Origin of the sequence: Spirillospora sp. NPDC048819 (assembly GCF_040650055.1) — a bacterium.
Classification (GTDB): Bacteria; Actinomycetota; Actinomycetes; order Streptosporangiales; family Streptosporangiaceae; genus Spirillospora.
Genome location: NZ_JBEZGN010000004.1, coordinates 57,065 through 113,974 on the forward strand (window position 1 = coordinate 57,065; position 56,910 = coordinate 113,974).

Genomic DNA, 56,910 nt, shown 5'->3' on the forward strand with positions numbered 1-56,910 from the left:
CCACGTGCCGTACTTCTCGGGCCTGGACACCGCATAGTCCAGGCACTCCGTACGGACGGGGCAGCCCATGCAGATCTGCTTCGCTTTACGCTCGCGGATCTCGCGCTCGGGCTGACGCTCACCGTCGGGACCGAAGAAGAGGACGAGGTCTTCCCCCCGGCACGCCGCGGCGTCCTGCCAGCCCCAGCTGGGACGAGGGAGGTTTGCCTGCCGACGTACCTGAGCCATGGAACACCCACCTTGATTGGTTCGAACAGTTTCAGGACATGGACGCTCGACATGCTTCAGGCCGACAAGAAGTCAGAAGCGCCGAATGGTCCAACGTCCAGAGTTGCCGCTCTGTTCCCCGTCCGGTTAAGCCGGAAACCTGGGGACGTGCGACACAGAGACCCTCGAATGGGGCCTCAGAGAGATTACACGAGGGCCGCCTCGTTGAGAAGGGTGAGTTCCCTAACAAGGTAGGTTTTCAGGTTCTCCCCGCAGTCGGGCCCGCAGGGGGACGGCTGCTGGACGGCCTCCACCACGACCCGGTAACGGCTCTCCTGTACTGCAACGACCGCTTCGTACCGGGATGTTCCCGTGATCGATCGCACGGTCACGTCGTCCAGGCCAAGGCGGCCGGTGTGTGCGCGGACGAAGTGCTCGGCCGCCTGGGCGGGCTCGGGCGTTCCGGCACGTCCGCGCAGCCTGTCCAGGACGACCTCGCCCCGCAGGTAGGCGTCCGCCGCCGTCACGGCCTGGGTCTCGCCGAGGTCGCCGTAGTAGAGCCCGTGTGGAAGACATACCAAATTCGCCGCAAATCGGTCACCGCCGACATGGGTGGTTTCCCATACGAGGCGATCGAAACGCGCGGTGAGGGCACGGGCCAGCGGCCCGCCGGTGCGGGCGCAGCAGACGTTGCGGCGCCCGTGCGTGCAGACCAGCAGCAGCGGCTCGGTCACCGGCTCCCCGAGCCCCGGCGACCGGCCGGCGGCGAGGGCGTCCAGATCGAGCGCCTCCAGCTCCGCCGGGTCGTCGAGTTCGCGTCCCTCGATCCAGACGTCCGCCCCGCGCGAGAACGCGGCGTAGACCTGGAGGGGCGGGGTGGGGCGGCGGCGTCCCGGCCGGCGGATGAGCTGGGGCCGGACGCCCGCCTTCCGCGCGGCGCGCACGGCCTCGGCGACCGGCGCGGGCCTGGCGAGGTCCTCGACGCGCTCGGGCCAGGGGCCGGGGTGCTCGACGAGCAGCCAGGCGTGCGCCTTCGCCGTCGCGCTCGCCAGGCACGGCCGCTCCCCGGTGTGGCTGCCGGGACAGTGCCCGCAGCCGTTGCCGCGCGTCAAAAGGAGACCCCCCGTAGAACTTCGATCACTTAGGTAAGGGTAACCTAACGTATCGCGTCGAAACCCTCCGGGGGGACGGATCAGCGAAACGCGGCGCGGGGTAGCAGCGCCTCCGCCGCGGGCAGCGCGGCCGCCCGGTCGGCCGCCACGAGCCCGATCCGGGTGCGGCGGTCCAGCAGATCGCCCGCGTCGAGGGCGCCCTCGTGCCGCACCGCCCAGGCCAGTTCCGCGCCGAGCACGGGCAGCCCCGGGGCGACCGGCTCGAGCAGCGCCGGGTCCCGCTTCGCGAGCGCGGCCAGCCGCGGCGCCTCGGCCCCGTACCGCTGGACGAGGCGGGAGGGCGCGTCCAGCGCGTCCAGCCGGTCCCGCGGGGCGGCGCCGACGAGCGGCAGCCGCGCGGTCCGGCTCGGCGGCGCGTCGAGCCCGCGGACGCGCGCCGCGGCGTCGACGGCGTCCTGCGCCATCCGCCGGTAGGTGGTGAGCTTGCCGCCGACGATCGTGACGACGCCGTCCCGCGAGGTGAGCACGGCGTGCCGCCGGGAGATGTCGGCGGTGTCGCGGCCGTGCCCGAGATCCAGCAGGGGGCGCAGCCCGGCGAACGCGCCCAGCAGGTCCGAGCGCCGCACCGGGACGTCCAGCGCGGAGCCGAGGATGTCGAGCAGGAACCCGATCTCGCCAGTGGTCGGCTCGGGCACGTCCGGGATCGGCCCTTCCGCGGGCTCGTCGGTCAGGCCGACGTAGACGCGGCCGTCGCCCTGCGGCAGCACCAGCAGGTACCGGCTGGCCGCCCCCGGGACCGGGATCTGCATCCCGGCCGACAGCCCGCGCAGCGTCTCCGCCCCGATCACGAGGTGCGTGCCGCGCGAGGGGGTCAGGCGCACCCCGTCCACCAGGCCGCCCGCCCAGACGCCGGCCGCGTTCACCACCGACCGCGCCCGGACGGTGAACTCCCGGCCGGTCAGCTCGTCGCGGACGAGCGCGCCGTCGCCGGCGAGGGTGACCGCGCGGCAGCGGGTGAGGATGCGGGCGCCGTACCCGGCGGCGGTCCGGGCGAGCGCCGTGACCAGGCGCGCGTCGTCGGCGAGCTGGCCGTCCCACGACAGCAGCCCGCCGCGCAGCCCGTAGGACCGCAGCGCGGGCGCGAGCCGCAGCGTCTCGACCGCCGACAGGCGGCGCGGGCCGGGCAGCACCGAGCGCGGGGTGCGCGCGGCGAGCCGCAGCGCGTCCCCGGCGTGCAGCGCGGCGCCGACGGCCAGCGCGCGGGAGCGGGACACGAGCGGGGTCAGCGGCATCACGAACGGCAGCGCGCGCACGAGGTGCGGCGCCGTGTGCCGCATCAGCGCGCCGCGCTCGACCGCGCTCTCGTGCGCCACGTCCACCTGCGCGGACGCGAGATAGCGCAGCCCGCCGTGGATCAGCTTGGAGCTCCACCGGGACGTGCCGAACGCCAGGTCGTGGGCGTCGATCGCGGCGACCGACAGGCCCCGGGACGCGGCGTCCAGCGCGGTGCCCGCCCCGGTCGCGCCGAGGCCGACGACCAGGACGTCCACCACCTCGTCGGGCAGGGCGGCGAGCTCGCGTTCCCTGCGCGCCGCGTTGAGCGAGGTCCGGGCGACCTCGGGGTTCCGTGCGTCGGATTCTGGTGTGTTCAAGGCGCGAGCATCCTTTCCAGGATGTGGCGGAGTTCGGCGTCGAAGGCGTCGGAATCGAGGTCGGGGTCGGCGTCGTCGAGCATCGTCGGCGCCGACAGCACGAAGGACTGGACGACCAGCAGCACCGTGCGCGCCTGCCGGACGGCGTGGTCGCGGCGGATCGTGCCGTCGGCGTGCCCGGCCCTCAGCGCCTCCTCGAACAGCTCCAGGAACACCAGCTGGCTGGCGCCGCAGCGGTCCAGGACGTAGGGGAGCAGCAGCTCCGGATCCACCTCGATGATCTTTCGGAGCAGCGGGTGGTCGCGGAACGCCCGCACGCCGGTGACCAGGCCGTCCACCATCCGGGGGCGGACGGGGCGGCCGTCGTCGGGCGGCTGCAGCGTGTCGCCGAGCCCGACCCACTCGCGGGTCATCAGGTCGGCGACGATCGTGCGGACGTCCGGCCAGCGGCGGTACAGCGTCATCCGGGACACGCCGGCGCGGCGGGCGATGTCGGTCAGGGTCGTGCGGCGCACCCCGACGGCCAGCACGCAGTCGCGGGCGGCGTCGAGCACGGTGTCGTCCGCCGTCCGGACGCTCGGTCCGTTGCGTCCCGCCCCGTTGCGCTCCGGCGTGTTGCGCTCCGCCTTGTTGTGACGATTCGACGTCATGTGTCACAGTGTAAGCACAGATTCGAGGCCGGCGGCAGGCCGGCGACGGGAGGCGCGGGTGGAGACGCGGGACATGCTGTGGAGCGGCTGGGGCGACCCCGGCCGGGCCGCGCCGCTGCCGGAGCAGGTCGTCGGCCTGCTGCGCGAGATGCTCGGCGTCCGGCCCGCCGAGCGGCCCCCGGTGGCCCTCGCCGACATCGAGGTCCGCGACACCCGGCTGCCGGCGGGCGACCTGACCGCGCTCGCGAAGACCGTGGGCGACCGGAACGTCCGCGCCGACACCGAGACGCGCGTCCGGCACACGCGGGGCAAGTCGACGCCCGACCTGCTGCGCATCCGCGCCGGCGACACCGCGGACGCCCCGGACGCGGTCGTCCTGCCCGGCACCCACGACGAGGTCCTCGCGGTGCTGCGGTACTGCGCCGGGCGGCGGATCGCGGTCGTCCCGTTCGGCGGCGGCACCTCCGTCGTCGGCGGCCTGGCGCCGGCCGGCGTCGACGCGTTCATCGCCCTCGACCTGCGCCGCATGGACGCCCTGGTCTCGGTCGACGAGGTCGCCCGGACCGCCGTCCTTCAGCCCGGCCTGCGCGCCCCCGACGCCGAGGCGCTGCTGGCCGGGCACGGCTACACCCTCGGGCACTTCCCGCAGTCGTACGAGTGGGCGACGATCGGCGGGTTCGCGGCGGCGCGGTCCAGCGGGCAGGCGTCCGCCGGATACGGCCGCTTCGACGACATGGTCGTCGGGCTGACCGTCGCCACCCCGGAGGGCCCGCTCGATCTCGGCCGCGCGCCGAAGTCCGCCGCCGGGCCCGACCTGCGGCAGCTCGTCCTCGGCTCGGAGGGCGCGTTCGGCGTGATCACCTCCGTGACCGTCCGGATCCATCCCGTCCCGGAGGCCCGGGAGTACGAGGGCTGGCGGTTCGCGTCGTTCGGCGAGGGCGCCGCCGCACTGCGCCGGCTCGCGCAGGACGGGCCGCTGCCCGCGGTGCTGCGGCTCTCCGACGAGACCGAGACCATGATCGGGCTGGCCGACCCCACCGCCATCGGAGCTCGTGACGGGGGGCCGTCGTCGGCCGGGTGCCTGGCCGTGCTGGGGTTCGAGGGCGCCGCGGCGCGGGTCGCCGAGCGGCGCGCCCAGGCCGCGGACGTCCTGCGCGCCGCGGGCGGCGAACCGCTCGGCACCGGGCCCGGAGAGAAATGGGAGCACGGCCGCTTCAACGCCCCCTACCTGCGCGACTCGCTGCTGGACGCGGGCGCGTTCGTGGAGACGCTGGAGACCGCCGCGTTCTGGGCGGACATCCCCGCGCTGTACGACGCCGTCCGGGCCGCGCTGATCGGCGCCCTGTCCGGCGCGGGCACGCCCCCGCTGGTGATGTGCCACATCTCGCACGTCTACCCGTCCGGCGCGTCCCTCTACTTCACCGTCGTGTCCGCACAGGGTAAGGATCCGGTCGCGCACTGGGACGTGGCCAAGCGCGCCGCCAACGAGGCGATCATCGACGCGGGCGGCACGATCAGCCATCATCACGGTGTGGGCACCGACCATCGCGACTGGTACGCCCGGGAGATCGGGCCGCTGGGCGCCGCGGTGCTCCGCGCCGTCAAGGACCGGGTGGATCCGGCCGGGATCCTCAACCCGGGCGTCCTCGTCCCGCCGGCCGCAGGGGAGTGACCCATGAGCGAAGCGAACCGGGAGGCCACCGGTGACGAGGGCCCGCGTTCGTTCACCGCGATCGTCAATCCGGCGGCGGGCGGCTCCGCCTCCGCCTCGTCGCTGATCACACTGGCCCGGCTGCTGCGCGAAGCGGGCGCCGACGTCGCGGTCGAGTACAGCCGCGGGCTGGAGCACGCCGCGGACGTCGCCCGCGACGCCGCAGGGACCGGGAGGGTGGTGCTCGGCGTCGGCGGAGACGGCCTGGTCGGCTGCGTCGGCGGCGCCCTGGCCGAGATGGACGCCGGGGCGGGTGCGGTCTTCGGCATCGTCCCGGCGGGACGCGGCAACGACTTCGCGCGGCAACTCGGCATCCCGTCCGACCCGGAGGAGCTGGCCAAGCTGCTGCTGGAGGGCGAACCGCGCGCCGTGGACGCCATCGACGCCAACGGCACGGCCGTCCTCGGCAGCGTCTACGCGGGGGTGGACGCCGTCGCCAACGACAACGCGAACAGGACGCGGCTGCTGCGCGGCTCGGCCGCCTACTACTTCGGGGCGCTCCGCGCGATCATCTCGTGGCGGCCCGCCGACTACCGGATCACCGTCGACGGCGAGTCGCACGAGCGGCAGGGCTACACCGTCGTCGCCGCCAACTCCGGCTACTACGGGTTCGGCAAGCACATCGCCCCCGACGCGAGGGTGGACGACGGGCTGCTCGACGTGATCCTCATCCGGCAGGCGCCCAAGAAGCTCTTCTTCTCCGTCATGCGGGAACTGGAGGACGGCTCGCACGTGCGGCGGCCCGAGGTCGAGGTCATGCGCGGCCGCGAAGTACGGATCGAGCTGGCCGGCCCGCCCGGCAGGACGCTCCCGTACGGCGCGGACGGCGAGCTGCCCGGGACGCTGCCGGTCACGGCCCGGGTGATGCCGGGCGCACTCCGGGTTCTGGCGCCCTGACCAGCCACTTTCCCGTCGTCTCAGGTTTGGCCCGATGTTTGGGATGGTTTACGTCAGCATTACGGTCTCTCGGATAGCGTCAATTACGTCCCGCTAAGGGACCGTTGGGGCCGTCTGCGGAGGCATCATGAGAAGGCGACTGAGTTCGCCGTTCTGGGGGGACTCATGATGAACGCAGGCGCCCTCGTCGTGGTGGCGCCGGCGTCTCTGGGGGTGGCGCCGGCGTCCACCACGTGCACGCACTGACGCCGCCTCCCCGCGCCGGGAACATCACACGCCCGACTACGGCAAGTCCGCTTGACTGCCGATATCGCCTCCGGACAGGCTGTGGGCACCCCCTACCCGAACCTTCTCCATCCCCGGCGGGCCCGTTGGGAGCCGGCCCGAGCGACACCGGGATGAGAGGGTTCGCCCCCTGCCCGGAGGCGTTCTGTGTGTGCCGAGGTGAATCCCGGTCCCGACAACTCGCGCACCTCCGAGGCGGGCGCCGGATGGGTCTGCCAGAAACCCGGCACCTTCAACGACCTGCTTCCCGAGCGCGTCACCGACTTCTCCTGGCGCCGCCCGCGGGTCCTGTGGCGGTCCCGCAACGACGTCCTCGCGAGCCTGTTCGGCGACCCCTCGAACGCGATCCGCCGCCGCTGCGTCGAGGCGCTGCGCGAGCGGGGGACGCCGGCCGCGTTCACCGTCCACCGCTCGGAGCCGGAGTTCTCGTTCGCCCTGCTCGGCGACACCGGCGAGGGCGACCGGTCGCAGTACGCGGTCGTCCCGCCCCTGCTGCAGGCCGCCGCCGGCACCGACTTCATGATCATCGCCAGCGACGTGATCTACCCGGCCGGGGACGCGGACCAGTACCCGGACAAGTTCTTCCGCCCCTACAGGGACTATCCGGCGCCGATCTACGCCGTCCCCGGCAACCACGACTGGTACGACGGCCTGCGCGGCTTCCTCCACGTCTTCTGCGACCTGGACGCGGACTGCTCGCCGCCGCCGTGGCGCGGCCCGCTGTCGTTCCTGCCGCGCCTGCTCTGGCGCGATTCGGGCGAGGTCGACCCGCGCGTGCTCGGGGAGGCCCGCAGCAGGTACCGGGGCGCGCCAGGCCAGAAGGCCGTCCAGCCCGGACCGTACTGGGCGATCGACACGCCCTCACTGCGCATCATCGGCATCGACACCGGCATCACGGGAACCGTCGACCGCGGCCAGGGCCGCTGGCTGCGGGAGGTGTCCGCAGGCCCGAAACCCAAGCTGCTCGTGACCGGAAAACCGCTGTACGTGGACGACGAACACCGTCCCGGCAAGATCCAGGGCGGCGGGACGGTCGACGAGATCGTCCAGGACCCGGCGCACAACTACGTGGCGGCGATCGGCGGCGACATCCACAACTACCAGCGCTACCCGCTGACGACCGGCGACGGGCGGACGATCCAGTACGTCGTCGCCGGCGGCGGAGGCGCGTTCATGCACGCGACCCACACGATCCCGCGGACGCGCGTGGTGGAGGAGGACCGGTTCCGCTGCTACCCGCTGCGCGGCGACTCCCTGTCCCGCTACAGCAAGCTGTACGGCCGGTGGCTGCACCTGCCCCGGCTCTTCGAACTCACCCCCGAGGAGGCCACGGCCGCCGTCCGGCGCCGGCTCGGCATCCGGCCGGGCCGCGGCTATACGAGCCCCGAGCCGTCCTTCCGCGCCCGCCTCGTCGCGTCGCTCCTGGGCGTCCCGCGCGGGGACCGGCGCCGCCCCCGGATGCTGCGGGTCCCCGTGCACAAGCTGCCGCAGCGCTTCCGCTCGGAACTGGCGGACTGGGACGACCCGCCGTTCTTCAAGAGCTTCCTGCGCCTGGACGTGACGGAGTCGCAGCTGCGGATCCGCTGCTACGCCGTCACCGGCTGCGGCGACCACGAAGCGGCCCCGCCATGCGAAGACGAGGTCATTGTGTCTCTAAGCAGTTCCCTTGGCGTCGGGCCCTAGAGGGCCCTCCTTCGGCGGGCACTGTGTTTGATCGCAGTTCCCTTGGCGGTCGGGCCCTGAAGGCCCTCCCTTCGGCGGGAACTGCGGTGCGATCGCTGCATCGCTCCGGCTCGCCTTGCGGCTCGCTGCGCGATCAGGTTTCTTGCTTCGCTCGCAACCTGCCTTCGGACGCGATCGCGACGGTTCGGGTCCTTGCGGGGTTGGGGCGGCGGCTGGGGTGGGTGAGTTGGAGAATCCACCAGAAAAGTCGACAAAGGCGGCGAGCCTGCCCCACGACGTGCATGGACGCGGTTACAGTCTTGGCTCACCAGACGGGTGACCGGTAACGGGCGGTCGGCCGTGGATCGACCGCGTCCTCAGGAGAGCAATTCAATGAGCTACCCCCAGCAGGGTCAGGGCCAGCCACAACAGCAGCAGGCCTACCAGGGCGGTTACGCGCCCGCCCAGCAACAGCAGGCCCAGAAGGGCCCCGTCGCCGTTGGCGCCGGCGCCAACATGAAGCGCCGCAACCCGGTCGGCGCCTGGCTCGGCCTGCCCATCATCACCTTCGGGATCTACGGCCTCGTGTGGTTCTTCAAAGTCCACAACGAGCTGCACGCGTACGACCGCCGCATCGACAACGCCGCCGTGAGCGCGCTGCTGTCCATGCTCTTCGGCGCGATCACCCTTGGCATCTGGCCCCTGATCATGTGGGTCAAGCTCGGCGGCCGCATCGCCGCGGCCCAGCGCGCCGCGGGCCTGCCCGCGAGCTGCAGCGGCGGCATGGGCTTCCTGCTCGGCATCATCGGCTTCGGCGTCCTCTACTACCAGATCCAGCTCAACAAGGTCGCCGACCGCTACGGCGACACCCCCGCAGGCCAGCAGGTCTCGCTGGTCGCGTGATCATCACCTAGGGGCCACGGCCCAGGCCCCGCACCCGGACCCCTCCGCCACCACCCGTCGCGGAGGGGTCTTCGCGTGCGCCCCGGGGGCGGGAACTGTCGGTGGCGGGGGCCAGAATCGGCGGTGTGAGGATCGCGGTGGCCGCCGGAGCGCGGGGCGGGGGAGCGCTGCGGCCGCTCGGCGAGGACGGGACGCCCGCCGGGCCGGTTCAGGTCGTCCCCGATCTGGCGGCGGCGATCGCCGAACGGGAGGCGGGCGAGCCGCTGCGGTGGGTGTGGTCCTCGACGGCGCGGATCTATCCCCGGCTGCTGGACGCGGGCGTGCGGGTGGGGCGGTGCCACGATCTTGAGCTGGTCGAGAGCCTCCTGCTCGGTCATGCGGGACGGTACGGGGAGCCGCGCTCCGTCCGGGCGGCGTGGGCGCGCCTGCGCGGGGAGCCGGTGCCGGCGGACCGTCCGCCGCATGAGGAGTCGGCGCAGGTGTCGCTGTTCGGCGACGTCGACGAGGGGGAGGAGTTCGCCGACGACATCGAACAGGTCGTCGCGGTGCACGCGGAGCAGCAGCGCACCATCGCCGGGCTGAACGCGACGCCGAGCGGAACTCGTCGGTTGGATGGCGGTGGGTGGGGGCTGGAGGACGGGGCGTCGAGCGGGGCTCGTCGGTTGGATGGCGGTGGGTGGGGGCTGGAGGACGGGGCGTCGAGCGGGGCTCGTCGGTTGGATGGCGGTGGGTGGGGGCTGGAGGACGGCGTGCCGGGCGAGGCCAGCCGATCGGTCGGCGGCGGGCCGGGGGGCGGAGGCCGGGGGGCCGAGCGGGGCTCGTCGGTTGGATGGCGGTGGGTGGGGGCTGGAGGACGGTTCGCGCTGCTCGCGGCGGCGGAGTCGGCCGGGTCACTGGTGGCGGCCGAGATGAGCCACGACGGGCTGCCGTGGTCGGCGCAGGTGCACGACGCGCTCCTCACCGAGCTGCTCGGGCCGCGCCCGTCCGGCGGGCTCCGGCCCCGCAGGCTCCAGGACCTCGCCGACCGGATCAGCGCGGCGTTCGGGCCCCGCGTCCACGTCAACCCCGACTCCCCGGCGCAGATCCTGAAGGCGTTCGCGGCGGCGGGGCTGCCGATCCCGTCGACGCGCGCGCACGTCCTCAAACGGCTCGACCATCCGGCGGTGCCGCTGCTGCTGGAGTACAAGGAGCTGGCGCGACTGCACACCGCGCACGGCTGGGCGTGGCTGGACACCTGGGTGAGCGGGGGGCGGTTCCGCCCCGAGTACGTGGTCGGCGGCGTGGTGTCCGGCCGGTGGGCGACGAGCGGCGGGGGCGCTCTGCAGATCCCGCGCGTCCTGCGGAAGGCCGTCGTCGCCGATCCCGGCTGGTCGCTCGTCGTCGCGGACGCGGCCCAGCTCGAACCCCGCGTGCTGGCCGCGCTGGCGGGCGACCGGGCGTTCACCGACGCGGCGGCCCACGGTGACCTGTACGAGGCTCTCTCCGACGCCTTCCGCGCGGACCCCGGTCGGCCGAGCGGAACTCGTCGGTTGGAGGACGGGGGGTTGAGCCCGCGTGACAAGGCGAAGCTCGCGCTGCTGTCCGCCATGTACGGCGGCGGGACGGGTGAGGCGGTGCAGCTCCTCGCCGTCCTGAAGAACCGGTTCCCGGACGCGTTCGAGTACGTCGAGGCCGCCGCGCGGGCGGGGGAGCGGGGGCGGCTCGTCCGGTCCCGGCTCGGCCGCACCTGCCCGCCGCCGTCCGCGGGCTGGCGCGAGCTGACCTCGGCGGGCGACGACGACGCGCCGGAGTCGCGTCAGGGCACGGCCGCGCAGGCGCTGCGCAGCCGGGGCCGCTTCACCCGCAACTTCGTCGTCCAGGCCACCGCCGCCGACTGGGCGCTCGCCCTGCTCGGCTCCCTCCGCCGCCGCCTCACCGCCCTCGGCCCCCCGTCCTCCAGCCCCCACCCGCCGCCATTCAATCGACGAGCTCCGCTCGGCGCCCCGTCCTCCGGCCCCCACCCACCACCAGCCAACAGACAGGCTCCGCTCGACGGCCCGTCCTCCAGCCCCCACCCGCCGCCGTCCGATCGACGGGCTCCGCTGGCGCCGCGGCTGGTGTTCTTTCAGCACGATGAGGTCATCGTGCACACTCCCGCCGAGCTGGCCGAGGACGTCGTCGCCGCCGTCCACGCCTCGGCGGACGAGGCGCGGCGGCTGCTGTTCGGCGACACCCCGGTCGTGTTCCCGATGGAGATCGCGGTGGTGGACCGCTACGCCGACGCCAAGTAGTCCGCGAGGGCGCGGATGGTGTTGGCGGCGGCGAAGGCGTGCCCCCGGGCGTTGAGGTGCAGCTGGTCGCCGCTGTAGATGCCGGGGTCGGCGGCGGCCGGATGGTCGTAGGGGTTGACGACGTGGCAGGCGCCGTGTTCGGCGGCGACGTCGGCGGCCAGGGCGTTCAGCCGCCGGGTCCGGGACGACATGACCTCCCGGTAGCGGGCGGGGCCGAGGCCGGCGACGGTGATGTCCAGGAGGCCGATCGTGACGACGTCCGCCCCGGCGGCGCGGAACGCGGAGACCATGCCGGCCAGTTCGCGCCGTACCTCCTCCACGTCGAAGTGGGGGCGGAGCATGTCGTTGCCGCCGGCCACGACGACGGCCAGGTCGGGGCCGAACGCGAGCGCCGGCTCCAGCTGCTCGGCCGCGATCTGCGCGGCGACGAGGTCGCGGCGGCCGAGGTTGAGGGCGGTGAAGCCGGGCGTCACGGCGGCGAGGGCCTCCTCGACCCGGTCGGCCCACGACATGTCGCGGTAGCCGGGCACGGGTTCGCGGACGCCTTGGGCGACGCTGTCGCCGATCGTCACCATGCGGGTCCAGGGCGCGTCGGCCAGCAGCGCGGCGGCCTCGGCGGCGGGCAGGACGGCCGGGTCCGTCCACTCGGACAGGGTCGTCTCGGTCATCTCGTCTCCCATCAGGTCGTGGTGCGCCGGACGGTCAGCGGCAGCCCGGCCAGGCCCGCTCCGGCGGCGGCGAGTGTGCAGAACAGGTAGATGGCGGTGTAGTCGTCGTGCACGGCCCGGCCGGGCAGCATCGCGGCGAGGATGGCGATGCCGAGCGCGCCGCCGAGCTGGCGCGCCGTCGTGTTGAGGCCGGTGGCACCGGCGAACCGCTGCGGGTCGACCGACAGTGCGGCGGCGGACGCGGTGCCGGTGGTGAGCATCCCCATGCCCGTTCCGACGAGCAGCCCGATGGGCAGCCAGAACGTGAGGAAGTGCGGCTCGGACGGAAGCGACGCGACCGCCCAGGTCCCGGAGACGACCATGATGAGCGCGCCTCCGGTGACGGCGGGCCGGACTCCGATGCGGCCGGTCAGCCGGCCCATGGTGACCGCCGCCGCGGTGGCGGTGAGCGCCCCGGGCGTCGAGGCGAGGCCCGCCTTCAGGATCGAGTAGTCCCACTGGGCGGTGAGGTAGAGGACGCCGAGCAGCAGCCACGAGTACAGGGCCGTCCCGTACAGGAACGAGGCGGCATTGGCGAGGGCGAACCGGCGGCTGCGCCACAGCGAGATCTCCAGTGCGGGCACCGGGTGCCGCGCCGACCGCCACAGCGCCAAGGCGACCATGGCCGCGCCGCCGAGCAGCAGGGCGAGCGTGCGGGTGTCCGTCCATGCCCAGTCGCGGGTCTGGGTGACGCCGAGCGCGACGCCGCCGACACCGCCGCCGAGCAGGATCGTGCCGAGCAGGTCGGGAAGCCGGCCATGACCGCCCTCGGCGCGGGGGAGGCGCAGCCCGCCGAGCAGCATGGCCAGCCCGAACGGCACGTTGATGACGAACAGCGACCGCCAGCCGAACTGGTCGACGAGGACGCCGCCGAGGCTGGGGCCGATGGCGGCGGCGAACGCGCCCGCCGCGCTCCACAGCCCGATGGCGCCCGCGCGCCGTGCGGCGGGCGTGTCGCGCAGCAGCAGCGCCAGGGACGCGGGGATCATCGCGGCCGCCGCGGCGCCCTGCACGCCGCGGGTCGCCAGCAGGACGGGCACGTTGGGCGCGATCGCGCAGCCCAGTGAGGCCAGCGTGAACAGCCCGACGCCCCACAGGTACAGCGTCCGCCGGCCGACCAGGTCGGCGAGCCGCCCGGCGGGGGCGAGCAGCGCCGCGAACAGCACCGCGTACAGGGTGATCACCCAGGTCAGCCCGGACAGCGAGGCGCCCGGGAAGTCGGTGCGCAGGTCGGGGACGGCCAGGTTGGCGACGGTCGCGTCGAGCATCGCCAGGAACGTCGCCCCGGCGGCGAGCCAGGGCACGTCGCGCCGCGCACCGGCGGCTGCGGCGGCGGGCGGCGCCGCGGTGGTCTCGGCGGTCATGAGCAATCCTCCAGAAAAATGAACGAACGATCGTACAATTATCTATGGACACCCCTCCCGTCAAGGGTTCGCGGCATTGACTTTGTACGAACGATCGTGCAGATTAATGCGCGTGAGTACCGACGGACGGCTTCTCAAGGGTGAGCAGACGCGCAACGCCATCCTCAGCCGCGCCGCCGACATCGCGTCGGCGGAGGGACTGGAAGGCCTGTCGATCGGCCGGCTCGCCACCGAACTGGGGATCAGCAAGAGCGGCGTGTTCACGCACTTCGGCTCGAAGGAGGAACTGCAGCTCGCGACCGTCCGCAAGGCCGTCGAGCTCTACCGCGAGCATGTCATCGAGCCCGCCCTCGCCGTCCCCCAGGGCCTCGGCCGCGTCCGTGTCCTGCTGGACGCCTGGCAGCGCTACCAGCGCGAACCCGTCTTCCCCGGCGGATGCTTCTTCCACTCCACGATGGCCGAGTTCGACGCGCGCCCGGGCCGCGTCCGCGACGCCATCGCCTCCTCACAGCGCGACTGGCGCGACTTCATGGAACGCTGCCTGCGCGAGGCGCGGGACCGCGGCGAGATCGACGCGTCCGCCGACGTCCCCCAGCTCGCGTTCGAGCTGGACGCCGTCTGCCGCACCGGCTCGGCCCACGCGCTCCTCCACGACGACCCGACCCTCTACGACCGCGCCGCCCGCGCCATGAGCACCCGCCTGGCCGCCGTCACGACCTCCGGCTGAACACCGGCCGCGCCTCGCCAGCGGCAGAAGCGCGAAGCGCGGTGAGACCGGGCCCCACCGCGCTCAGCGTCGGAACCCTCAGCCGGAGACCGTGTACGACGGCCGGCTGTTGAGGGTCTCGACGTCGGAGAACGACGTCTGGCGGTAGGCGCCGGCGATGGTGTTCAGCTCGCCCGGCTCCAGGACGTCCTCGATGGCGGCGAAGCCCTCCGGGGCGCGCTCGCTGACCGTCTGCAGGATGCGGTCGGCGGGCATGTCGCGGCAGGCCAGCACGATGGCGTTGACCGTCTCGCGGCGCTCCCGCTCATAGGCGAGCAGCGCCTCGGCCGGGTCGGCGGCCCCGGCCAGCTCGTGCGCCAGGACGCGGGCGTCGAGGACGGCCTGCGATCCCCCGTTGGAGCCGATCGGGTACATCGGGTGGGCGGCGTCGCCGAGCAGGGTCACGCGGCCGGACGTCCAGCGGTCCAGCGGATCCCGGTCGACCATCGGGTACTCCAGGATCTCCGCCGAGCCCGACAGCAGCGCCGGGACGTCGAGCCAGTCGAACTTCCAGTCCGCGAAGTAGGGCAGCACGTCCTCCAGGCGGCCCGTCCGGTTCCAGTCGGCGGTGCGGTCGAGCTGGTCGTCGGTGAGCTTCACCTCCGCCACCCAGTTCAGCAGCGCCTTGCCCCGCCGCTCGGCGCGCATGGAGATCGGGTACACGACCATCTTGGACGCGGCGTTGCTGCCCGCGATGGCCAGTGTCCGCCCGCTCAGGAACGGCTCGCCCTCGGTGACGCCCCGCCACATCCGGATGCCGTTCCACAGCGGCGCCGACTCGCCCGGGTTGAGCTGCGCGCGGACGGCGGAGTGCAGGCCGTCCGCGCCGATCAGCACGTCGGCCGTGACGGTCTCGGCGGTGCCGGACGCCCGGTCGAGCAGCCGCGCGCGCACCTGCGCCGCCTCGCCCGGCTCGCCGTCCTGCTCGAAGCCCTCGAAGACGGTGCCGGTGCGGACGGCGTCCTCGCCGAGCCGCGCCAGGACGGCGTCCAGCAGCATCATCTGCAGCTCACCGCGGTGAATCGAGTACTGCGGCCAGTGGTAGCCGAGCGCGCGTCCCCGCGGCTCCCCCCAGATCCGGCCGCCGTACCGGTCGAAGTGCACGGTCTCCGCGGTGGGGATGCCGATCTCGGCCAGTTCGTCGCCGAACCCCAGCTCGGTGAGCTCCCGGACGGCGTGCGGGAGCAGGTTGATGCCGACGCCGAGCGGCCGCAGCCGGACGGCGGAGTCGACGACGAGCGCCTCGACACCGGCCTCGTGCAGGCTCAACGCGGTGGTGAGCCCGCCGATCCCCGCACCCACGATGAGTACGCGCATGAATCGCCCTCCCGTTCGTTCCCGGGCAGGGCGGGGCCGGTGTGGTGGCGGCCCCGCCCGCCACGGTCTCGTTGCGTGCCGCCGGTCAGGGCGGCGGTTCTCAGCGAGCCGGCTTCGTGCCCGAACTCGCGCTGGACTTCTTCACGGTGCCGGATTCGGCCGGCGCCGGCTCCTCCGCCGGCGGGGAGCCGGCGGGCGCCGCACCGGGCACCTTCGCGCCGCCGCGGACCAGCCGGCCGACCTCGGCGCGGAGCTGGACGAACTCCGGAAGGCCGCGGGTGTCGATCTGGTCGCGGACGGAGGGCAGCCCGACCGTCAGGTCGGCGTGCACGCGGGCGGGCGAGCGGTTCAGCACGATCACCCGGTCACCGACGTAGACGCTCTCGTCGATGTCGTGCGTGACCAGCAGGATCGTCATCTTCTGGGTCCGGTGGACCTCCAGGACGAGGTCCTCCAGGTCCTCCCGGGTCTGCGCGTCCACGGAGCCGAACGGCTCGTCCATCAGCATCAGCGAGGGACGGTAGGCCAGCGCCCGCGCGATCGACACGCGCTGCTGCATGCCGCCGGACAGCTGCCACGGGTACTTGCGCCCCGCGTCGTGCAGGCCCACCGACTCCAGGGCCTCCTCCGCCGCGGCGCGCCGCTCCGAGCGGGACTTGCCGCGCCTGCGCAGCGGCAGCGCGACGTTGTCGCGGACGGTCAGCCAGGGGAACAGCGAGCGGCTGTAGTCCTGGAACACGACCGCGAGGTCGTCGGGCACGCCGTCGATCGCGTTGCCGTCCAGGGTGAGGGTCCCGCCGGTCGGGCGGATCAGCCCGGCGATGCAGCGCAGCAGGGTGGACTTGCCGCAGCCGGACGGGCCGACGATGCTGACCATCTGCCCGTCCGGGACGGTGAGGTCGAGGCCGTCGAGGGCCAGGTGGCCGTCGGCGTAGGAGTGCGTGAGGCCGGTTATCTGGAGCATCACGGCCGCCTTTTCTGTGTGTACGTCGTCGTGAGGGTCAGCGTGGGGTGCATCGGTCAGTTCGCGAGCCGCTGCGCGCCGATGTGCCAGGCCAGCAGGCGGCGTTCCAGGAGCATGAAGACGGCGTTGAACAGGAACCCGAGGATGCCCAGCATGACGATGCCGGCCCACATCCGGGGCAGCTCGAACGAGCGCTGGGCGCCGATGAGCTCGGAGCCGATGCCCGCGGTGCTGCCGAACAGCTCGGAGATGACCATCAGGATCAGCGCGAACGACAGCGCCACCCGCAGCCCGGCGAAGATCTTCGGCGCCGCCGCCGGCAGGACGATGGTCAGCAGCCGGCGGAACCGGCCGATCCCGAACACCCGGGCCGTCTCCAGCTGCAGGGACTCCACGGTGCGGACGCCGTCGCAGGTGTTGAGCAGCACCGGCCAGACGACGCCGAACGCGATCGTGACGATCTGCATGGTCGCGCCGAGCTGGAACACGATGATGAAGAACGGCAGCAGCGTCGGCGGCGGCACCGCGCGCAGGAACTCCAGCACCGGGGTCAGCATGTCGTACAGGGCCTGCGACCGGCCGACCGCCGCGCCGATCACGACGCCGGCGGCGCCCGCGGCGGCCCACCCGATGAACAGGTGGGTCAGGCTGGTGGAGAAGTCGTCCGTGGCGTTGTCCGTGAGGAACAACTTGGACGCCGGACCGGAGAACCACAGCTCGTGCAGTGCCCCGACGATTCTGGTGGGCGGCGGGAAGTAGGTCTCGTTCACCGCGCGGGTGATCAGCTCCCACGCGACGACGAAGACGACGACCAGCCAGGCGCGCTCGACGAACCCGCGCAGCGGCTTCAGGACCTTCATGCGATCCCCTCCACGCGGGCGGTATGCCACCGGAACGCAATCCGTTCTAGCCCGAGAAGCCCCATGTTGGCCAGCAGTCCGAGGACACCGGCCCAGACGGCCCCGGCCAGCAGCAGGTCCGTGCGGCCGCCGCCGGCCTGGGTGGAGCTGAGATAGATTCCCACTCCGTTGACCCCGCCGGCCAACAGCTCGGTGCTGACCACGACGATGAGGGCGACGGAGGCGGCGATCCGGACGCCGGTGGTGATGAACGGGGCGGCGCTCGGCAGCGAGACGCGCCACAGCACCGACGGCGTCCCGAACCCGAAGGCCCGCAGGCTGTCCTTGGCGACCGGGTCGACGTCGCGGAGCGCGTACAGGGTGTTGATCAAAATCGGCCACAGGCAGGCGTAGAAGATCAGCGACATCTTCATCTGCGTGGGGTCGGCGAACAGGATGATGGCGAGCGGAATCAGCGCGACCGAGGGGATGGGGCGAAGCAGTTCGACCAGGGCGCGGGCGGCGGTGCCCAGCAGCGGGACCGAGCCGAGCAGGACGCCCAGCGGCACCGCCACGAGCACCGCCAGCGCGAGCCCGCCGAACCACGCCTTGAGCGTGGCCCCGACGTCGACGAGGAACTCCCCGTCGACGGCGAGTTTCGCGGCCTCCCACAGAACGGTCGACGCCGGGGGCAGGGCGGACGCGTCGATGAGGCCGGTGCGGCTGACGACCTCGATGACGACGACCACCCCGGCCACCCCGGCGGCGCCGAAAGCGATACGGCGAAAACTCATGCGGCGGAGGTGGCGATGAAGTTCTTGACGTCGATCTTCTTGTCCACGTATCCGAACTGGAGCATCACGTCGGCCACGCGCTGGAGACGCGTCGCGTTCAGCGTGGTCGGGAAGGTGCCGTAGCTCATCGTGGCGGCGACCTTGGCGTCGATGCCCTTCGCGTAGGTCGGCAGGGTGTCCTGCACGAGCTTGCGGTCGGCCGCCATGCCCTGGGCCTTCTGGAGCGCGCGCTGGAAGGCGGCGGTCGTCTTCGGGTGCTCCTTGATGAACTCTTCGGTGGCGGCGTAGCCGGCGATCGGGAACTCGGCGGTGGGGCCGCTGGACAGGTCGGCGACCATGCGGGCGCCGATCGACTGCTGCATCTGGGTGCCGAAGGGCTCGATCGCCTGGACGGCCTCGACGCTCTTGGACTTCAGGGCCTGCTCCATGGCCGGCGGGGCGACCTCGACGAAGTTCTTGTCCTCGTCGAACTCCACGCCCACGGGCTTGCCGGCAGCGCGGATCATCAGCGTGCTGATGTTGCGGCGGGTGTTGACGCCGATCTTCTTGCCCTTGAGGTCCTCGATCTTCTGGTACGGGGAGTCCTTGCGCACCATCAGCGTGTGGGTCTTCGAGGCGCCCTGGAAGCCCTCGGCGACGATCTTCGGCTTGAAGCCGGGGTCCTTGACGCCGGCGGTGAGCAGCGAGACGTAGTTGCCGAAGCTGAAGTCCAGCCGGCCGCTCTTCAGCAGCGGGATTCCGGCGGCGCCACCCTGGATGACCTGCGTCTTCACCGTCAGGCCCTCGGCCTTGAACAGGCCCTTGGAGATGGCGATCTGCACGGGCACGGTGTCGGCGATGGTCATCGTGCCAAGGGTGATCTCGGACTTCTCCAGGCCGTTGCCCGAGGTGTTCTCGCCGGAGTCGCCGCAGGCGGCCCCTGAGAGAGCGAGCGCGATGGCGAGTGCGCCGCCGATGACTGTGCGGCGGTGGGAAGCAGACATGAACAACGCTCCATTTGCGGGGGAAGCTGGTTGAAAGCTGATCTTTCAACGAGCCGGGAGCGTAGCGCACCGCGGCCGCGCCATGGGGAAGATGCCAGCTTTACGTGCACTTATGTGAACACACATGAACAAGCTGTGACATTCGCATCTTCTGCATCACAAGTCTAGACCTGTGTGATCATTCGGGTTGGCCATGATGGTTGCTCTGTGTTGCAATGTTCGGCGCTTGCCCACAGTGGTGCGGGCAGGCGACGCGACCCGGATCTCGTTCAGGGTCACTGTGCGCCGCGAGCGATCGACCCATTGAGAGGTAGCGGAGGGCAGTGCGGAAAGCCGAAGGGGCCGAGATGGCCCCGCAGTCCCCTCAGCCAGGCCCGTCTGCCAGCGAAGACGCCCCCAAGCGAGGCTTCCTGGGAGGCCGGTTCAAGCTGCGCAACTGGCGCGTGCGGACGCGCCTGTTCGCCCTCATCGCGGTGCCCACGATCGTGGCCGCACTCCTTGCGGGCTACCGCGTCCAGGTGTCGATGGAGGACGCCGACGCATTCCGTCAGACGGGCGAGATGGCTACGCTCGGTAAGGAACTGACTGCGCTCACGTACGAAGTCGAGAACGAGCGCGACGCGATGGCGAGGCTCGCCGCGGGCGGTGCGCGGGCCATCGACCCCGCCGAGCTCAAGGCGAACCAGGAGGCGGTGGACGCCGCCGCGCGCAAGGTGCAGCAGGCGGCCACCGACGTCGAGGCCACCTCGCCCGCGATGGAACTGGCGATCGGCAACGTCCTCGACCAGGTCAGCGACCTGACCGCGCTGCGGGCGCTGTCCTCGCGCCTCGCGCCCGACGTGATCATCGACAAGTACGGCCAGTTCATCGACGACTTCAGCAACTACCACCTGCTGGTCGCCCAGGACGCCCCGACGCCCGCGCTCGCGCAGAGCGCCCTCGCGCTCGCCGACCTCGCCAAGGCCAAGAGCGCCGCGTCCCGCGAGCGCACGCTCATCGCCGCGGCCCTCTACCAGGGGCGGTTCACCCCGTTCGGCCGCACCGCGGTCGACGACGCCCGCACGGGCCTCGCCTCCAGCACCGAGGCGTTCCGCAGCCTGGCCACACCGGGGCAGCTGCAGCTCTTCGAGGACACCGTCACCGGTCCCGAGCTGGACCGCGCGGAGGTCTCCCGGCTGCGGACGCTCGCCGTCGCCGACTCGTCCACGGACCTGAGGGTCAGGCTCGGCGCCGCCTTCGCCCGGACCTGGGCGACCGACTCCAGCGCGCGGGTCAACAAGCTGCGGACGGTCGAGCAGAACATCGCCGCCGAACTCGCCGACGCGGCCAACGAGGCCAAGGCCGACGCCCAGACCGACGCCATCCGCGACGGGGTGCTGCTGTTCCTCATCCTCGCGATCGTGCTGGCGACCGTCATCCTGGTGGCCCGCTCGCTGGTGCGGCCGCTGCTGCGGCTGCAGGCAGGCGCGCTGGACGTGGCCGGAACCCGGCTGCCCGGCCTGGTCGACCGGCTCCGCGATCCGGAGGCCGCCGCCGGCGGCATCGAGGTGGAGCCGATCGAGATCGACTCCACCGACGAGATCGGCCAGGTCGCGCGGGCGTTCGACGAGGTCCACCGCGAGGCGGTCCGGCTGGCGGCCGACGAGGCCGTCCTGCGCGGCAACATCAACGCGATGTTCGTCAACCTCTCCCGCCGCAGCCAGTCCCTGATCGAGCGCCAGCTGCGCCTGATCGAGGAGCTGGAGCAGAGCGAGCGCGACGAGGAGCAGCTCGGGAACCTGTTCCGGCTCGACCACCTCGCCACCCGCATGCGCCGCAACTGTGAGAACCTCCTCGTCCTCGGTGGGCAGGAGCAGGTGCGCCGGTGGAACCAGGCCGTCCCGCTGATCGACGTCGTCCGTGCGTCGCTGTCCGAGGTTGAGCAGTACGAGCGGGTCGCGCTGCGGGTTCAAGGCGACATGACCGTCGCCGGTCCCGTGGTCAACGACCTCGTGCACCTGCTGGCCGAGCTGATCGAGAACGCCACGGTCTTCTCGTCCGAGCACACGAAGGTGACCGTCTCCGGCCAGATGCTGAGCGGCGGCGGCTCCATGCTGCAGATCACCGACAACGGCGTCGGCATGTCGGCGGAGGAACTGGAGCAGGCCAACTGGCGGCTGGCGAACCCGCCCGTCATCGACTTCTCCGCGGCCCGCCGCATGGGCCTGTTCGTGGTCGGCCGCCTGGCCGTCCGGCACGGGATCCGGGTGGAGCTGCGCGCCGCGCAGGGCGGCGGACTCACCGCGTTCGTGGTGCTGCCCGACGCGGTGATCACCCCCGGCGAGTCCGGCCCGATCGGCACCCGCGGCCTCGGCCCGCGCGACACCGACGGCCAGCAGCTCGCCGCGCTCACCACCGCCGCCGAACCGCCTGCCATCGGCTCCGGCGGCGCGTTCCGCCAGGACGACTACGGCGTCCCCGGCGGCGCGCCCGTCGCCGGCGGGACCGGCGCCCACCCGATGGTCGGCGGCACCGGGCCGCTGCGGTCGCTGCGCGGCGGCACCGGCCCCCAGCCGGCCATGAACGAGACGGGCCCGATCCCCGCCGCCGGCACCGGCGCCCACGCCGCGTTCCCGAACACCGGCCCGCTGCCCGCCGACCCGCGCGGCGAGCAGGGCCGGCCCGGCGAGGACCCGTACCAGCCCGGCGACCGGCAGCCGCCGCGCAGGCCCGGCGAGCTGCCCATCCGCCGGCCGGGCGCGCAGCTGCCGGGACGCCCGGCCGACGACGGCCAGTCCAACGGCCTCTTCCAGCCGCGCAGCGAGCGGCAGCAGGAGGGCGGCGGCGCCGGGAGCAACGGCGCCTACCACCAGGGCGGGCCGCAGTCGGTCGTCCCCGAGGCCCAGCCGATGATGCCCGAGCCCGGCGCGTCGCGGCAGATCCCGTGGGAGACCGGGCCGCTGGAGCAGGTGGGCGGCGACACCGGGCAGGCGCCGCCGGACCCGTACCGGGACGGTTCGCCGACCGGCGGCATGCCCCGGCTGCGAGGGCCCCAGTGGGAGACGGGCGGCATGGCGGTGCCGGAGCCGGCGCGCCCGGGTGCGATGCCGCATCCGCCGGAGGAGTCGGTTCCGGAGCCGCACGTCCCCGAACCGTCCATGCGGGCGCCGCAGGCCCCGCCGGCGCAGCCGCCGCCCGAGCCGAAGGCGCCGCCGCGGGTCCCCGAGCGATCGCCCATCTTCGACGCGATGCAATCGGAGTGGTTCATGCGGAGGTCGGGAGAGAACTCGGGGGAGGACCCCGTGCGGGGCTGGGAGTCCCCGGCGGACGCGGGTTTCCGCGCCGCCGAGGCCGCCCGCGAGCCCGTCGCCACATCGCGCACGAGCGTCGGCCTGCCCAAGCGGGTGCCCGGCAAGAACCGGGTGCCGGGGGCGGTCGGCCGGGCTGCGCCGGCCGGGAACGCCCAGGCCGCGGCGGCTCCGGCTCAGGGCCAGGCATTGCCTCAGGGGCCCGCTCAGGGGCAGGCTGTGCAAGGTCAACCGGCGCCGGGTGCTCAGGGACAGGGCCAGCAGCAGGGTTACGGCCAGACGGCCGACGTCGTACGCAACCGTTTCGCGAGCCTGCAGCGCGGCGTCCATCGGGGACGCCACGAGGCCCGTGGCGCAGGCACGTCAGGTGAGGCGCCGTCACAGGGTGACGGCGAGACAGGAGGCACCCGGTGAGCGGGCAGGATCTCAACTGGTTGGTGACGAACTTCGCGGACCGTGTCGCGAAGGTCGCGCACGCCGTCGTGGTCTCCTCGGACGGATTGCCGATGGCGTACTCGTCGGGCTTCCCGCCCGAGCGTGCGGACCAGCTTTCGGCGATCGCCTCGGGGCTGATGAGCCTGACCCAGGGCGCGGCGAAGATCTTCGACGCGGGCGGGGTGAACCAGACCGTCGTCGAGATGGACCGGGGCCTGCTGTTCGTGATGTCCATCACGAACGGGTCGGTGTTCGCGGTGCTGGCGGCGCCGGACTGCGACCTCGGGCTCGTCGCGTACGAGATGACGCTGCTGGTCGAGCGTGTGGGCCGGGTGCTGACGCCCGCGCTGCGCGCGCAGGAGCAGCAGCCTCCGTACTCGGGGCCTCCGGTGACGGAGATGGGCGCCGGCCCCGCTCGCTATTGACCGTGACTGACTCTGACGGAGGTCGGCGACATGGATCGAGGCAGCTACGGAGGCAGTCCCGGGGTCCCCGGGCGCTGGCCGGGTGAGCAGGGGCGGGTTCCGGCCCAGGGACGTCCCCCCGAACGGCCCGAGGGCGACGGCAGCTCGCTGGTGCGCCCGTACGCCGTGACCGGCGGGCGGACCAAGCCGCGCTACGACCTGGCCATCGAGGCCCTGGTCACCGCGGCGCCCTACCCGCCGCGGGACGTGGCCGTGCTGACCCCCGAATACCGGGCGATCATGGACCTGTGCCGGTCGGCCCGCTCGGTGGCCGAGGTCTCGGCCCTCCTGCGCCTGCCGCTCGGCGTGGCGCGCGTGCTCGTCGCCGACATGGCCGTCGAAGGGCTGCTGCGGCTGCACCAGTCCCAGCCCGCCACCACCGCCGGCGGACAGCCGGACCTCCGCTTGCTAGAAAGGGTGCTCAGTGGCCTTCGGAAGCTCTGACCAGGTTCCGGTCCCGGGGTCGCACGGCGGAGAGGCCGAGCTGACCTCGGTCAAGATCGTCGTCGGCGGCGGGTTCGGTGTCGGCAAGACCACCTTCGTCGGGTCGGTCTCGGAGATCATGCCGCTCACCACCGAGGCGGTGATGACCGCGGCCAGCGCCGACGTGGACGACCTGTCGGCCGTGCCCGACAAGACGACCACCACGGTCGCGATGGACTTCGGCCGCGTGTCGCTCGACAGCGAGCTGATCCTCTACCTGTTCGGCACGCCCGGGCAGCACCGGTTCTGGTTCATGTGGGACGACCTGGTCCGCGGCGCGATCGGCGCCGTCGTGCTGGTCGACACGCGCCGGCTGGAGGACTGCTTCGCCGCGGTCGACTACTTCGAGGAGCTCGGCCTGCCGTTCGTGGTGGGCGTCAACGGGTTCCACGGCGAGTTCCAGTACGCCGTCGACGACATCCGCGACGCCCTGTCGATCAGCGCGCACGTGCCGATCGTCCAGTGCGACGCGCGGAGCCGCGAGTCCACCAAGCAGGTGCTGATCACGCTCGTCCAGCACGCGATGTCGGTGCACGCCACGCCCCCGGCGGGCGCCTCCGCGCCGCCCGCCGCGTCCGGCGGCCAGCTGGGCAGCGCGTCGCCCAGCTGGACCTGACACCCGATCCTGGGGTAGGGGGCGCGGGGGATGTCGCGTGCCCCACAACGGGCCTGGCTACGGTCGCGTAGGTCGTGTGCACCATGCACAATTCTTCTACGTGATCGACCATGGACCGGTGATGGGGCTTGCGATGGGTGAAATGAGGCAGATCCGGACGTACGTGGCCCTCGGCGACAGCTTCACCGAGGGTCTGAACGACCCCTACCCGGGCGAGGAGGACCGCTTCCGCGGCTGGGCCGACCGGCTCGCGGAACACCTCGCCGAGCGGAGCCCCGGCCTGCGGTACGCCAACCTCGCGGTCCGCGGCAAACTCGTCCGCCAGATCGTGGACGACCAGGTGCCGCGCGCCGTCGAACTGGACCCCGACCTCGTCACGCTGTGCGCCGGCGGCAACGACATGATCCGCCCCGGGGCCGATCCCGACGCCCTCGCCGTCGTCTTCGACGACGCCGTCCGGCGGCTGCGGGCCACCGGTTCCCGCGTCGTCGTCTTCACCGGCTTCGACACCCGCGGCCTGCGCAGCGGCAGCCGCATCCGCGGCAGGGCCGCCACCTACAACATGCACCTGCGCGCCATCGCCGACCGCCGCGGCTGCACCGTCGTCGACCTGTGGCCCCAGCGCATCTTCCACGACCCGCGCGCCTGGTACGAGGACCGCCTCCACCTGTCGCCCGAGGGCCACCGCCGCATGGCCCTCTTCGTCGCCGAGGTCATCGGCGTCCCCGTCGCCGGCGACTGGCGCGAGCCGTGGCCGCCCCTTGACCGTGCCGACTGGCTCACCATGCGCCGCGAAGACGTCCGCTGGGCCCGCACCTACCTCCTCCCCTGGATAGGCCGCCGGGCGACGGGCCGCTCCACCGGCGACGGCCGGGGGCCGAAGCGCCCGACCGCCCTCCCGCTGTAGCCGGGTCAGGCGGGGTCGGGTTGGTGAAGTGCGTCCTCAAGGGTCGGGACCACGGGGATTCGGCGGTGAAGGCCCGTGATCTCCAGGGTGCGGCGGATGAGCGGGCGGGGGGCGGCGAGGACGAGGCCGCCGCCGGCGGCCGTGGCGGCCTTGTAGCAGGCGACGATGACCGCGAGGCCGCCGGAATCCATGAACTCCAGGTCGGCGAGGTCGAGGACCAGGTGCTCGCCGTGTTCGCGGCGGGCGTCGTTCAACTGCCTGCGCAGGTCGTCCGAGCAGGCGATATCGAGTTCTCCGCGTAGCCGCACGACGGCGCGTCCGCCGTGTGGCCGCGTGGTCACTTCCAGGAGCGGCACGCGGGGATCTCCTCGTGTCGGCACACGTTCGTCAGGCGAATGGTTTCCATACGACAACTATCGCGGAGGACGGCCCGCCTGCCAACCCGGCGCGACGGGGGTGTGCGTGATCGAGCCGGGTCATAGGGTGCTGTCGGACGCCATGCCCGATCCCATGTAGGAGAAGGACCCCCAGGTGAGTACCCCCCGGCTGCCGGATCATCTCGAAGTGCTGCTCACCGAGGAGCCCGTGCTGGACGTGTACGCGCACGGGCCGTGGCGCGTGCCCGACGGCCTGGTCGACGAGATGCGCGAACGCGCCCTGGAGTACAACCGGGATCCGCGCGCGGTGGTGCTGACACGGCAGCTCAGCGACTTCTACGGGGCCGACACCAGCGCGGCGGGGGCCGAGCAGTGGTCCCTGCTGACGTTCCTGCTCGGTGCGTCGGCGGTCCGCGGCGGGTCGCGGGGGGACGTGGACTACGAGCTTCTGTCGGCGTTCCTCGCGACGCCCGAGTCGGCCGTCCGGGACCCGCTGGCGTGGTTCACGCAGGGCGGGCGGTGGCGTCCGCCGGGCCTGTGGCTGCCCGAGCCGGCCGGGAACGACCGCGAGCGGCGCACGGTGATGTTCGAGCTGGCGCGGGCCGGGCTGGACGTCTTCGAGGGGCTGGAGCCGGTGGAGCGCCGCCGGCGGGCGCTGATGGAGCTGTTCGACCGGCGCGCGGCCGACCCGAAGCTGCGCGAGGTGGACTTGAGCGTCCCCAACGCGCGGCTGGAGGAGGCGTGGGCCGCCGAGCTGACCGATGAGGAACTCGCCGTCCTGCCCGAGCTGGCGGGGCCGGTGGGATATCTGGGATGGGCGTGCGCGGGGCTGGACGCCGCGCACGAACGCCTGGCCGGGGCCGTCGCGGACGGGGACGAGCCCGACGTCGCGCTCGCCCGGCTGCTGCTGGCCGCCGAGACGCCGGTCGTTCCCGCCGAGCTGGCGGTAGTGCTCGGAACGGCGCGTTACGAGAACCTGGAGGAGCGGTTCCGCGCGGCGCGCGACGGCTTCTCCGTCGAGGCGTGGCAGCAGGACGTGCGCGCGTGGCTGGCCCGGGGACTGGTCGCGGGGGAGGCCGACGCGGCCCGCGCGTGGCTGGACATGGCCGTGCGCATCACGGGCGCGGCGCAGGGGTTGCCGGAGTCGCCGGTCAGCCCGCGCTGCCGTGTGCCCGTGCGTCCGTTCCAGGCCGATCTGCGGCGGCTGTTCACCGCGCGGCGGGTCGTCAACACGCTCGGCATCACCCTGGGCGGCGCCCGCGACGGCGAGGAAAACGGCGAGGAGACCGCGCAGACGCGTTCCCGCCGGGACGAGGCCGAGGGGGACGCGCTGGTCGGGCAGCCGGAGCTGTCCCGGGTGCTTCACGACGCGGTGGCGGCCCGGCTGGCCGGTGAGCGGCCCGTCCGGCTGCTGATCGCCGGCCCGGAGGGCACCGGCAAGGGCACCGCCGCCGAGGTCGTGGAACGCCGGCTCGCCGAGGGCGGCGCGGTCCGCGAGGCCATGTGGATCTCCGATCAGGTGTTCGCGTCGCTGGGGGTGAGCGACGCCGTCCTGTGGCTGCAGTCCCGCGTCCGCGAATGCCTGGAGGCGCGGATGCTCCTGGTGGTGGACGACCTGGAGAAACTCGCCGCGCACGAGAGGTGCGGAGCCGCCGCCGCGGAGGAGCTACGGCGGCTCATGGCCCGCTCGCCGTCGCTCGGCGTCGTCGCGCTGTGCCGTCCCGGCGGCGACCGGCGGCTGTTCGACGCCAACCCGGCGCTCGTCCGCTCGTTCGACGTGGCCCGCACGCGCGACTTCGCCGAGGACGGCTTCGCGGAGCTGTTCACCCTGGCCGTCGTGCGGCGCGGCGCGCGCGTCGAACCGGAGGTGGCCGCGACCGCCGCAGGCATGCTGCGCCGTACCCCGCCGCTGCTGAACCTGCGCGGCGCGCGGCTGGTGGAGCACATGGCGGGCGAGGCCGTCGCCGCGGCGGCCCGGCGCGCCGGCGAGGAGGCCGCGCGGCCGGACGCCGCGCCGGCCGGGCCGCCGGAGGTCACGGCGGAGGACCTGCCGCAGCGGCTCGTCCCGGGCCGCTCCGCCGGCACCGACCCGCGCGCCGAACTGGCCGCGTGCGCCGGCATCGAGCCCGCCAAGCGGGAGGTGGACGCGCTGGTCGCCGAGGCCAAGGCGGCGCGGCTGCGCCGCGAGGCGGGCATGACGGCCAGGGCCCGGCCCCGGCACCTGGTGTTCATCGGCAACCCCGGCACCGGCAAGAGCAAGGTCGCGGGGATCCTCGGCCGGCTCTACGCCGACCTCGGCGTGCTGTCGTCCGGGCACCTGGTCGAGGTGGAGCGCGCCGACCTGCTCGGCGAGTACGCGACCGAGAGCGTCCTGCGGGTCCGCCGGGCGGTGGAGCAGGCCCACGGCGGCGTCCTGGTCGTCCGTGACGCGCACGCGCTGGTGTCGGCCGCCGCGGACGCGGCGCGGGGACGCGAGGTCCTGGACGTGCTGCTCACGGGCGTCCAGGCGCACACCGAGGACCTCGTCGTGGTGCTGACCGGTCCGGAGGCGGAGCTGAACGGGCTGCTGAAGTCGCATCCCGACCTGGCCGCGCACTTCCCCCGCACCGTCCGGTTCCCCGACCTCACCGAGGACGAGCTGGTCGAGGTGTTCGCCGCCAAGGCCGCCGACTCCGGGTTCGCGCTGGCGCCGGGAGTGCTGGAGAAGGTCCGCGAGCTGGCCGAGGCGGCGCCGCGCGAACGCGGGTTCGGCAACGCCCGCGCCATGATCCACCTGCTCGACCGGGCGGTCGCGATGCAGGGGCGGCGCGTCCTGGCCGACGGCGTCGTCGACGAGACCGAGTCGCTCGACGAGATCCTGCTGGAGGACGTCCCCGGCACGCTCACCCGGGGCCGCGACGACGTCCCCGGAGACCCCCTCGCCGAGATCGACCGGCTGATCGGGCTCGCCGACATCAAGCGGGAGGTGTCGTCGCTGGTCGCCGAGGTCCGCGCCGAGCAGCTGCGGCGCGACGCCAAACTGTCCCCGGCGTCGCCGTCCCGGCACATGGTGTTCGTGGGCAACCCGGGCACGGCCAAGACGACGATCGCCCGGCTGATCGCCGCCGTGTACGCGCGGCTCGGGCTGCTGTCGTCCGGCCACCTGGTGGAGGTGACCCGCGCCGACCTCGTCGCCGAGTTCATCGGGCAGACCGCGCCGCGGGTGCGGGGCGCGGTCGAGCGCGCCCTCGGCGGCGTGCTGTTCGTGGACGAGGCGTACGCGCTGTCGTCCTCGGGCGGCGACCGGCGCGACTTCGGCCACGAGGCGATCGCCGAGCTGCTGCGGCTGATGGAGGAGCACCGCGGCGACCTGGTCGTCATCGTCGCCGGGTACGACGCCGAGATGGAGGGGTTCCTGAAGGCCAATCCGGGGCTGAAGTCCCGGTTCCCGAAGGTGCTGCGCTTCCCCGACTACTCGGGCGACGAGCTCGTCACGATCTTCGAGTTCATGGCGGCGGAGGCCGGGTTCGCGCTCGCGCCCGGCACCGTCGACGCGGTCCGCGGCCTGGTCGCCGCGCAGCCGCGGGGCTCCTCGTTCGGCAACGCGCGGCTCGTCCGCAACCTGCTGGAGGCGGCGATCTCCCGGCAGGCGCAGCGCATCACCGCGCAGGACGACGAGGGACCGGGAGGCGTCGAGGCCGCCGAGGTGGGGACGCTCCGCCCGGAGGACCTTCCCGACGCCCCGCCGCCCGAACGCGGCGGCATCGGCTTCGGCGCCTACCTGTAGCCGCCCGCGTCCGGCGCTACCGCGCGTCCGGGGCGCCGTGCCCGTAGGCGGCGGCCTGGAGGGAGTACAGGTCGGCGTACAGGCCGCCACGGGCCATCAGGGCGGTGTGGTCGCCCTCCTCGATGACCTGGCCGTGCTCCAGGACGTAGATGCGGTCGGCGTGGCGGACGCTGGCGAGCCGGTGCGTGATGAGCAGGACGGTCCGGCCGTCGGCGTGCGTGCGGATCCGCTCGAACAGCTGGTGCTCGGCCCGCGCGTCCAGGGCGGCGGTCGGCTCGTCGCAGATCAGCAGCGGCGCGTCGCGGAAGAAGCCGCGGGCGACGGCGAGGCGCTGCCACTGGCCGCCCGACAGCTCGGCGCCGCCCTTGAACCGGCGGTCCAGCAGCGTGCCGTATCCGCGGGCGAGATCGCCGACGACCTCGTCGGCGCCGGCGGCGCGGGCGGCGGCGAGCATCGCCGGGTCCTCGCCCTCGCCTTCGGTGTGCTCGCGGCCGCGTCCCATGGTGATGTTCTGCCGGGCGGTCATCGGCCAGTGCGTGTACTGCTGCGCGATGACGGCGATGCGTTCCCACACGTCGTGGGGCGCCACCTTCGTCAGCGGGACGTCGTCCCAGAGGACCTCGCCCGCGTCCGGGTCGTACAGGCCGGCCATGACCTTCGCGAGGGTCGTCTTGCCGGAACCGTTCTCGCCGACGAGCGCGACCACCTCGCCCTTGCGCAGTTCCAGTGAGATCCCGTTGAGGGAGGGCGTGTCCGCACCCGGGTAGGTGAACGTGACGTCGCGGACCCGGATGCAGCCGAAGTGGTCCCCGAGCGGGATCTGAGAGGCCGTGCCGCCCTCCGGCAGGGCGCGGCGGGGGATCCGCGTTTCCGCCTCGGCGCAGAACGACAGGTAATCGCCGAAGTAGAGACCCTCCTCGTAGCACTGGTTGACCGCGAACACCAGGTTGGCCAGGGAGGACTGGCCCGACCGGATCGCCAGGACCGCCGTGCCCGCCACCGCCAGCGGCACCGCGCCCTTCCACAGCATGAGTCCCAGCGCGATGTAGACGGCCGCCGTGGCGACGCCCTTCAGGACGTCCCCGGTGACCCGCGCGATGGTCTGCCTGCGGGCGAGGTCGAGTTCGACGGTCCGCTGGTACGCGGCCTGCCGGTCGTACTGGTCCAGCAGGAACGTCCGCATGGTGAACGACCGCACCTCGGCGGCGTGCTCCCGCTCGACCATGAGGTCCGACAGGATCCACTTGCGGCGCGCGACCTCGACCAGGGCGAGCATCGTCAGGTACTGCATCCGCGCGCTGCGCACGGACGCCCAGCCCTCCGGGACGGCCGTCAGCAGGAGCAGCGGCAGCAGCAGCGGATGCAGCACGCCGAGCGTCCCGGCCGCCGCGGCCATCCCGACGGCCCCGGTGAGCACGTCCACCGCCTGCTGGACGACCCGCGGCGCCGACATCAGGCCCCGGGCCTGCGCGCGCTGCAGCTCGTCCAGGAAGTCGGAGTCGTCGAGCGCGGCCAGGTGCACCGCGGTCGTCGCCTCGTACAGCCGGAGCTCGGCGAGCCGCCGGACCTGCGGGTCCAGCCGTGACTGCGACCAGCCCGCGCACGCCTGCAGCCCGGCCCGCAGCGCCACCGCGCCCGCGACCAGCGCGAGCGAGGGCAGCGCGTCACGGACCCGGTCGGGCGTCGGCCCGGCGCTGAACAGCGCGGTGAGCACACCGGTCGTCGCCAGCAGCCAGAACGCCGTGAAGATCCCCGCGAGCAGGTTGAGGGAGATCGTCGCGACCGTGTCGGCCGGGCTCGCCCGCCAGGCCAGCCGCGCCGCCTGGACGATCACCGCCGGGAGCCGGCGCGCCACCGTTCTCAGGCCGGTCTCGGCGAGTTCCCGGTCCTTCGCGTGCCAGATGTGCGCGGTCAGCTCCGGCAGATCGGACGAGGCGCGGGCCCCGCGGCGGCGAGTCCCCGCCCTGCGGAGCCTGAATCGCCTGGAAAAGCGCCGTCGTGTACCCATGCGCCGCCCTCCGCGCGTGCTGCGTGCCAAGGGCAGTGTGCGCCCTGGGAACGACGGCGTCCGCTTCATATGTCACAGAGCGCGGTGATTTGGCGGAAGGGACAATCATGCAGGAGAAGGACGCGGTGGACGCCCGGGAAGTCTAGGGTCTACCGCATGAGCGCCGGCTGGCCGGAAGGCCGGACACGCAAGGAGGGCGACCGCGTGGCTCGCAGCAGGCATCACTCCGCCCGGGCGGAGCATCACCAGCCCGCGTACGGGCGGGAAGCGTACGGAGACTCCTACGACCCGTACGACGACCCGCATGCCGGCGACCAGCTTCGCGGCGGAGGCCGTCACGGCCAGGGCGACCCCTACGGCGGGCCGCCGCCCCGGCGCCGCCGCCGCCGTCGCGGCGGGCGGGTGTTCGGCGCCGTCGTGGTCGTCCTGCTGCTGGTCGTCGTCGGCGGCTACTTCTATCTGGACTCGCGGCTGAAACGCGAGGCCGTGCTCGTGGACTATCCGGGCCGGGTCGCCGACACGCCCGGGACGAACTGGCTGATCGTCGGCTCCGACAGCCGCGAGGGCCTGTCGAAGGACGACCGGCGCAGGCTCAAGACCGGCGTCGCCTCGGGGCGGCGCACCGACACGATGATGCTGCTGCACTACGGCTCCGGCGGCACGTCCATGATCAGCCTCCCGCGCGACTCCTACGTCCCGATCCCGGGCAAGGGCCGCAACAAGCTGAACGCGGCGTTCGCGATCGGAGGCCCCAAGCTGCTCGTCCAGACCGTGGAAGAGGCCACCGGCCTTCACATCGACCACTACGCCGAGATCGGCCTCGGCGGCTTCGTCGGCGTGGTGGACGCCATCGGCGGTGTGGAGATGTGCATCAAGGAGGACCTCAAGGACCCCAAGGCGGGGCTCGACCTCAAGGCCGGCTGCCAGACCCTGGACGGCGGCCAGGCGCTCGGGTACGTGCGGACCCGTGCGTTCGCCCGCGCCGACCTCGAACGCGTCGAGAACCAGCGGCAGTTCTTTGCCGCCCTGATGAAGAAGGCGGCGAGCCCGGGGACGCTCCTCAACCCGTTCAAGAGCGTCCCGCTCGCGCTGAACTCCACCAGCAACTTCCTGGTGGACGAGGGCGACCATCTGCACCACCTGGTCCGCATGATGTGGGCGATGAAGGGCGTCAGCGGCGAGGGCGGGGTGACGACCACCGTCCCGATCGGCGGCAACGGCAGCGCCGCGGGCGTCGGCTCGTACATCACCTGGGACAAGGCCAAGGCGTCCAAGCTCTTCGAGGCGCTCAAGCAGGACCAGCCGATCCCGCCGGACGTCATCCAGAAGAAGTGACGCGCCGTGGAGGCGACGGGGCCGGGCAGGCGAGGGGGGTCGGTCCCCGTCCGCTTGGTTAGAGTCGGGGCATGTCCGATGTGACGCCGGGCGGCGCCGCCGAGCTGGACGAGCTGCCGTCCAAGGAGCTGTACGAGCGTGCGATGCGCCTCGCAAGGGAGCGGCGCGACGTCGGTTTCCTGTGGGACCTGCTGCGCGCCATCCCCGCCGCGGCGGCGTCCCTGGGGGAGGTCGGCCGCGCCGAGTTCGACCTGCTGCACGGCCTGTCGCTGCTGGAGGAGTTCACGCACGCGGGCGAGGGGGAGATGGCGGACGCGCTCCGGCCGTTCTACATCGAGTACCTCACCGCGCACGCCAACGGGACCTGACCGGCTCTTTGCCCGTCGTTGATCTCTGTTCGGCCGTCACTGGGAAACACTCTCCGTAGTCAATTGACTGCAGAGGGTGGTTGAAGTGAACAAGAAGCACATGAAGATCGCCGCCATCGCCTTCACGGCGTGGTACGTCATCAGCAGGCCCGAGGGAGCGGCGAGTCTCGTGAACAACGCCCTCAGCGGGCTCGGCACCGCCGCCGAGTCGTTGTCGCAGTTCATGAGCGCCATCCCGAGCTGACGGGCGGCTCCCCGGCCCCGCACCCAGGGCGGTGCGGGGCTTCTTCGCGCGCGGCCAGCAAGCGGTTGCCTCCGCGTCACAGTAAAATCGCGCTTTGCGGGCAGACGCGCCTGGGCACAATTGGATCGGGTCAGTTGTGTCGCTGCGCTACAACCAGGGACGGCGTACGGATGAAGAAGAACCTCCGCTATGTGGCGATCGCGTTCGTCATCTTCTATTTGCTGAGCTCACCCACGGACGCTGCGGGGGTGGTCAACAACGCCTTCAGCCAGCTCGGCGAGGCGGGCACCCAGTTGGCCGCCTTCGTGAACGCCTTGGGCGGAGGCAACTGAGGCTGCGCCGGCGGCGCGGGCCTTCCGGCCCGGCGGCGCCGGCGAGTGAGCGAACGAGGGCATGGCCGGTCACGGAGGGCGATCTCCTAGGATCGGCCTCATGTCTGTCTTCGACGTAGAGATCGACGGCCTGCGGGGCGGACCCGCAGACCTCGGCCAGTACCGGGGCAAAGCCGTGCTCATTGTCAACGTCGCCTCCAAGTGCGGCCTCACCCCGCAGTACTCCGGCCTGGAGCGGCTGCAGGAGAGGTACGCGGGACGCGGCTTCACCGTCCTCGGCGTCCCCTGCAACCAGTTCATGGGGCAGGAGCCCGGCACCGCGGACGAGATCGCGGAGTTCTGCTCGGCGACCTACGGGGTCACGTTCCCGATGACCGAGAAGGTCGAGGTCAACGGCGACGGGCGGCACCCGCTCTATCGGGACCTGGTGGGCGTTCCCGACGCCGAGGGCCACACCGGCGACATCCGCTGGAACTTCGAGAAGTTCCTGATCTCTCCCGACGGCACGGTGGCGGCGCGCTTCGCGCCCCAGGCCGAGCCGGAGGCGGACGAGGTCGTCGCCGCCATCGAGAAGAACCTGCCGGCCTGAAAACGGGCGCGCCCTCCGGGGTCGGAGGGCGCGCCGGCAGCTGTGAATTGCGCCACATCCCAGATTCGCCGTGCCTTTTCGCGGACGCCCGGCTGCGCCGCGCAGCCGGGTCGTCTAACTTGTGAAGTCGCGATATGACGTGGAGGTCCCTGATGCGCGGATGGACGACCGGCGACATCCCCGATCTGCACGGCCGGCGGGCGATCGTCACCGGCGCCAACAGCGGCATCGGCTACCACACCGCGCTCCAGCTCGCCCGGCACGGCGCGTCCGTCGTGCTGGCCTGCCGCAGCGCCGAACGCGGCCAGGCCTCCTTCGACCGGATCAAGGCCGCGGCGCCGGGCGCCGACCTCGTCCTCGGCTCCCTCGACCTCGCCGACCTGGCGTCGGTCCGGGAGTTCGCGGCCCGGTACGGCGACGCGCCCGTCGACGTCCTGGTCAACAACGCGGGCGTCATGGCCATCCCGCGCCGCTCCACCGCCGACGGTTTCGAGATGCAGTTCGGCACCAACCATCTCGGCCACTTCGCCCTCACCGGCCTCCTGCTGCCCGCGCTGCGGTCCGCGCCGTCCCCCCGCGCGGTCACGCTCACCTCGGCGTTCGCGTGGTCCGGCCGCCTCAACTTCGACGACCTGCAGGGCGAGCGCCGCTACCGCAAGTGGTCCGCCTACGCCCAGGCCAAGCTCGCGAACCTGATCTTCGCCAGGGAACTGGACCGCCGCGTCCCCGAGGTGACCAGCGTCGCCGCCCACCCCGGCTACGCCGCCACCAACCTGCAGCAGACCGGCCCCAGGATGCAGGGCAGCACGCTGGCGGAGAAGGCCGCCGGCCTGGGCAACGCCTTGATGGCCCAGTCCGCGGCTGCGGGAGCCCTGCCGTCCCTCTACGCCGCCACCGCCACGGACGTCCACGGCGGCGCCTGCTACGGCCCCCGGCTGCTCCAGTACCGCGGCGCCCCGACAGAAGTGGTCACGCCCCCGCAGGCGAACCGTCCCGCCCAGGCCGAACGCCTCTGGGAGGTCTCCGAAACGCTCACGGGCGTCACCTACGAGAAGGCCTAGCGAAGCCCCACGGTGGCCTGAGCCAGCGTCGCCGCGATGACGGTCTCGGCGTCCGACGGCGCACGCTGCGCGAGACGAGCGGCCGTGTCGACCAGCCCCTGGATCAGCTCGGCCCGCAACGCGGGTTCGGCGACGCCGCCTTCGTCCAGTGCGGTGACGAGCGGACGCAGCAACTGCGCGTGCCCCACCCGGATGCGTTCCAGGGCCGGTTCCGCGAGCGCGTGCTCGGCCAGGGCGACCGCGGCGGCGTGCCGCCCGTCGGTCATGACCCCGAGCTGAACCCGGATGTACGCCTCGACCTTGCCCTCCAGGTCACCGGGACCCGTCAGCGCGTCCTCGACGAGCGACGCCCACCGGGGGAGTTCCTCCTCGACGATCGCCGCGACGAGATCGTCCTTCGACCGGAAGTACTCGTACAGGCCCGGCCGCGACAGCCCGACCCGCCGCGCCAGCGCCGCGAGCGACAGCGCCTCGATGCCCTCCTCCGCCACGAGCGCCCGCGCGGCGTCCAGCAGCGTCCGCAACTGCCGCGCCCGGTGCGCGGCGACGGTCGACTCACTGATCCTCGGCACGGCCCCATCCTACGATTCCCGACTACCCGTAGGTAAGTTTCCCGGGGGGTCACGGGCCCCTGGTCAGGTCCCAGTCGAGGGTGGCGGGGAGCGCGCCCTCCAGGGTGAGGAGCCAGCGTTTGACCTCGACGCCGGAACCGCCGCTGTAGCCGCCCAGGCCGTTCGAGGCGACGACGCGGTGGCAGGGGACGATCAGCGGGATCGGGTTGCTCCCCATCACCTGGCCGATGACCTGCGCGTGGACGCCGGCGCCGCTGCGGTCGCCCAGGTCTCCGTAGGTGATGACCTGCCCGTACGGGACGGAGTCGTACAGCGTCGAGAGGACCTGCCTCTGGACGTCGGAGGTGAGACGCCAGTCGATCGGGACCTCGAAGTGCTTCAGGTCGCCGGCGAAGTAGTCGCGCAGGGCCGACAGCGCCGGGGCGGCGCGGCCGGGAGCGTCCACGACGGGCAGGCCGGTGGCCTTGGCCGTGCGGGCGCGGGCGGCAGGGGTGTCGCGGAAGTGCAGTGAGACGACCCCCGTCTCGGTCTCGGCTACGAGCAGGCGGCCGAGCACGGTGTCGACCGTGCCGAACGCGATGGTCTCGGTCATCGTGCGGTGCTCCCTTCCGGTGTGTTCAGCGTCCCATGTGTTCAACACCGCGGGACGTCCTCACGTTGCGAGGGTGCGGTGAAGCCGGGCGGCCTCCTTGACCAGGCTGCTCGAACCGCCCCGTGCCGCCACGTCCCCGACGGCGGGGATCACGCCTCTCACGCCCATGGTCTCGGCGAGGCGGGTGCCCAGGGCGAGCAGGGCGGGGACGCCGGACGCGGCGCGCTCACCGGGCGCGGGCAGCGCGTGCGGGAGGGCGGCGGCGAGCGTCGCCCAGACCTCGGTGTGGGCACCCGCGTCGGCGGCGGACGCGAGGGCCTTCACGACGCGGGGGAGGGTGACGTGGCCGAACGCGGCGAGCCGGCCGAGGGCCGTGCCCGTCTCGCCGCCCGGGAGGGCGCCCCGGGCGCTGAGGGTGAGGAACGCCTCGACCGCGCCGGCCCGCTGGTCCTGGTGCGCGTTGGCGAGAGCACAGGCGAGAAGCGTTCCGGTGGCGGCGCCGGCGGGACCGTCGGCCTCGGCCAGATCGACGAGGATGCCGCCCTGGCCCCAGTCGTTCTCGCCGGTGCCCGCCTGATGGGGGACGAGATGCGCGGCGGCGACCTCCCGGTGGGAGGGCAGCACGGACGGCCAGTACGCGATGGACCCGTCGTACCCCTGCGCGCCGTAGTCCCTCCGGTCGGGTTCGGGAAACTCCCACAGGCGGGCGATGCCGGAGTCGCCGGACACGTCCACCGTGGCCCGGACGTGGGTCGGGATACCCAGCCTCCGGTCATGGGCGGTCGTTATCGGGTCATCGAGGACCCTGCACTCGACGGACGGGTCGGCGAGCCCGCCTTGAGCGAGCCATGACGCCATGGTCCGCCCGGCTTCGGACGTCAGGCCCTTCGCGCGCGCCGCGGCGGCCGGGTCGATCTCGCGGGGCACGCGGAGCATCGCCTGCACGAGGTCGCCCTCACCCGGTTCGGTTCCCGTCTCCTCCAGGCGCTCCAGGCGCCGGACGAGCACGTCCGGGTCGATGTGGCCGCTGCCTTCGGTCGGGGTCGCGAGCAGGACGGGCACCTTCCCGATGGCGGCCGCGACCTCGTGCCTCCGCCAGGCGAGGAACCGCCCCATCGGGGGCTGCAACGCCGCCCCCCGGACGCGATGCCTGCTGCCGAAGGGGGAGATGACCGGGCTGCGCGGCACGTCCGGGGCCATCAGGGCCAGCACCGGGAGCCGGATCCAGCTACTCCGCGTATAGGCGGTCGTATAGAAGCCGTGATCGTTGTCGAACATCCAGCTGGTCAAGGCCGAGAAGGCTTTCCGGGTCGCGTCGATGTCGTCGTAGGCGAACCCGGTCAGTGCGGCCAGGAACCGTTCGGTGGTGATCCAGTGCTCCTGCCGGGACTGGAGGGCGAGGAACTCCTCGCCCAGCTCGGAGAGGGATCCGATCGGGGCGGGTGACTCGCGCGGGACGAAGGGCGGCGGGCCCAGGGGCGGCTCCGCCTCGGCGGACGCCTCGACCTCGCCGAACGCCTCGGCGATCGTCACGCGGAGGGCGGCCGGGAGGCCGGCGGCGGCGCCCCGGATCTCCGCGCGGACGGGTTCGCCCGCGTGCGAGGCGTGCTTGGCCGCGCACTTGACGGCGCGTTCTCTCAGGTCGAGGTCCTCGGAGGCGAACGCGGCGGCGACGGCCCGGAGCGCGGCGTCGACCCTGTCGCGTTTGCGGGCCGTCCGGTCCACCCAGGTCAGTGCGGCGCGGACGAGCTTCTTCTCCGGCCGGAACAGCAACGCGCCCGCGGCCTCCTCGAACAGCGCCGTGTCGAGACGTCCGGCTTCGTCGGCCCGGCGCGCCTGGCGCAGCGCGAGGTCGGCGACGGTCGAGGGCGCGGCGGGCAGGAGACGCACGTAGTCGCGTGCGCGGGCCGCCGCCTCGTCCTCGGAGGGTTCCAGCGCGGCGTGCAGCCGGACGAACCAGCGCAGTTCGTGGGCCGTTCCGCCGCGAAGGAAGCGGCTGACACAGCCGTCCAGGAGGCTCGTGCGTCCGAGCCGCCCTGCGCGGGCCAGTTCGGCCAGGGCGACGGCCAACGTTCCTGCGTGCTCTACGTCCCACCGTTCTCTGGAAGTGTCGTTGGCGAGGACCGTGCCCACCCCGTCCACCTCGAACAACCTGGGGACGAGTGTTCTCAGGAACGGGTCCGCGTCGAGTTCCTGCGGGCGGGCGCCGTCGGCCGCCCAGCCGGCCACGAAACCGTCCGACACCGGGAGAGCGGCACCGGCGGACTTGATGAGCGCCGCCGCGATGTGCCACAGGAACCATGTCTCCTCAGCGACGCGCAGACGGGCGGCGAGGCGGTGGGCGACCTCTGCACGCCATTCGTCCGGGCGGACGGCCGTTACGGCGCACAGCGTCTTGCAGAGGGCGGCGAACCTGTCGGAGTCCCAGAAGATCCGCAGGTCCCGCCGGCACAGCCAGGCGGCCGCGGCCGCGGCGCCGCTGATCGTGCCCGCGCCGGCGAGCAGAAGCGACTCCTGCGCCTCCCTTTCCAGGAACCCGAAGTCCGATGCGGCCCGCATCTCCTTCAACTTGCCCGGCAGCTCCTTGGCGACCTCGCGCCGTCCGGCGTCGTCCAGGGCCATGACCAGGCGAGCCGTCTGTCCCGCGTCGTCGCCGTCGATGGCCTTCCCCACCTCGTCCCACGCGCTCATCGTGCGGCCTCCGCGGTGGCCTCGCGGCGGACGATGCGGGCGGCGAGGACGTGCTTGCACGGCCCGCGCTCACCCCGATGGTCGAACCACCACGGGCATGTACAGGTCACCCGGCCGTCCTCGAAGCGGACCCGGCGCTCGCCGCCGTCGGTCAGCACGACCGCCGTGTCGTCGGCGGTGAACCGTACGGCGCCGACCTCCACAAGCGCGCGCGCCGAGCGCAGCCGCGGGTTGAGGTCGGCCACAAGCGAAGGGTCGTAGGGCAGCTCGCGGTGGAAGAACGCGGCCTCGGCGGTGTCGAACCCCACGCGGCCGGACGTGCCCAGCTGGGTCAGCGCCGCCTTCGTCCGGGCGAGGGTGAGGCCGGAGCGCTCGGCGAGCAGGCCGGGTTCGACGCGCGGCTCGAACGACAGCAGCCCGCCGAGCAGGTCGGCGTCTCCCGCCGCCTCGTCGGTCGACAGGGCGTCCAGCACGGCTCCCTCACCGGAGAACCCGCGCGAGTGCTGCGGAGACAACGTCAGGACGTACCGCATCCCGGGGAGCTCCAGCTCCCAGACGCTCGACGCGGGCTCGCCGCCGCTCGCGACGACCGGCCCGTAGACGCGCAGGGCCCGCGCGAAACGCAGCAGCGGCAGCATCGTCCGCAGACGGTCGGGCCCCGCCAGGCACACCGCGCCGCTGGACGGACGGGCCGACAGCCGCAGCGTCCGCCCGGCGCGCACGGCCCAGAGCGCACCCCGCGGACTGCGCGGCATCGAACGCAGGAACCGCACGGCCTCCGCCGCGTTCAGCTCACCGCGCAGATCGAACCCGGCCGTGATGACCTGGACCTCCGCGAACCCCCGGAGCCACCGGTCGGGCAGCGGAACCTTCTTCTCCACGACGGCGCCGTCCAGCGTGGTCACCGCCATCTCCTCGGCGCCGACCGCCAGATGCAGCGGATCGGATCCGCCGACGCGTGCCAGGGCCTCACGCAGCGGCCCGTTCACGTCGACGTTGGTCGTGCCGCGTTCGTGCACGTCGCCGTCCATCGCGGGCTCCAGCACGTCCAGCCGCGCGTACACGCCGCCGCACGCGGAGAACGACTCCATCCGCAGCCGGTCGCCGTTGCAGGTGACGACCGGGTCGCGGAACGCCGTGGGGCGCGGCTGGAAGTACCGGGTCTGCGCGACGTCGGCCAGCGCGATCAGCGCCGCCGCGGCCGGCGCGGCCTGCGTGAGGACGCCGCTGAAGAAATGCGGATGCGCCCGAGGCCCGGTGCTGGTCGTCCCGCCGGACGTGGACAGGCCCAGAATCCCGTCGTCCAGCCCGGACGGCCGCGTGTAGGTGTACGTCTGCGCGGCCGCTGCCGCCGCGGTGCTGCTCGCCATGCCGGTGAACGTAGAGCCTTCCGCCGACAGTTTCGCCGAACCCGTGGATCAGCTGACCTGACCAGGGAAGAGAAGCGCGAGCTCTCTCGGGTACCCGGCGATCAGGCGGAGTTCGTCGTCGGTGAGCGGACGGCCCGTCTGCGCGTTGCAGAGTTGGACGAGCTTGAACGCGAGGTCCTCGTCGACCGGCTCGACGCCCAGTCCGTCCATCACGTGCCTGAAACCCGCCTTGCCGCCGTACTCGCCGGTGAGGACCACACGTCCTGGACGTGTGTGCCAGTCGTCCGGGAACGGGCCGAGCGTCTCCTCGTCGTAGAGCTCGTAGTTGCCGTGGTCTTTCAGCGCGCCGTCGGCGTGGATGCCCGACTCGTGGGCGAACGCGTTCCGTCCTACGCCGACCTGGTTGTAGGGGAGCGGCTGGCCGAACGCGTAGCTCGCCCACAGCGCGAAGCGGCGCGCCCACGACAGGTCGATCGGATCGCCGATCTCGGCGCCGCGCTCCTGTAGCCCGAAGCCGTGCCGGAACGCGAGGATCGTCGACAGGAGGTCGGCGTTGCCGGAGCGTTCGCCGATCCCGTTGACGCACGTGTTGATCCAGGCGTCCTGCCCCGCCTCCAGGTCGCCGAGCGCGCCGCTGACGGAATTGGCGACGGCCAGGCCGAGGTCGTTGTGGCAGTGCGTCTCGACCGGCATCCCAACCGCGGACGCCAGTTTGGAGAAGCGCTCCCCGATGCGGTCCGGTGTGTCGCCGCCGATGGTGTCGCAGTACCTGACGCGGTCGGCGCCCGCCTCCTTCGCGGCGAGCGCGAACTCGGTGAGGAACGCGTCGTCGGTGCGTGAGCCGTCCTCGGCGTTGACCCCGATCGTGTCCGCGCCGCCCGCCTTGGCCGCGCGGGCGGCCGCGACCATCTCGCGGACGATGGCGTCCCGGTCCAGGCGTCCCCGGAACTTGTTGGCGATCATGTAGTCGGACGTCGAGATGGACAGGTTGTAGTGCGCGAGCCCGGCGTCCCCGGCGCGCACCTGGACGGCCTGCTCCACGTCCTGGGCGACGCCCCGGCACCAGCCGGACAGCCGCAGGCTCCCGAATGCGCCCGCCTCCGCCAGCGCGATCTGCGCCCGGACGTAGGGGACCTCGTGGAACAGGAACGGGAAGCCGATCTCCGACTGCGCGGCGCCCAGCCGTCCCAGGTAGAAGTTCACCATCGTCTTGCCGAACTTCGACAGCCCCGTCCGGGCGGTCTGCACGCCGTCGCGGTTGGTGACGTCGAGGAAGTGAATCTGAGGCATGCCCACAGATTGACAGCGGATTCCATATGTATCAATATTGATCAAAATCAATGTCAGGAGCCGTGTGGGAGAGAACGAGCAGGCCACCGGGTGGATCGACGCCAAGGCGGCGGCGGAGCGCCTCGGTGTGAAGCCCGCCACGCTGTACGCGTACGTGAGCCGCGGGGTGCTGCGCCGGCGGCACGCCGCCGACGGCCGCCGCAGCCTCTTCGACGCCGCCCAGGTCGAGGAACTGGCCCGGCGCGGGAGGCCGCGCCGCCCGCCGGGGCCCGGGGAACTGGCGATCGAGTCGGAGATCACCGCGCTCGGCGCCGACCGGCCCTACTACCGGGGACGCGACGTCCTCGACATGGCGGGGAGCGGCACCTTCGAGGACGTCGCCGCATGGCTGTGGACCGGCCGCGGCGGCGACGGCGAGGCCTGGCGCGCCCACGGCGACGGGGTCGCGGCGGCCGTCGCCGCGCAGTCGGGCCTGCCCGCCGGCCTCCTGCCGCTCGACCGGCTCCAGCTGATCGTCACCGCGCTCGCCGTGACCGACCCGCTGCGTCACCACCTCGACCCGGACGCCGTGACCGCGACCGGACGCGCCCTGATCGCCGGCCTGATCGAGGCCCTTCCCCCGGCGGGCCCGTCCAGGGTCCCGGGAGGGCGTGCGGCCGAGCGGCTCTGGAGCAGGCTGTGCCCGCACCCGCCGTCCGGTCCCGGCCTCCCGCGCGCCTTCGAGGCCGCCATGATCCTGCTGGCCGACCACGAGCTGGCCGCGTCCACCGTGGCGGCGCGGGTCGCCGCGTCGGTGCGCGCCGGCCCGTACGCCGTCGTCGCCGCCGGGTTCGGCGCCCTTGGCGGGCCTCTGCACGGCGGCGCCTCGTACGGCGCGGAGCGCCTGCTCGGCGAGGTCGCCGAACCCGCGTCGGCGTCCCGGGTGATCGGGGAGCGGCTGCGCGGCGGCGAGCGGATCCCCGGGTTCGGGCACACCGTCTACAAGTCGGGCGACGGGCGCGCGACACTCCTGATGGACCTCGTCCGGGAGGCGGCGCCCGGCCACGGACGGCTCGCCGCCGCCGACGCCGTTCTGGAGGAGGCCGCCCGCCGCCGCCTGCCCCCGCCCAACATCGACTTCGCGCTGGCGGCCCTGGGCGCGGTCGCGGGCCTCGTGCCGGGCGCGGGGGAGGCGGTCTTCGCCGTCGCGCGCACCGCGGGGTGGCTCGCGCACGCGCTGGAGGAGTACGGCCGGCGCGGCCCGCTGCGTCCGCGCGCCGTCTACACCGGCTCGCCGCTCCCGGCCGGATGACCGGCGCGGGGCCGCCCGGGCGCCGGGACGGGGTCGTGGCCGCATCCCGCCGGGCCGGGGGTAGGCTCGGGGACGTGCGACGGTTCCTCACCCCAGGCTGGCTCGCGCTGCACCTGATCGCGATCGTGCTGTGCGGCGCGTTCCTCGGTTTCGGCTGGTGGCAGTTCGACCGTGCCCAGGCCGGCAACGACCGCAGCTGGGCCTACACCTTCGAGTGGCCGATCTTCGCGCTCTTCGTGGTCGTGATGTGGGTCAAGATGATCCGCGACGAGCGTTCGGGCACGGCCCCGGCGCCCAAGGTGATCGAGGAGCCCGCGGAGGCGGAGATCACGCAGAAGATCATCCGGGAGCAGGAGGACGAGGATCCCGCCCTCGCCGCCTACAACCGCTACCTCGCGCGGCTGAACTCCGAGAGCGGCGGACGCCGCTGACCCGGCCGCACGGGCAGGTCCGCACGGGCCGCCCTGTGCGGGCCGTCGACGAAAGGTGTGATCTGTGGAAGGCGCGGTGACCAGGTACCGGATTCTGGCGCTGGTGGTCGGCACGCTGCTGGTGCTGCTGACGATCGGTATGGTCCTGAAGTACGGGCCGACCGACATGCCGGAGATGGTGGCCGTCGTCTCTCCGATCCACGGCTTCTTCTACATGGTCTACCTGGCGGTCGCGTACGACCTGTGGCGGCGCACCGGCTGGCCGCTGAGCAGGATGGCGGTGATCGTGCTCGGCGGGATCGTGCCGCTGATGACGTTCTTCGTCGAGCGCCGGATCGTGCGGGACGCGCGGGCGCTGGGCGTCGCGAAGGCCGAGGCCGAGGCGAGCGTCTGACGGCCGTCCCCCTCGGGGCACTGGATGGCGGCCGCCCGCGTCCACTAATGTTTGACTCAGTCAAACGTTAGGAGGGCGACCATGGGGGTGACCGAAGAGGACATCGGCACGGTCCGGTCGTTCAACCGGTTCTACACCGGGGTGATCGGCGTGCTCGGTGAGGGCCTCGTCCAGACGCCGTACTCCCTCACCGAGGCGCGGGTGATCTTCGAGCTGGCCCAGCGGGACGACACCGAGGTCCTCGCCCTGCGCCGCGCACTCGACCTCGACCCCGGGTACCTCAGCCGGATGCTGGCCCGATTCGAGACCGACGGGCTGGTCGGGCGGGAGCGGGCCCCCGGCGACGCCCGCCGGCAGATCGTCCGGCTCACGCCGCGGGGCCGTGAGATGTTCGCCATGCTCGACGAGCGGTCCGTCGCCGAGATCCGCGCGCTGCTGGACGGGCTGCCCGCGCGCGACCGGCACCGCCTCCTGGCCGCGATGCGCTCCATCCACGGCGTCCTCGGCGACCGTCCGCGCGGGGACGGCTTCGTCCTGCGCCCGCTGCGCCCCGGCGACCTCGGCTGGATCGTGGAACGCAACGGCGCCCTCTATGACCGGGAATGCGGCTGGGACCGCACCTACGAGGCCCTCGTCGCCAAGGTCGTCGCCGACTACGTGCAGAACCACGACCCGGAACGGGAGAACGCCTGGATCGCCGAATCCGGCGGCGTGCGGGTGGGCGGCGTCTTCTGCGTCCGCCGCGCCGACGACGTCGCGCAGCTCCGGCTGCTGCACGTCGAGCCGGACGCCCGCGCCATGGGCATCGGGGCAGCGCTGGTCGGCGAGTGCGTCCGCTTCGCGACCGAGGCCGGATACTCCGAGATCATGCTGTGGACGACCGCGCTGCAGCGTCCGGCGCACCGCGTCTACGAACGGGCCGGATTCGTCCTGGACGAGGAGGAGCCCCCGGTCGAACGCTTCGGGGACGTCATCCGCGGGCAGGTCTGGCGCAGAAAACTGTGAACCGGGCCCGTGGGGGTGTGTCGCCTCCACGGGCCCGGCTCCGCAGTGATCCCTGACTGCGTCGGCGGCCGGGACGGGGGTCGGACGGAGTTCCGGCCGCCTGTGTTCACCGGCGTCACGCCGGTTCGGCTCGGGACTGGTTCCCACCCCCCTTCCGCTCCGGCCGGCCGGGGAACCCGTCCGGCGCTCGGGGGAGGACGCCGCCTCGGCGCCCCGGTGACGGTGGCCGGGCCGGCGGCACGGCTCGGGTGATGCCGCCGGCCCGGCTCGTGGGGGACTCCGGCGCCACGGGGGCGTGCGGCGCCGGCGTCCGGGGATGGTCGATGGGCCCGGCAGGTCCGGTACGGCCGAGGACCCGAGGTGTGGTGCCGCGCGCCCCGCCCGCGGCACCCGTTGGGGGACGGTGCCGGCCACGGTGGAGCGTGCCGCGATCGCCCTCGGCCGTACGGACCGGGCCGCGCGGGGACGGGGGTGCGGGGACGGGCCGGGTCTCACGCTCTGTGCGGTGCATCCGGACCCCTCCCGCTTCCCGACCTGGGGCTTTGCCGCCCCAAGGCTTTCTCGTTCACCCTGTGTCACGAACTTGTTGCGTTAGGTACCCCCACGTCATGCGGACGTAAACCGGCCCGGTCCAAAGAATCATGATCGCGAAGCGGGTTTTGCCTCCGCATTGCCCGCCGCCCGCTTCGCCGCGGGACGGCGGCGCAGAACATGGCGGGCCAGGGCGAGGCCGGCCAGGAACGCCACGAGCGCGCAGACGCCCGTCCAGCCGAACCGGGAGTAGGCCGCCGCGCCCAGCCAGGAACCGGTGCTCCCACCCAGGAAGGAGCAGGTCATGTAAGCCGTGTTGATCCGGCTGCGGGCTTCTGGCCGCAACGCGAAGATCCGGGACTGGTTCGCGACCATGCCGGACTGCATCGCGACGTCCAGCAGGAGCGTCCCCGCGGCGAGCGCCACCAGCCCGGACCGGCCGCCCGCGGCGCCCGCCGCGAGCACCCCGGCGGCCGCGATCGTCCCGAGGATGGCGACGAGGCTGACCGGGTCGGAGCCCCGCCGGTCCACCTGCCGCCCGGCGGCGGGTGTGGCGACCATGGTGCCCGCGCTGACCAGGGCCAGCACCCCCACGGCCTGCGCCCCGAGCCCGTAAACGGGGCCGGTGAGCAGTAGCGCGACGCCCGTCCAGACGGCCTGGAAGCCGCCGAAGACCGTCGCCTGGTAGAAGCACGTCCGCCGCAGCTCCGGCTCCCGGCGCAGCAGCCGCAGCGGCTCGGCCAGCAGCGCGGGATACGACTGCTTCGACGGCGGGACGGTCGCGGGCAGCGCGAACGCGAGCGCCGCCGCCAGGCACAGGGCGACCGCCGCGGAGACCAGGTACGGGGCCCGCCAGCCGAGCCACTCGCCGATCATCCCGCCGAACGTGCGCGCCAGCAGGATGCCGCCGATCGACCCCGACAGCAGCGTCCCCATGACCGCGCCGCGCCGGTCGTCGGCCACCAGCCCGGCCGCCATCGGCGCGATGACCGGGGCGACCACGGTCGTGATCCCGACGAGGGCACTGGCGCCGACCAGCGCCGGCAGCCCGGGGGCGCCCGCCGCGGCCAGCAGCCCGATCCCGGTGACGCCGAGCATCACCACGATCAGCGGACGGTGCGGGAACCGGTCCCCGAGCGGCACCAGCAGGAAGTTCCCCGCCGCGTAGCCGAACTGCGCGGCGGTCACCACCAGCGCGGCCGTTCCCGGCGACACGTCCAGTCCCGATGCGACCAGCGGGCTGATCGCCTGCGGAAAGTAGATGTTCCCCACGGCGACGCCGCAGGTCAGGGCAAGGAGGAAGATCACCCGGCGGCTGAGGCCGCCGGGTTTCGAGGCATGCGAGGACACGGATGCTCCATCGATTCGACGCGGCAGGGCCGGCGGGGCGAACCCCGTGTGGACTCGCCTCGGCGTCGAGGAGCGCGGTGCCGGTCAGGCCGTGCTGCGCTCCGCCGCCGAGGCGCCGGTCGTGGCCTTGCCGAGACCCGTGTACACGATCTGCCTCCCGAACCGGAACCGGAACATCCCGCCGAAGATCGCACGCCGCCCCCGGCCCCGGCAACCCCGTTTTCGCGGAACTCTGGCGCCATGACGGCCTGCGTCTTGACGAAGGGACGGTCGGCCGCACCCCATGGCACCTGCTGAAGCCACCGTGAATCGCACCCCCGCCCATCGCCGGCGGATGTCCGTTCCGCCGGAACGTGGCAGTAGCGCGGCGAGCTGAGCAGCGGGTCGCAAAGTAAGCCCGGACGCTGGCAGGCGATCTATTCGTCGTCGGCGGAGAAAGGGGTCAGCGGGATGGTGATGCTCCAGGTTCCGGCGACCGGATGGTCAAGGTCGGGCGGCCAGTAGCAGAGGGTTCCCGGTGTGGGCTTGAGGAGTTCGTCGGTCAGGTCGATCACGGTAAGAGTGTGTCGAAGACGGACGCCGGCTCGACCATCACTTCTCAGGGCGTGCTGCCTTGACGCGCTGGGCGAGGGCCCTGTTCATGGCGTGGAACTGCGGCAAGGTGTCACGGGTCAGCTTTCCCCGGAAGAAGGGCACCAGGACCCCGGCGAAGTCCTCGCTCTGGCTGAACCTGACGCGTCCGGGCTCGATCGGCTCGATCACGAAGCGGTGTTCCCCGTCGAAGATCCCGCCAGGGCCGATCTTGCCGATCCAGCGGAGTTCCCGGCCGGGGGCCACCTCCAGCACGGTGGGGGTGAACGTCGTCTCGCCTCCGGCGTCGCGCATGACGTTGCGCAGGGTCGCCCCCTCCTCGACCCGGCCGCCGGAGGAGACGATGAACGGATTCCACTCCGCATAGGCGGGCAGGTCGCTCAGGACGCTCCACACCTCCTCGGGCGTGGCCTCGATCTCGATCGCGGCGCGCAGCGTGAAGGGGTTCAGGTTGGTCCAGGTCGCGTAACCGGCCAGCACGGCGGCGATGATGCCGAGCGCGATCAGCAGGCGGACGCGCCGCGACGTGCGGTCGCGTCGGCCGGTGGGGGCGGGGGGTGCGATGGTCATGTTCGGTTCCCTTTCGGAGGAAGGACGCCGGTGAGTGCGGTGTCGACCAGGCGTTCGGCATAGGAGCGGTCGATGGGACGGCCGGTGATGAGGAGCCGGTAGTACAGGGCACCGGAGAGCTGATCGAAGAGCAGCTCCGGATCGGTGTCCGGACGCAGGCCGCCGCGGCGGCGGGCCCGGTCGATCAACCCGATGACCAGTGCGTTGCGCTGCTCGAAGACGGCGCGGACCAATGCCCCGATGTCCGGGTGGCGGGCGGCCGCGGCGACGAGTTCGCCCACGAGCCCGGCCGACGGGTCGTCCGGGTCGCGCCCCGGCCCGGCTCGTCGCGTCCGGTTGAGCCCCAGCGCGATCTGCTCCAAGTAGTCGACGAGGTCGGCCCGCAGGTCTCCGGTGTCGGGCACCGGGACCTCGTCCTGCATACGGGCGATCACGGCGATGGCCAAGTGATCCTTGGTGGGCCACCGCCGGTACAGCGTGGTCTTGGCCACCGCCGCCGCCTTGGCGACCTTGTCCACCGCGAACGCGGCGTATCCGCGGGCCAGCAGCTCCTCTTCGGCCGCCCGCAGGATCTGCTCGTCGGCCCCGGCGTCGCGGGGCCGGCCGCGGCGTGGGTGTGGTGAAGTCATCCGTCATCCTTTTCGCTACTCGTGTTTCGTAAGTCGACGATAGCTGGTCACACCGCAATACGCAACGCTCGTATCGGAAATGGCCGCCGCCGATGTCCGTTCCGCTGGAAGGCTCCGCCCGGGCTCCCGAGACGTTGATCGCTGAGAGCGAACGTTGCTGAGGAAACAAAATGCTGCTCCGTTTTCTTGAGTGTGTATGACTCAACTTGCCGTTGGGTCGACGTACGGACTTGGAGCTGAGCATGAGCGAGACCCTGACGCTGCCGGTGCTGCCCCTGGACGACGGGGCCGTTCTGCCGGGCATGGTGGTGCCCCTGGACCTGTCGGAGAGCGGTGAGGTCCGGGCCGCCATCGAGGCCGCGCGGGCGGCGGCCCAGTCCAAGGGGCCGGGCATCCGGTCGGTGAGCAAGCCGCGGGTGCTGCTGGTGCCCAGGCTGAACGGGCAGTACGCCGGCATCGGGACGCTCGGTGTCATCGAGCAGGAGGGGCGGCTGCCCGGCGGTGAGCCGGGCGCGGTCGTCCGGGGCGTGCAGCGGGTGCGGATCGGGACCGGGACGACCGGGCCGGGCGCGGCGCTGTGGGTCGAGGGCACCGCGATCGAGTCGCCGCCCGCGTCCGGGAGGGCGCAGGAACTGGCGAAGGAGTACAAGAGCCTGGTCAGCGCGATCCTGCAGAAGCGGGGAGCCTGGCAGGTCGTGGACGTGGTGCAGCAGATCGACGACCCGTCCACCCTGGCCGACAACGCCGGGTACGCGCCGTACCTGTCGGACGAGCAGAAGATCGAGGTCCTGGAGACGCCGGATGTGGTGGAGCGGCTCAACCTGGTGATCGGGTGGGCGCGTGACCATCTGGCCGAGCTGGACGTGGCGGAGACGATCCGCAAGGACGTCCAGGAGGGCATGGAGAAGACGCAGCGGGAGTTCCTGCTGCGGCAGCAGCAGGAGGCCATCCGCAAGGAGCTGGCCGAGCTGAACGGCGACCCCGCCGACGAGGAGGACGACTACCGGGCCCGGATCGAGGCGGCGAACCTGCCCGAGAAGGTGCGCGAGGCGGCGCTGAAGGAGGTCGACAAGCTGGAGCGGTCGTCCGACGCCTCGCCCGAGGGCGGATGGATCCGCACCTGGCTCGACACCGTTCTCGACATCCCGTGGAACGACCGGACCGAGGACGCCTACGACATCTCGGGCGCGCGGGAGATCCTGGACGCCGACCACGCAGGGCTCGATGACGTGAAGGAGCGCATCATCGAGTACCTGGCCGTGCGCAAGCGCCGTGAGGACCGGGGCCTGGGCGTTGTGGGCGGACGCCGGAGCGGTGCGGTTCTGGCGCTGACCGGGCCTCCCGGCGTTGGCAAGACGTCGCTGGGCGAGTCGGTCGCGCGGGCCATGGGGCGCGAGTTCGTCCGGGTCGCCCTGGGCGGTGTCAGGGACGAGGCCGAGATCCGCGGCCACCGCCGTACGTACGTGGGCGCGCTTCCGGGACGGATCGTCCGCGCCATCCGCGAGGCCGGTTCGATGAACCCGGTCGTCCTGCTGGACGAGGTCGACAAGGTCGGCGCCGACTACCGGGGCGACCCGACGGCGGCGCTGCTGGAGGTTCTGGATCCCGAGCAGAACCACACCTTCAGGGACCACTACCTGGAGGTGGAGCTCGACCTGAGCGACGTGCTGTTCCTCGCCACGGCGAACGTGGTGGAGGCGATCCCCGCGCCGCTGCTCGACCGGATGGAGCTGGTGGAGCTGGACGGCTACACCGAGCACGAGAAGGTCACGATCGCCCGCGACCACCTGCTGCCGCGCCAGCTCGACAAGGCGGGGCTGGAGGCGTCCGAGGTGGGCTTCGGCGACGACGCGCTGCGGCTGCTGGCGGCCGAGTACACCCGCGAGGCGGGCGTCCGGTCGCTGGACCGGTCGATCGCGCGGGTCCTGCGGAAGGTCGCCGCGAACGTGGCGATGGAGAAGGGGGAGCTGCCGGTCGCGATCGGCGCGGACGACCTCAAGGTGTATCTGGGGCGGCCCAGGTACACGCCGGAGGTCGAGCTGAGCAGGAACGAGCGGCGGACGGGCGTGCCGGGCGTCGCGACGGGCCTGGCGGTCACCGGCGCGGGCGGCGACGTCCTCTACATCGAGGCGTCGCTGGCCGACAAGGAGACCGGCGACACGGGAGTGACGCTCACCGGGCAGCTCGGCGACGTCATGAAGGAGTCGGCGCGGATCGCGCTCAGCTACCTGCGTTCGCGCGGCGCCGAGCTGGAACTGCCGGTCGGCGACCTGAAGGACCGCGGCGTGCACGTCCACGTGCCCGCCGGCGCGATCCCGAAGGACGGCCCGAGCGCGGGCATCACGATGACGACCGCGCTGGCGTCGCTGCTGTCGGGGCGGCCGGTCCGCTCGGACGTGGCGATGACCGGCGAGGTGTCGCTGACCGGGCGGGTCCTGCCGATCGGCGGCCTGAAGCAGAAGCTGCTGGCCGCGTCCCGGCTCGGCATCACCACCGCGATCGTCCCGAAGCGCAACGAGCCGGACCTTGAGGACGTTCCGGCCGAGGTGCTGGAGAACCTGACGGTCTTCGCCGTGAGCGACGTCCGCGAAGTGCTGGACCTGGCCCTGGAGCCGGCCACCACGCCGGTGGCGGTCTGACGCACGGAACGCCCGCGCCGGGCTCGGCCCGGCGCGGGCGTTCGACGTCAACCCGGGTTTCGGCCCTGCCGAATCGCGGGCCGTGCATGGTCGATGACGGGCCGGGGACCATGCGCCGGGTGTTGACGGAGATGTGGCAGCCCGCAGCGCCGGGCAAGAAGGTCCCCTGGTACGTGATCGTCCTGCGGGTGGTCGTCGTGACCGCCGCGTTGGGCGCGCTCGGCGTCTTCTTCTATTTCGCGTTCCGGATGACGTTGACGCCCGTCCAGGACAACGGCCAGGCAGGCGGGAACACCGACCCGGGCCGCTCGCTCCGCTTCTACTTGGACCGTCCCACCAAGGAGGCGTTCCTCCAGATAGGCGGCAACCTCGCGCTACTCGCACCCCTGGGCGTGCTGCTCCCCGTCGTCTGGACGACCCTCCGCGGCCCGATCCGCCTGGCCCTCCTCGCCGGCATGTTCTCCTTCGCCATCGAGATGGTCCAGGGAGCCCTCGTCATGGGCCGCGCCTTCGACATCGACGACGTCATCCTCAACGTCACCGGTGTCGTGATCGCCTACCTCCTCCTGGGCCGCCGCCTCTCCAAGACCGTCCGCGGCGACTGAAGCATCACCCGGAGACGGACGCCACCGGGTTCCGGCGAGAGGGACGCGGGCGTCAGCGGGGGGTCAGGTGGAAGATGCGCAGCTGGCGGGTGGTGCGTTCCACGTACTGGTCGTAGACGGGCCAGACCTGGATGAGGCGGGGCCAGATCTCGATGCGTTCGGCGTCGTCCAAGAGGTGGGCGGCGACGGGCACGGTACGGCCCTGGAAGCTGATCTCGGCCTTGGGATTCTTGATGAGGTTGCCGGTCCAGGCGGGGTGTTTCTCGCGGCCGAAGTTGGAGCCGACGACGTAGAAGCCGCCGTCATCGTCGGGCAGGCAGGCGAGCGGGGTCTGGCGGGACAGGCCGCTGACGGCGCCCGTCGTGGTCAGCACGAGGCTCGGGACGAGGAGCTGTCCGAGGAGGAAGCGGCCGCCGGTGAGCCTGTGCAGGGTTCGGTCCACCGGCGGGACGACCTTGGGGCCCACCTTGGAGAACCATTCGGCGCCGGACACCCGGTGGAAGACCGGGCCGAAGGTGCGCTGGACGAGGGTCGGCATCTGCTGCTGCTCCTTGGTGCCGAGCCTTCCGGCGCGGCGGGGTTTCAGGTGGCCGGTCTCGGCCAGCCACCGGAGGCCGTCGGCGACCGTTTCCTCGACCGGGCGCAGGGTGAGGTCCAGCGCGTCCAGGATGGGGCGGTCGTCGGTGGGGACGAGGGTGACCATGAACTCGGCGGCGTCGCGGGTGAGCGGGTAGTCGAAGCGGCGGATCCGCTTGGCCGCGTCCAGCGCCGAGCCGAGGCCCAGCATGAGGCGGCTCGGGACGGGCACGCGGCGGCACTTCACGCCGGTGAGCCGGTCGCAGAGGTCCGCGTACTGCGGCCACGTCAGGTAGTGGCCGCCGAGCACCCAGCGGCTCGGCCCCTGCCGGGCCTCCACGGAACGTGCCAATGCCTCGCCGAGGTCGCGGACGTCGATCACGGAGACGCCGCCGCCCGGAAGCGGCCAGACCTTGCCGAGCGCGGCGGCGAGCCCTTCCATCAGCGCGTCCAGGGTGGGCTGGTTCGGCCCGCACACGCCGCCCGGGTAGACGATCGTGACCGGCGCGCCGTCCGACTGGAGGCCGCGCACGTACTCCTCGGCGGCCAGCTTCGACCGGCCGTAGCCGGTGCGGGGGCTCGCGAGGGCGCCGTCCGCGGTGATGACCGGGGCGGACGGCGGGACGAACACCCCGATCGTCGACACGTGGATCACCGGGTCGAGTCCGCGGGCGACGGCTCCGCCGACCACGTTGCGGGTCCCCCGGACGTTGACGTCGATCAGGTCGCCGGCGGCGCCGGTGACGCCGATCGCGGCGGCGGCGTGGATCGCGGCGTCGGTGCCTTCGAGGGCCTCGGCCACGGCGTCCTCGTCCAGCATGTCGCCGGGGACGAGTTCCACGTCCTCGGCCGCGACGCCGATCGCCTGTAGGACCTTGGTCGTTTTCCCCGGGTCGCGGACCAGCGCGCGCGGGCGGTGCCCAGCGGCGAGGAGGGCGCGCACGGTGTAGGAACCGACGAACCCGGAGGCGCCGGTGACGAAGACCCGCATGGGGGACAAACTAGCGCTTGGTCCGACCTGGGCGACAGCCCATACACTTCATGCCCCAAGAGTAACCGTTTCGATTTCGGACACCTCCAATACCGGGAACGCGCACAACCGTTCGTTGACGCTCCTGGAACGCTCCATCACACTCGTGAGTCACCTGACCGCCGACCGGGAGGGATCAATGAAGATCGGACTGGCCGGCGCGGGGCGCATAGGTGCGCGCCACGCCGCCGCCCTGTGTGAACTGCCCGAGGTGAACGCCCTCTACGTCGCCGACGCGGATCCGGGCCGGGCCCGCGACCTCGTCGCCCGCCTGCCCGAGTCATCCCGCGCCACGGCGCTGGACGCGGTCGGGGAGCTGTTCTCCTCCGGCCTCGACGGGCTGATCGTCGCGGCGGCCACGGACGCGCACGCGGGCCTGGTGGAGCGGGCCGTCGCCGCGGGGATTCCCGTGTTCTGCGAGAAGCCGCTCGCCTCGGATCTTGATGGAACGTTCCAAGCGGTGACCGCGGCCGCCGCCTCCGGCGTCCCGGTCCAGGTCGGGTTCCAGCGCCGGTTCGACGCCGGGAACGCGGCAGCGCGCGAGGCCCTGGCCTCGGGACGGCTCGGCTGGCTGCACACCGTGCGCTCGTGCAGCTTCGACCCCGCGCCGCCGCCCGCCGAGTACGTCCCGACGTCCGGCGGGCTGTTCCGCGACTGCGTCATCCACGATCTGGACCTGATCCGCTTCGTGACCGGGCGCGAGGTCGTCCGGGTCATGGCCTCCGGGGCCAACCGGGGCGACGACTTCTTCCGCGAGTGCGGCGACATCGACACCGGGTCCGCGCTGCTCGTCCTGGACGACGGGACGCTCGGGCTCGTGTCGGCGACCCGCTACAACGCCGCCGGCTACGACTCGCGGCTGGAGCTGTTCGGGTCCAAGGACAGCATCGTCACCGGCCAGGACGCCCGGACGCCCGTCACCGCCCTGCCCGAGCACGAGGAGCCGCCGAAGGCCGCGCCGGGGGCCGAGCCGGGGGAGGAGGGGCCGGGCGGGGAGCCCAGGCACGTCTACGGCGGCTTCATGGAACGGTTCGCCGACGCCTACGACGCCGAGCTCCGCGCCTTCGTGGACGTGGTGGCCGGCCGCCGCGCCAACCCGTGCCCGCCCGAGGAGGCGCTGGAGGCGTTCTACCTCGCCGAGGCGTGCGAACTTTCCCTGCGGGAGGGACGGATCGTCGGGACCGAGGAGGTGCGGCGATGAGGATCGCCGCCGCGCCGATCTCCTGGGGCGTGTGCGAGGTCCCGGGGTGGGGCCACCAGATGGACCCGGGACGCGTCCTCGCCGAGATGCGCGATCTCGGCCTCGCGGCGACGGAGCTGGGGCCGGACGGTTTCCTGCCCCGCGACACGCGCGCGAGGGACGAGCTGCTGACGTCCCACGGGCTGGGTCTTGTGGGGGCGTTCGTCCCGGTCGTCCTGCACGATCCGGGCCACGACCCGATGCCGGAGATCGACCGTGCCCTGGACCGCGTCGACGGCGTCCTCATCCTGGCCGCCGCCACCGGCCTCGACGGCTACGACGGGCGGCCGGCCCTGGACACCAAGGCGTGGTCGACCCTGCTGGCCAACCTCGACGCGATCGCCTTGCGCGCCGCCGCGCGCGGCCGCCCGGTCACCCTGCATCCGCATGTCGGGACGGTCGTCGAGTCGCGCGCGGAGGTCGAGCGGGTGCTGGGCGGCAGCAGCGTCCCGCTGTGCCTGGACACCGGGCACCTGCTCGTCGGAGGCACCGACCCGGTGTGGCTGGCGCGTTTCGCTGCGCGGCGGATCGCGCACGTCCACCTGAAGGACGTGGACGTAGGGCTCGCCGACCGGGTGCTCAACGGCGAGGCCGCCTACACGGACGCGGTGCGCGACGGTCTGTACCGGCCACTCGGGGACGGCGACATTGACATCTCCGGCATCATCCGCACTCTGGAGGGCGCCGGTTACGAAGGCTGGTACGTGATGGAACAGGACACCGTCCTGACCGAAGAGCCCGCAGAAGGCGGCGGACCGTTCGACGACGTCCGCAGAAGCCTGGACTTCCTCGCCGGAGTGGCCCTATGACATTCGACCTCATCACGATGGGACGGGTGAGCGTCGACGTCTACCCGGACCAGGTGGGCGTGCCGCTGGAGGACGTCGAGTCGTTCGGGAAGTACCTCGGCGGCAGCCCCACCAACGTCGCGGTGGCCGCGGCGAGGCACGGCCGCCGCGCCGCCGTCATCACCCGCACCGGAGACGACCCGTTCGGACGGTTCGTCCACAAGGCCCTCAAGGAGTACGGCGTCGACGACCGGTTCGTCACCGCCGTCCCCGGGCTGCCCACACCGCTCGCGTTCTGCGAGATCTTCCCGCCGGACGATTTCCCGCTGTACTTCTACCGCTATCCCAAGGCCCCGGACCTGGAAATCCACGCGGCCGAGCTGGACCTTGAGGCCATCCGTGAAGCCCGCATCATGTGGGCGACCGTCACCGGGCTGTCGCAGGAGCCCAGCCGCGAGGCGACGCTGACCGCCCTCGCCGAACATCCCGGACAGACCGTCATCGACCTCGACTACCGGCCGATGCTCTGGGCCGACCCCACTGAGGCCCCGCACTGGGCAGGGCTCGCCCTGGAACACGCCTCCGTCGCGGTCGGGAATCTGGAGGAGTGCGCGGTCGCGGTGGGGGAGCGTGAGCCGCGCGCCGCCGCCCGCGCGATCCTCGACCGCGGCCCCGGACTCGCCATCGTGAAGATGGGGCCGGAAGGCGTCCTCGCCGCGACGTCCGACGAGGTCGTGCAGGTGCCGCCGGTCAAGGTCGACGTCGTGAACGGGCTCGGCGCGGGCGACGCGTTCGGCGGCGCGATCTGCCACGGCCTCCTCGCGGGCTGGGAACTGCGGCGGCTGATCGAGTTCGCGGGCGCCGCGGGCGCGATCGTCGCGTCCCGCATCGCCTGCTCCGCCGCCATGCCCACGCAGGACGAAGTCGAAGAACTACTTGAGGAGCGGCGATGAAGCACCACCTGCCTGCGGGAACGGCCGCCGAGGAGCCGTACGGACTCGTCGTGACCCCCGAGTCGGCCGGATGGATCCACTCGGCGCTGCGCGTCCTCGAACTGCCGGACGGCGGCTCGCACGAGTTCCAGACCGGCGACTTCGAGACGATCGTGCTGCCCCTCGCCGGGTCGTGCACCGTCGAGTGCGACGGCGAACGCTTCGCGCTGGACGGCCGCGAGGACGTCTTCAGCCGGGTCAGCGACTTCGCCTACGTGCCGCGGGACGCGCGGGTCACGGTGCGCGGACGCGGCCGGTTCGCGCTCGCCGGGGCCCGCTGCGAGGCGCGGCTCGAACCGCGCTACGGCCCCGCCGGGGACGTCCCGGTCGAGCTGCGCGGCGCGGGGCCGGCGAGCCGGCAGGTCAACAACTTCGGCA

Annotated in this window: 51 protein-coding genes (2 of these 51 only partly in view); 28 read left to right on the forward strand and 23 right to left on the reverse strand. The window is 72.7% G+C overall.

The annotated features are described in order from the left end of the window. The 4 genes from AB0C35_RS08160 to AB0C35_RS08175 form a co-directional block, all read right to left on the reverse strand. A protein-coding gene (locus tag AB0C35_RS08160) for a WhiB family transcriptional regulator (protein WP_021600082.1) crosses the window boundary here: on the reverse strand, positions 1-228 show its 5' portion. Its footprint begins 69 nt before the window's first position; the window shows 228 of its 297 coding nt (coding positions 1-228); the start codon lies at positions 226-228; the stop codon falls past the left edge of the window. A 185-nt stretch (positions 229-413) separates the two neighbouring features. Next, positions 414-1,319: a sucrase ferredoxin gene (locus tag AB0C35_RS08165; protein WP_358451951.1), complete on the reverse strand. Its 906-nt coding sequence runs from the start codon at positions 1,317-1,319 to the stop codon at positions 414-416. An 80-nt stretch (positions 1,320-1,399) separates the two neighbouring features. After that, entirely contained in the window at positions 1,400-2,971 is a 1,572-nt protein-coding gene (locus AB0C35_RS08170; protein ID WP_358451953.1) for a glycerol-3-phosphate dehydrogenase/oxidase, read from the reverse strand. Then, positions 2,968-3,621, reverse strand: coding sequence for a TetR/AcrR family transcriptional regulator (locus AB0C35_RS08175; protein ID WP_358451955.1), 654 nt, complete (start codon positions 3,619-3,621; stop codon positions 2,968-2,970). Before AB0C35_RS08175 ends, AB0C35_RS08170 begins: the two co-directional genes overlap by 4 nt. A 73-nt stretch (positions 3,622-3,694) precedes the next feature. On the opposite strand from AB0C35_RS08175, the gene AB0C35_RS08180 reads away from it, so the two are divergent. The 5 genes from AB0C35_RS08180 (at position 3,695) to AB0C35_RS08200 (ending at position 11,349) form a co-directional block, all read left to right on the forward strand. Next, on the forward strand, positions 3,695-5,293 hold the full coding sequence (locus AB0C35_RS08180) for an FAD-binding oxidoreductase (RefSeq protein WP_358452417.1): 1,599 nt from the start codon (positions 3,695-3,697) through the stop codon (positions 5,291-5,293). A 3-nt stretch (positions 5,294-5,296) separates the two neighbouring features. Next, complete coding sequence (locus AB0C35_RS08185) at positions 5,297-6,229, forward strand: YegS/Rv2252/BmrU family lipid kinase (RefSeq protein ID WP_358451957.1); 933 nt, start codon at positions 5,297-5,299, stop codon at positions 6,227-6,229. 432 nt (positions 6,230-6,661) lie between these two features. Then, positions 6,662-8,197, forward strand: a complete 1,536-nt coding sequence (locus tag AB0C35_RS08190) for a metallophosphoesterase family protein (protein WP_358451959.1) — start codon at positions 6,662-6,664, stop codon at positions 8,195-8,197. Positions 8,198-8,569: 372 nt separating this feature from the next. After that, positions 8,570-9,079 carry a DUF4234 domain-containing protein gene (locus AB0C35_RS08195; RefSeq protein WP_358451961.1) on the forward strand — a complete coding sequence of 170 codons (510 nt, stop codon included), beginning with the start codon at positions 8,570-8,572 and terminating at the stop codon, positions 9,077-9,079. Positions 9,080-9,204: 125 nt separating this feature from the next. Further along, positions 9,205-11,349: a bifunctional 3'-5' exonuclease/DNA polymerase gene (locus AB0C35_RS08200; RefSeq protein WP_358451963.1), complete on the forward strand. Its 2,145-nt coding sequence runs from the start codon at positions 9,205-9,207 to the stop codon at positions 11,347-11,349. Here AB0C35_RS08200 and AB0C35_RS08205 read toward each other — a convergent pair. Together AB0C35_RS08205 and AB0C35_RS08210 are read right to left on the reverse strand one after the other, a co-directional pair. Beyond that, the gene (locus AB0C35_RS08205) at positions 11,331-12,017 is read right to left on the reverse strand and encodes an SGNH/GDSL hydrolase family protein (protein WP_358451965.1); all 687 of its coding nucleotides are present in this window, start codon (positions 12,015-12,017) and stop codon (positions 11,331-11,333) included. The two genes, AB0C35_RS08200 and AB0C35_RS08205, sit on opposite strands and share 19 nt — an antisense overlap. Before the next feature lie 11 nt (positions 12,018-12,028). Then, positions 12,029-13,420, reverse strand: a complete 1,392-nt coding sequence (locus tag AB0C35_RS08210; protein WP_358451967.1) for an MFS transporter — start codon at positions 13,418-13,420, stop codon at positions 12,029-12,031. A gap of 106 nt (positions 13,421-13,526) precedes the next feature. Between AB0C35_RS08210 and AB0C35_RS08215 the strand changes: the two genes are divergently transcribed. Then, complete coding sequence (locus tag AB0C35_RS08215; RefSeq protein WP_358451969.1) at positions 13,527-14,147, forward strand: TetR/AcrR family transcriptional regulator; 621 nt, start codon at positions 13,527-13,529, stop codon at positions 14,145-14,147. A gap of 78 nt (positions 14,148-14,225) precedes the next feature. Here the strand turns inward: AB0C35_RS08215 and AB0C35_RS08220 are convergent, their stop codons facing one another. The 5 genes from AB0C35_RS08220 to AB0C35_RS08240 form a co-directional block, all read right to left on the reverse strand. Next, the gene (locus AB0C35_RS08220; protein ID WP_358451971.1) at positions 14,226-15,503 is read right to left on the reverse strand and encodes a flavin-dependent oxidoreductase; all 1,278 of its coding nucleotides are present in this window, start codon (positions 15,501-15,503) and stop codon (positions 14,226-14,228) included. A gap of 100 nt (positions 15,504-15,603) precedes the next feature. Then, the gene (locus tag AB0C35_RS08225; RefSeq protein WP_358452419.1) at positions 15,604-16,467 is read right to left on the reverse strand and encodes an ABC transporter ATP-binding protein; all 864 of its coding nucleotides are present in this window, start codon (positions 16,465-16,467) and stop codon (positions 15,604-15,606) included. Positions 16,468-16,523: 56 nt separating this feature from the next. Then, positions 16,524-17,327: an ABC transporter permease gene (locus tag AB0C35_RS08230; RefSeq protein ID WP_358451973.1), complete on the reverse strand. Its 804-nt coding sequence runs from the start codon at positions 17,325-17,327 to the stop codon at positions 16,524-16,526. Continuing rightward, entirely contained in the window at positions 17,324-18,100 is a 777-nt protein-coding gene (locus AB0C35_RS08235; protein ID WP_358451975.1) for an ABC transporter permease subunit, read from the reverse strand. Before AB0C35_RS08235 ends, AB0C35_RS08230 begins: the two co-directional genes overlap by 4 nt. Further along, a complete protein-coding gene (locus tag AB0C35_RS08240) occupies positions 18,097-19,083 on the reverse strand; it encodes an ABC transporter substrate-binding protein (RefSeq protein ID WP_358451977.1) in 987 nt (328 codons plus the stop codon). Before AB0C35_RS08240 ends, AB0C35_RS08235 begins: the two co-directional genes overlap by 4 nt. A gap of 443 nt (positions 19,084-19,526) precedes the next feature. Here AB0C35_RS08240 and AB0C35_RS08245 point away from each other — a divergent pair, with 443 nt between their 5' ends. From AB0C35_RS08245 to AB0C35_RS08265, 5 genes are all read left to right on the forward strand, one after another. Then, positions 19,527-22,784 (forward strand): nitrate- and nitrite sensing domain-containing protein, encoded by a 3,258-nt coding sequence (locus tag AB0C35_RS08245; protein ID WP_358451979.1) that lies wholly within the window; start codon positions 19,527-19,529, stop codon positions 22,782-22,784. Continuing rightward, the gene (locus AB0C35_RS08250) at positions 22,781-23,230 is read left to right on the forward strand and encodes a roadblock/LC7 domain-containing protein (RefSeq protein WP_358451981.1); all 450 of its coding nucleotides are present in this window, start codon (positions 22,781-22,783) and stop codon (positions 23,228-23,230) included. Before AB0C35_RS08245 ends, AB0C35_RS08250 begins: the two co-directional genes overlap by 4 nt. Positions 23,231-23,260: 30 nt before the next feature. Then, complete coding sequence (locus AB0C35_RS08255) at positions 23,261-23,713, forward strand: DUF742 domain-containing protein (protein ID WP_358451983.1); 453 nt, start codon at positions 23,261-23,263, stop codon at positions 23,711-23,713. 40 nt (positions 23,714-23,753) lie between these two features. Then, on the forward strand, positions 23,754-24,368 hold the full coding sequence (locus tag AB0C35_RS08260) for an ATP/GTP-binding protein (protein WP_358452421.1): 615 nt from the start codon (positions 23,754-23,756) through the stop codon (positions 24,366-24,368). 133 nt (positions 24,369-24,501) lie between these two features. Beyond that, positions 24,502-25,275, forward strand: a complete 774-nt coding sequence (locus AB0C35_RS08265) for an SGNH/GDSL hydrolase family protein (protein WP_358451985.1) — start codon at positions 24,502-24,504, stop codon at positions 25,273-25,275. A 5-nt stretch (positions 25,276-25,280) separates the two neighbouring features. Here AB0C35_RS08265 and AB0C35_RS08270 read toward each other — a convergent pair whose 3' ends face one another. Further along, positions 25,281-25,631: an STAS domain-containing protein gene (locus tag AB0C35_RS08270; RefSeq protein WP_358451987.1), complete on the reverse strand. Its 351-nt coding sequence runs from the start codon at positions 25,629-25,631 to the stop codon at positions 25,281-25,283. Between the two features lie 175 nt (positions 25,632-25,806). Between AB0C35_RS08270 and AB0C35_RS08275 the strand changes: the two genes are divergently transcribed. Then, positions 25,807-29,418 (forward strand): AAA family ATPase, encoded by a 3,612-nt coding sequence (locus tag AB0C35_RS08275; protein WP_358451989.1) that lies wholly within the window; start codon positions 25,807-25,809, stop codon positions 29,416-29,418. 16 nt (positions 29,419-29,434) lie between these two features. Here AB0C35_RS08275 and AB0C35_RS08280 read toward each other — a convergent pair whose 3' ends face one another. Then, the gene (locus tag AB0C35_RS08280; RefSeq protein ID WP_358451991.1) at positions 29,435-31,426 is read right to left on the reverse strand and encodes an ABC transporter ATP-binding protein; all 1,992 of its coding nucleotides are present in this window, start codon (positions 31,424-31,426) and stop codon (positions 29,435-29,437) included. Positions 31,427-31,582: 156 nt separating this feature from the next. On the opposite strand from AB0C35_RS08280, the gene AB0C35_RS08285 reads away from it, so the two are divergent. From AB0C35_RS08285 to AB0C35_RS08310, 6 genes are all read left to right on the forward strand, one after another. Then, the gene (locus AB0C35_RS08285; protein ID WP_358451993.1) at positions 31,583-32,761 is read left to right on the forward strand and encodes an LCP family protein; all 1,179 of its coding nucleotides are present in this window, start codon (positions 31,583-31,585) and stop codon (positions 32,759-32,761) included. A gap of 71 nt (positions 32,762-32,832) precedes the next feature. Beyond that, positions 32,833-33,129, forward strand: coding sequence for a hypothetical protein (locus AB0C35_RS08290; RefSeq protein ID WP_358451995.1), 297 nt, complete (start codon positions 32,833-32,835; stop codon positions 33,127-33,129). Between the two features lie 85 nt (positions 33,130-33,214). Beyond that, the gene (locus tag AB0C35_RS08295; RefSeq protein ID WP_358451997.1) at positions 33,215-33,373 is read left to right on the forward strand and encodes a hypothetical protein; all 159 of its coding nucleotides are present in this window, start codon (positions 33,215-33,217) and stop codon (positions 33,371-33,373) included. 170 nt (positions 33,374-33,543) lie between these two features. Continuing rightward, positions 33,544-33,705: a hypothetical protein gene (locus tag AB0C35_RS08300; protein WP_358451999.1), complete on the forward strand. Its 162-nt coding sequence runs from the start codon at positions 33,544-33,546 to the stop codon at positions 33,703-33,705. Positions 33,706-33,805: 100 nt separating this feature from the next. Then, entirely contained in the window at positions 33,806-34,294 is a 489-nt protein-coding gene (locus AB0C35_RS08305) for a glutathione peroxidase (protein ID WP_358452001.1), read from the forward strand. 152 nt (positions 34,295-34,446) lie between these two features. Continuing rightward, a complete protein-coding gene (locus AB0C35_RS08310) occupies positions 34,447-35,355 on the forward strand; it encodes an oxidoreductase (RefSeq protein WP_358452003.1) in 909 nt (302 codons plus the stop codon). On the opposite strand, the gene AB0C35_RS08315 is transcribed toward AB0C35_RS08310, so the two are convergent. From AB0C35_RS08315 to AB0C35_RS08335, 5 genes are read right to left on the reverse strand one after another with little or no spacing between them, the layout of a single operon-like run. Further along, positions 35,352-35,927 (reverse strand): helix-turn-helix domain-containing protein, encoded by a 576-nt coding sequence (locus AB0C35_RS08315; RefSeq protein WP_358452005.1) that lies wholly within the window; start codon positions 35,925-35,927, stop codon positions 35,352-35,354. The genes AB0C35_RS08310 and AB0C35_RS08315 overlap by 4 nt on opposite strands. A 49-nt stretch (positions 35,928-35,976) precedes the next feature. Next, positions 35,977-36,519: a methylated-DNA--[protein]-cysteine S-methyltransferase gene (locus AB0C35_RS08320; protein ID WP_358452007.1), complete on the reverse strand. Its 543-nt coding sequence runs from the start codon at positions 36,517-36,519 to the stop codon at positions 35,977-35,979. A gap of 60 nt (positions 36,520-36,579) precedes the next feature. After that, the gene (locus AB0C35_RS08325) at positions 36,580-39,210 is read right to left on the reverse strand and encodes a DUF6493 family protein (protein ID WP_358452009.1); all 2,631 of its coding nucleotides are present in this window, start codon (positions 39,208-39,210) and stop codon (positions 36,580-36,582) included. Continuing rightward, positions 39,207-40,580 carry an SWIM zinc finger family protein gene (locus tag AB0C35_RS08330; RefSeq protein ID WP_358452011.1) on the reverse strand — a complete coding sequence of 458 codons (1,374 nt, stop codon included), beginning with the start codon at positions 40,578-40,580 and terminating at the stop codon, positions 39,207-39,209. The genes AB0C35_RS08325 and AB0C35_RS08330 overlap by 4 nt, the downstream gene beginning before the upstream one ends. 48 nt (positions 40,581-40,628) lie before the next feature. Then, a complete protein-coding gene (locus AB0C35_RS08335; RefSeq protein ID WP_358452013.1) occupies positions 40,629-41,870 on the reverse strand; it encodes a hypothetical protein in 1,242 nt (413 codons plus the stop codon). Between the two features lie 64 nt (positions 41,871-41,934). Between AB0C35_RS08335 and AB0C35_RS08340 the strand changes: the two genes are divergently transcribed. From AB0C35_RS08340 to AB0C35_RS08355, 4 genes are all read left to right on the forward strand, one after another. Continuing rightward, complete coding sequence (locus AB0C35_RS08340; RefSeq protein WP_358452015.1) at positions 41,935-43,161, forward strand: citrate/2-methylcitrate synthase; 1,227 nt, start codon at positions 41,935-41,937, stop codon at positions 43,159-43,161. Between the two features lie 74 nt (positions 43,162-43,235). After that, positions 43,236-43,592, forward strand: a complete 357-nt coding sequence (locus AB0C35_RS08345) for a hypothetical protein (protein WP_358452017.1) — start codon at positions 43,236-43,238, stop codon at positions 43,590-43,592. A gap of 76 nt (positions 43,593-43,668) precedes the next feature. After that, positions 43,669-43,986: a DUF3817 domain-containing protein gene (locus AB0C35_RS08350; RefSeq protein ID WP_358452019.1), complete on the forward strand. Its 318-nt coding sequence runs from the start codon at positions 43,669-43,671 to the stop codon at positions 43,984-43,986. Between the two features lie 81 nt (positions 43,987-44,067). Further along, positions 44,068-44,991: a helix-turn-helix domain-containing GNAT family N-acetyltransferase gene (locus AB0C35_RS08355; protein WP_358452021.1), complete on the forward strand. Its 924-nt coding sequence runs from the start codon at positions 44,068-44,070 to the stop codon at positions 44,989-44,991. 639 nt (positions 44,992-45,630) lie between these two features. Here the strand turns inward: AB0C35_RS08355 and AB0C35_RS08360 are convergent. From AB0C35_RS08360 to AB0C35_RS08375, 4 genes are all read right to left on the reverse strand, one after another. Next, positions 45,631-46,872: an MFS transporter gene (locus AB0C35_RS08360; protein WP_358452023.1), complete on the reverse strand. Its 1,242-nt coding sequence runs from the start codon at positions 46,870-46,872 to the stop codon at positions 45,631-45,633. Positions 46,873-47,288: 416 nt separating this feature from the next. Next, the gene (locus tag AB0C35_RS08365) at positions 47,289-47,426 is read right to left on the reverse strand and encodes a hypothetical protein (protein ID WP_358452024.1); all 138 of its coding nucleotides are present in this window, start codon (positions 47,424-47,426) and stop codon (positions 47,289-47,291) included. A gap of 37 nt (positions 47,427-47,463) precedes the next feature. Next, positions 47,464-48,033 carry an SRPBCC domain-containing protein gene (locus AB0C35_RS08370; RefSeq protein ID WP_358452026.1) on the reverse strand — a complete coding sequence of 190 codons (570 nt, stop codon included), beginning with the start codon at positions 48,031-48,033 and terminating at the stop codon, positions 47,464-47,466. Continuing rightward, entirely contained in the window at positions 48,030-48,662 is a 633-nt protein-coding gene (locus tag AB0C35_RS08375) for a TetR-like C-terminal domain-containing protein (protein ID WP_358452028.1), read from the reverse strand. The genes AB0C35_RS08370 and AB0C35_RS08375 overlap by 4 nt, the downstream gene beginning before the upstream one ends. Before the next feature lie 242 nt (positions 48,663-48,904). Here AB0C35_RS08375 and lon point away from each other — a divergent pair, with 242 nt between their 5' ends. Together lon and AB0C35_RS08385 are read left to right on the forward strand one after the other, a co-directional pair. Further along, positions 48,905-51,301: an endopeptidase La gene (gene lon, locus AB0C35_RS08380; protein WP_358452030.1), complete on the forward strand. Its 2,397-nt coding sequence runs from the start codon at positions 48,905-48,907 to the stop codon at positions 51,299-51,301. 119 nt (positions 51,302-51,420) lie between these two features. Then, positions 51,421-51,906: a VanZ family protein gene (locus AB0C35_RS08385; protein WP_358452032.1), complete on the forward strand. Its 486-nt coding sequence runs from the start codon at positions 51,421-51,423 to the stop codon at positions 51,904-51,906. 52 nt (positions 51,907-51,958) lie between these two features. Here the strand turns inward: AB0C35_RS08385 and AB0C35_RS08390 are convergent, their stop codons facing one another. Next, complete coding sequence (locus AB0C35_RS08390) at positions 51,959-53,473, reverse strand: nitroreductase/quinone reductase family protein (protein ID WP_358452034.1); 1,515 nt, start codon at positions 53,471-53,473, stop codon at positions 51,959-51,961. Positions 53,474-53,651: 178 nt separating this feature from the next. Here AB0C35_RS08390 and AB0C35_RS08395 point away from each other — a divergent pair, with 178 nt between their 5' ends. The 4 genes in view from AB0C35_RS08395 to iolB are tightly spaced (each overlapping or abutting the next) and all read left to right on the forward strand, a layout consistent with a single transcriptional unit that may run on beyond the window. Beyond that, positions 53,652-54,713, forward strand: coding sequence for a Gfo/Idh/MocA family oxidoreductase (locus tag AB0C35_RS08395; protein ID WP_358452036.1), 1,062 nt, complete (start codon positions 53,652-53,654; stop codon positions 54,711-54,713). After that, a complete protein-coding gene (locus AB0C35_RS08400) occupies positions 54,710-55,561 on the forward strand; it encodes a TIM barrel protein (RefSeq protein ID WP_358452038.1) in 852 nt (283 codons plus the stop codon). Before AB0C35_RS08395 ends, AB0C35_RS08400 begins: the two co-directional genes overlap by 4 nt. Continuing rightward, entirely contained in the window at positions 55,558-56,493 is a 936-nt protein-coding gene (gene iolC, locus AB0C35_RS08405) for a 5-dehydro-2-deoxygluconokinase (RefSeq protein ID WP_358452040.1), read from the forward strand. Before AB0C35_RS08400 ends, iolC begins: the two co-directional genes overlap by 4 nt. Further along, on the forward strand, positions 56,490-56,910 hold the 5' portion of the coding sequence (iolB, locus tag AB0C35_RS08410; protein ID WP_358452042.1) for a 5-deoxy-glucuronate isomerase. Its footprint extends 437 nt past the window's final position; the window shows 421 of its 858 coding nt (coding positions 1-421); the start codon lies at positions 56,490-56,492; its stop codon lies off the right edge, out of view. Before iolC ends, iolB begins: the two co-directional genes overlap by 4 nt.

Bases quoted from the DNA above. Each gene is read 5' to 3' on its own strand.
- AB0C35_RS08175 (WP_358451955.1), bottom strand. From the start codon at position 3,621: ATGACGTCGAATCGTCACAACAAGGCGGAGCGCAACACGCCGGAGCGC.
- AB0C35_RS08180 (WP_358452417.1), top strand. From the start codon at position 3,695: ATGCTGTGGAGCGGCTGGGGCGACCCCGGCCGGGCCGCGCCGCTGCCG.
- AB0C35_RS08185 (WP_358451957.1), top strand. From the start codon at position 5,297: ATGAGCGAAGCGAACCGGGAGGCCACCGGTGACGAGGGCCCGCGTTCG.
- AB0C35_RS08195 (WP_358451961.1), top strand. From the start codon at position 8,570: ATGAGCTACCCCCAGCAGGGTCAGGGCCAGCCACAACAGCAGCAGGCC.
- AB0C35_RS08205 (WP_358451965.1), bottom strand. From the start codon at position 12,017: ATGACCGAGACGACCCTGTCCGAGTGGACGGACCCGGCCGTCCTGCCC.
- AB0C35_RS08210 (WP_358451967.1), bottom strand. From the start codon at position 13,420: ATGACCGCCGAGACCACCGCGGCGCCGCCCGCCGCCGCAGCCGCCGGT.
- AB0C35_RS08215 (WP_358451969.1), top strand. From the start codon at position 13,527: ATGCGCGTGAGTACCGACGGACGGCTTCTCAAGGGTGAGCAGACGCGC.
- AB0C35_RS08220 (WP_358451971.1), bottom strand. From the start codon at position 15,503: ATGCGCGTACTCATCGTGGGTGCGGGGATCGGCGGGCTCACCACCGCG.
- AB0C35_RS08225 (WP_358452419.1), bottom strand. From the start codon at position 16,467: ATGCTCCAGATAACCGGCCTCACGCACTCCTACGCCGACGGCCACCTG.
- AB0C35_RS08230 (WP_358451973.1), bottom strand. From the start codon at position 17,327: ATGAAGGTCCTGAAGCCGCTGCGCGGGTTCGTCGAGCGCGCCTGGCTG.
- AB0C35_RS08235 (WP_358451975.1), bottom strand. From the start codon at position 18,100: ATGAGTTTTCGCCGTATCGCTTTCGGCGCCGCCGGGGTGGCCGGGGTG.
- AB0C35_RS08240 (WP_358451977.1), bottom strand. From the start codon at position 19,083: ATGTCTGCTTCCCACCGCCGCACAGTCATCGGCGGCGCACTCGCCATC.
- AB0C35_RS08255 (WP_358451983.1), top strand. From the start codon at position 23,261: ATGGATCGAGGCAGCTACGGAGGCAGTCCCGGGGTCCCCGGGCGCTGG.
- AB0C35_RS08265 (WP_358451985.1), top strand. From the start codon at position 24,502: ATGGGTGAAATGAGGCAGATCCGGACGTACGTGGCCCTCGGCGACAGC.
- AB0C35_RS08280 (WP_358451991.1), bottom strand. From the start codon at position 31,426: ATGGGTACACGACGGCGCTTTTCCAGGCGATTCAGGCTCCGCAGGGCG.
- AB0C35_RS08285 (WP_358451993.1), top strand. From the start codon at position 31,583: ATGAGCGCCGGCTGGCCGGAAGGCCGGACACGCAAGGAGGGCGACCGC.
- AB0C35_RS08290 (WP_358451995.1), top strand. From the start codon at position 32,833: ATGTCCGATGTGACGCCGGGCGGCGCCGCCGAGCTGGACGAGCTGCCG.
- AB0C35_RS08300 (WP_358451999.1), top strand. From the start codon at position 33,544: ATGAAGAAGAACCTCCGCTATGTGGCGATCGCGTTCGTCATCTTCTAT.
- AB0C35_RS08305 (WP_358452001.1), top strand. From the start codon at position 33,806: ATGTCTGTCTTCGACGTAGAGATCGACGGCCTGCGGGGCGGACCCGCA.
- AB0C35_RS08310 (WP_358452003.1), top strand. From the start codon at position 34,447: ATGCGCGGATGGACGACCGGCGACATCCCCGATCTGCACGGCCGGCGG.
- AB0C35_RS08320 (WP_358452007.1), bottom strand. From the start codon at position 36,519: ATGACCGAGACCATCGCGTTCGGCACGGTCGACACCGTGCTCGGCCGC.
- AB0C35_RS08325 (WP_358452009.1), bottom strand. From the start codon at position 39,210: ATGAGCGCGTGGGACGAGGTGGGGAAGGCCATCGACGGCGACGACGCG.
- AB0C35_RS08330 (WP_358452011.1), bottom strand. From the start codon at position 40,580: ATGGCGAGCAGCACCGCGGCGGCAGCGGCCGCGCAGACGTACACCTAC.
- AB0C35_RS08335 (WP_358452013.1), bottom strand. From the start codon at position 41,870: ATGCCTCAGATTCACTTCCTCGACGTCACCAACCGCGACGGCGTGCAG.
- AB0C35_RS08355 (WP_358452021.1), top strand. From the start codon at position 44,068: ATGGGGGTGACCGAAGAGGACATCGGCACGGTCCGGTCGTTCAACCGG.
- AB0C35_RS08370 (WP_358452026.1), bottom strand. From the start codon at position 48,033: ATGACCATCGCACCCCCCGCCCCCACCGGCCGACGCGACCGCACGTCG.
- AB0C35_RS08375 (WP_358452028.1), bottom strand. From the start codon at position 48,662: ATGACTTCACCACACCCACGCCGCGGCCGGCCCCGCGACGCCGGGGCC.
- lon (WP_358452030.1), top strand. From the start codon at position 48,905: ATGAGCGAGACCCTGACGCTGCCGGTGCTGCCCCTGGACGACGGGGCC.
- AB0C35_RS08390 (WP_358452034.1), bottom strand. From the start codon at position 53,473: ATGCGGGTCTTCGTCACCGGCGCCTCCGGGTTCGTCGGTTCCTACACC.
- AB0C35_RS08395 (WP_358452036.1), top strand. From the start codon at position 53,652: ATGAAGATCGGACTGGCCGGCGCGGGGCGCATAGGTGCGCGCCACGCC.
- AB0C35_RS08400 (WP_358452038.1), top strand. From the start codon at position 54,710: ATGAGGATCGCCGCCGCGCCGATCTCCTGGGGCGTGTGCGAGGTCCCG.
- iolC (WP_358452040.1), top strand. From the start codon at position 55,558: ATGACATTCGACCTCATCACGATGGGACGGGTGAGCGTCGACGTCTAC.